Source organism: Streptomyces sp. NPDC042346, assembly GCF_055581845.1.
In genome coordinates this window covers 185,525-242,626 of the sequence record NZ_JBVJEH010000012.1, presented here as the reverse complement: position 1 = coordinate 242,626, position 57,102 = coordinate 185,525, and the positions used below count along the sequence as shown (strand labels likewise).

Sequence of the window (57,102 nt, the reverse complement as noted above, 5' to 3'; positions counted from 1 at the left end):
TGTGCCACGATCCTGCAGACCCTCGGTGTCCGGACCTTCGCCGGCAACCGGCTCCCGTTCGTCAACGCCGCCTCCTCGGCAGGCATCGCCCCGATGCTCGCCATCGCCGAGACCAGCGCCCCCGGGCACCAACTCCCCGCCATCTACGGCGCGGTGATGGTCGCCGGAGTGTTCTGTCTCGCCGTCGGCCCCTTCTTCGGGAAGCTCCTGCGCTTCTTCCCGCCGCTCGTCACCGGCGTCGTCATCACCCTCATCGGGGTCACCCTGATGCCCGTGCCCGTCGCGTGGGCCCAGGGCGGCGACAAGAACGCCGCCGACTTCGGCGCCATGAAGTACCTGGCGCTGGCCGGTTTCACCCTCGTCGTCGTCCTGCTGTTCCAGCGCTTCGGCAAGGGCTTCGTCAAGCAGATCGCCCTGCTGCTCGGCCTCCTCATCGGCACCCTCGCCGCGATCCCCTTCGGGATGGCGGACTTCACCGCCCTCCGCGAGGCACCGGTCGCGGCCCTGCCCGCCCCCTTCGCCTTCGGCGCCCCCGAGTTCCAGCCCGCCGCGATCCTCTCCCTGTGCATCGTGATGCTGGTGCTCATGACCGAGTCCAGCGCCGGCATGCTCGCCCTCGGCGAGATCTGCGAGCGGCCCAGCGACGGGAAGACGATCACCCGGGGTCTGCGGACCGACGGCATCGCGACCCTGCTCGGCCCCGTCTTCGGTGGCTTCCCGACCTCGGCCTTCGCCCAGAACGTCGGCGTCGTCTCGCTGACCCGGGTCCGCTCCCGGTACGTCGTCGCCGTCGCCGGCGGCGCGCTCCTGGTCCTCGGCGCCTTCCCGGTCCTCGGCGCGGTCGTCTCGATGGTCCCCATGCCCGTCCTCGGCGGCGCCGGCATCGTCCTCTTCGGCTCGATCGCGGTCAGCGGCATCCGCACCCTGTCGGAAGCCGGACTCGACGACAGCTCCAACATCATCCTGGTGGCCGTCGCGCTCGGAGCGGGCATCATCCCGCTCGCCGCTCCCACCTTCTACGCCGACTTCCCGGCCTGGGCGCAGACCGTGCTCGGCTCCGGCATCAGCGCGGGCGCGCTCGTCGCGGTCCTGCTCAACCTGTTCTTTCACCATCTCGGCACCCGGAGCCGTCACGCGGCTCCGGCACTCAAATCCTCCTAGGGTCCTGCCGTGCCCACACCACCCCCGAGGAATGAAGGAAGCACCGCCATGGCAGCACCTTCGGCAGCCCAGCGCATCGTCATCGAGAACGCGGCGATCGCGACCGTCGACGCGAACGACACCGAGTACGCCTCCGGCTACCTCGTCGTCGCCGACAACAAGATCGAGTCCCTCGGTGCCGGCAAGGCGCCCGAGGGCCTGGAGAACGTGGTCCGCCGGATCGACGCCACCGGTCATCTGGTGACGCCCGGTCTGGTCAACACCCACCACCACTTCTACCAGTGGATCACCCGAGGTCTGGCCACCGACCACAACCTCTTCAACTGGCTGGTCGCGCTCTACCCGACCTGGTCACGCATCGACGAGTCGATGGTCCGCGTCGCTGCCCAGGGCTCCCTGGCGATGATGGCCCGCGGCGGTGTCACCACCGCCATGGACCACCACTACGTCTACCCGAAGAACTCCGGCGACCTGTCCGGCGCCATCATCGGTGCCGCCTCCGACATGGGCGTCCGCTTCACCCTCGCCCGCGGCTCGATGGACATGAGCGAGAAGGACGGCTTCCTGCCGCCGGACTTCGCCGTCGAGACCACCGAGGGCGCGCTCGCCGCGACCGAGGAGACCGTCAACAAGTTCCACGACGCCTCCTTCGACGCGATGACCCAGGTCGCCGTCGCCCCCTGTTCCCCCTTCTCCATCTCCACCCAGCTGCTCAAGCAGGGTGCCGAGCTGGCCCGCCGGCTCGGGGTGCGCATGCACACCCACGGCTCGGAGACCGTGGAGGAGGAGAAGTTCTGCCACGAGCTCTTCGGCATGGGCCCGACGGACTACTTCGAGTCCACCGGCTTCCTCGGCCAGGACGTGTGGATGGCGCACTGCGTCCACATGAACGACTCCGACATCGCCGCCTTCGCCCGCACCGGCACCGGTGTGGCGCACTGCCCGTCCTCCAACGCGCGCCTCGCCGCGGGCATCGCCCGCGTACCGGACATGCTGAAGGCGGGCGTCCCGGTCGGCCTCGGCGTCGACGGCACCGCGTCCAACGAGTCCGGCGAGCTCCACACCGAGCTGCGCAACGCGCTCCTCATCAACCGCCTCGGTGCCCACCGCGAGGCCGCGCTCAACGCCCGCCAGGCCCTGCGCCTCGGCACCTACGGCGGCGCGCAGGTCCTCGGCCGCGCCGACAACATCGGCTCCCTCGAAGCCGGCAAGCTCGCCGACTTCGTCCTCTGGAAGATCGACGGCCTCGGCCACTCGTCGATCGCCGACCCGGTCATCGCCGTCGTCTTCGGCGCCGCGGCCCCGGTCACCGCCTCCTTCGTCAACGGCAAGCAGATCGTCGAGAACAACCGACTGCTGTTCGCCGACGAGGAGCAGATCGCGCGCGACGCGCGTGCGGAGGCGCAGCGCCTGGCCCGTATCACGGCCCAGAGCTGACCCTCCCCATGGAGTCCGACCGAGGGGGACGGCCCTCGGTCGGTCGCCGCGGACCCGAGCGGGGTCCGCGGCAGCCCGACCGGGAGGTGCCGTACGCAGAAGACGTACGGCACCTCCCGGGACGGTGAAGCCTGCCTTCACGCCTGCCTTCACCTCCGTCGGCACCCCCCGCCGCGCCTCCTCCCCAGCGCACCGCCCCACCGCACGACGAGCCGCACCTCCTGTACTTCGCACCGCATCGCACCACCTCCCTGAACCCCGCGTCCCCGCCGACGCGTAACCGACCGGAGGAACCGCCGTGGCCGCCAAGCCCCAGGTTCGCAATGCACAAGACGCAGGCTCCGCCCCCGAAGACCACGAGAAGCATCCGGTCGACGAGACGCTGCCCCCACTGAAGATGCTCACGAGCGGCCTCCAGCACGTGGCCGCCATGTACGCGGGCGTCGTCGCGCCGCCCCTGATCGTCGGAGCGGCCGTCGGCCTCTCCGGCACCGAACTCACCTTCCTGACCGGCGCGAGCCTCTTCACCGCCGGTCTCGCGACCTTCCTCCAGACCCTCGGTGTCTGGAAGATCGGCGCCAAGCTGCCGTTCGTCAACGGCGTCACCTTCGCCGGTGTCGCCCCGATGCTCGCGATCGTCGACACCACCGACGACAAGACCGACGCACTGCCCATCATCTTCGGCGCGATCATCGTCGCCGGAGTGCTCGGCTTCCTCGCCGCCCCCTTCTTCTCCCGGCTCGTCCGGTTCTTCCCACCGGTCGTCACCGGCACCGTGATCACCCTCATAGGTGTCTCCCTCCTGCCGGTCGCCTTCGGCTGGGCCCAAGGGCCCAATCCCAGGGCAGAGGACTACGGTTCGACGACCTATCTGACGCTCGCCGGCATCACGCTGGTCGTGGTCCTGCTGCTGCGCCGCTTCACCCGCGGCTTCCTCAAGCAGGTCGCCGTCCTGGTCGGCCTCGTCATCGGCACGCTGATCGCCATACCGTTCGGGGTCACCGACTTCTCCCCGGTGACCGAGGCGGACATCGTCGGCTTCCCGACGCCGTTCCACTTCGGAGCCCCGCAGTTCGCCCTCGCCGCGATCATCTCCATGTGTGTCGTCATGCTGGTCTCCATGACCGAGTCGACCGCCGACATGCTGGCGCTCGGCGAGATCGTGGAACGGCCCGCCGACGAGAAGACCATCGCGGCCGGTCTGCGGGCCGACACCCTCGGCTCCGCCCTCAGCCCGCTCTTCAACGGCTTCATGTGCAGCGCCTTCGCCCAGAACATCGGGCTGGTCGCCATGACCAGGATCCGCAGCCGCTTCGTCGTCGCCTGCGGCGGTGGCTTCCTGGTCCTGATGGGCCTCTCCCCGGTCGCCGCCTCGCTGATCTCGGTCGTGCCCCGGCCGGTCCTCGGCGGCGCGGGTGTCGTCCTGTTCGGCTCGGTCGCCGCCAGCGGCATCCAGACGCTGGTCAAGGCCGGTCTGGAGAAGGACAACAACGTCCTGATCGTGGCCGTCTCGCTGGCCGTCGGCATCATCCCGATCACGGCGCCGGAGTTCTACCACGCCTTCCCGGAGACCGCGAAGATCATCCTGGACTCCGGAATCTCCACCGGCTGTGTCGCGGCCGTCCTGCTCAACATCGTCTTCAACCACCTGGGCCGCGGCCAGGACGACGACGAGGTGACCGCGCCCATGGAACCGGGCGAGGACATCTCCGGCAGTGCCACGGCGAAGGCGGCGCACGTCCACTGAGCCCGCTCCTCATCCCACCGATCGCCCCGGTCCCCGCGCACGCCGCGGGGCCCGGGGCCGTCGTGCTGATCAACCCCAACACCTCCACGGCGACGACCGCGATGATGACCGCCATCGCCCGCCGGACCCTGCGGGAGCTGGGCGCCACAACCAGTGCCGCGACCGCCCACGGGGTGACAGTCCACAGTGCGACCGCACACAGGGCGACAGTCCACGGGGTGACAGTCCACAGGGCGACAGTCCACGGGGTGATCGCCCATGGGGCGACCGTCCGCGGAGTGACCGTGCCCCGGGGCCCCGGCATGCTCACCGACCCCGCCGCCCTGCGCGCCGCCGCCGCCGAGGTGCTCGCCGCCGGGCTCCGCGCCGCCGCCGAGGGCGACTGCGCGGCGCTCCTCGTCGGCGCCTTCGGCGACCCCGGCCTTGCGGCGCTGCGCGCCGCGACCGCCCTGCCCGTGGCGGGCCTCGGCGAGGCGGCCCTCCTGGAAGCCGCCGCCGACGGCAGGCCGTTCGGCATCGCGACCACCACGCCGCTGCTCGCCGACGCCATCGCCGAGCGGGTCGCGGACCTCGGCCTCGCCGACCTGTACACGGGCATCCGGCTCACCGCCGGCACCCCCGAACGCCTCTCCGCCGACCCCGCACTGCTCCTCGACCGGCTGGAGCGGGCGGTCCGGGCCTGCGCCGAACGGGACGGGGCACGGGCCGTCGTCATCGGCGGCGGACCGCTCGGCGAGGCCGCCGAGGAGCTGCGCGCCCGGTGCGCGGTCGAGGTCGTCGCCCCGATCCCGGCGGCCTGCCGCGCGCTCTCCCGCCTGCTGAGCGGCTGAGACCCCCTCACCCATCCGCTCCTCCTCACCGCTCCACCGCGATCCGCCGCCGGCACTCCCGGGCCAGCGCCGGGTAGGCCCCGGCGATCGCCTCGTACAGCCGCCGCCTCAGCAGCCGCTCGGCGTCCCCGCGGCCGGTCTCCCCGTACAGCCCGTCGAGCAGCGACTCGTACCGCGCGAGGGCGTGCCGCAGGTAGCTCACCTGCCACCGCACGAGTCCCTCCGAAGGGGCGTCCCCGGCACCTCCGGGGCCCCGCGCGCCCAGCAGGTGCCGATGGCGGACCGCCCGCCGCTCCAGCTCGGGCCCGGGGAGCAGCGGCACCTCGATCGGCTCGGCGCGGATCGCGCTCAGCACGGCGGCCCGCCGCCGCTCCGCGTACACCCCGGCGGCCGCGGACCGGGCCTCCGAGACCAGGGAGGCCGCGGCGAACTCGGCCGTCCGCTCCACCGTCTCCACCCGGACCAGGAGGTAGAGCCGCACGGGCGTGAGGGACCAGCGGCGCGGGTCGCGGCCCTGCACGTCGGGCGAGCCGAGCAGGTCCCGGACCATCGCATCGGTCCAGCCGCGGCGGCGCACACCGGTGAGCGTCACATAGGTCGTACGGTCCGTCATGATTCCCCCTCGATCAACTACGGAGCGTGACGATTCCAGTGAAGCGCACCCCACTGACAACGCCCTCTTGCCGAGGTCGGCCCGACTGTGCGATATAGGTCTGGACCTTTTCGACGGACGGAGGGCTTCCCGTGCAACGCCCGCTCCCCGCACGCCTGTTGACCGCAGTCACGGCGCTCCTCCTGCTCGCCCTCTCCGCCTGCTCGGGCGCCGCGGAACCCCCACCGAAGGACACGGCCGCCCCGACGGCCCCCACCGGAGTCACCGCCACCGCCGGCAGCGCGACCACCGTCCACGTCATGTGGAGCGCGGCCACCGACGACCGGGCCGTCACCGGCTACGTCGTCTACCGCGAGGGCCGCGAGGTCAAGGAGCTCCCCGCCACCACCCTGATGACCGACGTCGTCGGACTCGCGCCCGCCAGCCGGCACGCCTTCACCGTCCGCGCCCGCGACGCCGCCGGCAATGCCTCGCCCCCGAGCGCCACCGTCGCCGCGACCACCCTCCCCGCGAACGCCGAGGACCGCACGCCCCCCACCGCCCCGCGTGCACTGCGTGCCACCGCCGACGGCAGCCGCGCCGCCGTCCTCACCTGGACCCCGTCCCGCGACGACACCCGCGTCACCGCGTACGACGTCTACCAGGCCGACACCCGCGTCCACACCGCCCCCGGCACCGCCACCACCGCCCGCGTCACCGGCCTGCGCCCCGGCACCGCCTACGCCTTCACGGTCCGCGCCCGCGACGCCGCCGAGAACTCCTCCCCGGACGGCCCCCGCGTCGAACTCACCACCGCCTCCGCCCCCGGCGCACCCCCGAACACCGCGCCCGAGCACCTCACCGCCACGGCCGCCAAGGGCGAGATCACCCTCACCTGGACCCCGCCGGACACCGGAGCCCCCGTCACCCACCACGAACTCCACCTCGACGGCCGCTTCGCGACCACCATCGTCTGGGGCACCACACCACCCCCGGCCCGCGCCACCTACACCTTCCCGGTCCAGGACCCCCCGGGCACCCGCTACACCGTCACCCTCCGCGCCCAACTTCCCGACGGCACCTGGGGCGACTTCTCGGCGCCCCGCGTGGTGGTGGTCCGCTGAGCCGAACGCGCTGACGGAATGTCTTGCATGCCCGGAATCTCCTCCCCGGAATTACCCTGGGAAGCGTGGCCGAGACCGTTCTCACCAACACCGGGCTCGACAGCTTCCTCGACGGAACGCCCGAGCGCCGCGACCCCGCCTTCACGCGTGCCGCCGAAGCGGTCCTGGGACTGCTCGCCCTGCGAGGGGCGGACCGGGGGACCGGGGTGCCCGAACCCACGCCCGGGCTCGTGCGGCACCTTCTCGTGGAGGACCTCCCCACGTTCGTGTACGCGGCGCCAGGGGAGCTCGCCGCCTATCCGGCCGTGCTCGGGGCGCTCGCCGCGCGCTTCGACGGAGGGCGCGGCGAGCAGGTCGTCGCCGTGGTCGCGGAGGCCGCGCCCGACTTCGAGCGCGCCATGAACGACCCCGGCAACCTCACCTGGCACCGCTGGTACGCCTCCCTCCTGCGGGCCTGTGGCACCGATCTCGCCGACCCCGAGGACGTACGCCGACGGCTCGCCGCCCTCGACGGCGCACCGCTCCCCGACGGGGTGCGCCGGGCCGACCTCATGGGCCGCACGGCCCTCGCGGACGTCCTGCTCGCCGAGGCCCTCACCCGGGCGTACGTACGGGACGCCGAGTCCGCCCCGGCCGCCGGACCGCTGCTCACCGACCACACCGTCGCCACCGGCATCGGGCAGGTGGCCGCCGCGCTCCTGGACCGGTGGACCGCCGCCGGGCTCGCCGAACAGCTCGCCGGGCCGTATGCCCGGTTCGCCCCCGGCCCCGACGACTTCCCCCACCTCGTCCTCGCCGACGCCCTCCTCGACGAACACCTCGACTACTACGGCGACTCCGCCGCCCCCGTGCCCCCGCCGCCCGCCGTCGAGACGCCGGCCGGCCCCGGGGCCGTGGAGTCGGCCGCCGACGCGCTCGCCGCCGCCGTCGAGAGCCTCGCGGAAGGCGCGGAAGGCGAGGCAGACGAGGCAGACGAGGAAGGCGACGAAGGGGAGCAAGGGGAGGAACGGGAGTTCGGCCCGTACGCCGGCGAGGCGGCGCACCTGCTGTACGTGGTGTACCAGCGCGGCTGCTCCGCCGAGTCCGTCGCCCGCAAGGCCGCCGAGTACGAGGACTGGTCCGTCGACCCCGCCCTGGAGGACCTGCCCGTACCCGTCCCGGCCGAAGCGCCGGAGGCGTACGCGACCCCGCCCCTGGCGGAGCTCGTACGGCTCCTCGGGGCGCCGGAGCTGACCGAGGCGGACCGGGAACGGCTCACCGGACCCGCCCGTGACCTCGCCGCGGTCGTCGACCGGCTCGCCGCCACCGGCCTCCTCTTCCGCACCGGCGACGCCTTCGGGCTGACCCCGCGCGGCGCCGGCGTCGTGCGCTATCTGCTCCGGGTGCGCGGGATCGCCGCGCCCGACGCGGCCGAGACCGCCGGCTGGTCCGCGCAGGACCTGGTCGGCGCCGCCACCGGCTGGCCCGCGTCGTCCGCCGCGCGGGTCCTCGGCGACTGGCTGCACGCGCGCGTGGACACCGCCGAGGCCTGGTCCCAGCTGCTTGCCGCCCTCGGCACCGCCCACGCGGGCACCGCCGAAGCGGCCGACTCCCGGGGCCTCCTCGCCGTCCTCGACACGGGCGCCGCCCCGGCCGATGCCCTCCGCGGCGCCCTGCGCGACCCCGTGATCGGCGCGTACGCCCACGAGGTCCTGAGCGCGAGGGGCGAGCGGGCGGACCACCTCCAGGTCCCCACCTCGGCGCGGGCGCTGTACGTCCTCGACGCACTGCCCGGCAAGACGGGGCCCCTGGAGTCCCGCCGCGCCGCCTTCGACGCGGCGGCGGCCGCCTGGCCCGGCGGTTCCGCCGCCCTGGTCCGGGCGATGGCCGAGGCGGACCGGCACGAGACCGCCCGGGTCCTCGGCCCCTTGGGCATCACGATGCCCTGAGCCCCGGCGGGGTCACCCCGCCGTCAGGTACATCCCCGAGGCCCCGGAACCCGCCGTGTTCTTGCAGCTGTGGTTCCCGGTGGGCCGGGCGTGGACGAGGGCCAGGCACCGACCCAGGGCCTGCTGGCCGTACGCGTTCGGGTGCATCGACTCCTGGACGAGGCCCTGCGTGCTCTGGCTGTCGATCCAGCGCGCCCACTCGCTCGTCGTCGCCGACGCCGGCACGGTCGACGTGACCTGCTTGCTCGCCTTCGCGCAGACCTCGCGGCCCTGGAGCGCGTCCCGCAGGTCCATGAACTGCACGCCCTTGGCCGCCGCGACCCCCTTCAGCCGGTTCGCGAGCTGCGGGACCAGGGAGTCCCGCGCCCAGTCGGAGTCCGCGTTCCAGAAGGGGCAGCCACCGGTGTTGGTACGGGCCCAGCCGCTCTCGCCGTACCGGTTCTCGGCGGCGCGCGGGATGGGGGAGGGGTACGACTGGAGCACGATCCGGTAGTCCGACGAGGAGTAGCCCGCGCCCGTCATCACGGCCCGGATCTCGTCGACCGACCGGCCGACGTCCGCCATCACGCCGTCGATCCGCGCGTCGACCTCGGCCTGCTGGTCGTCGTGGCAGTACGAGTACCAGACGATGTAGTCCTTCGCGCAGGTTTCGATGATGTCGGCGAAGCCCAGGTCGTTGCCGCCGATGGAGAGCGCGATGAGCTCCACGTCGTGCGAGGCGGCCACGGCCGCCAGCTGGTCGGCCTGGGGGGCCTCGCCCTTGTAGGCCTGGCCGCCCTGGGAGGCCCGGACGACGTTCTTCGTGGTCGCCCCGGAGCAGGCGAGGTTGATCAGGGACGAGGCGAGCGGTCCGGCGCTCCTCACCTCGGCGGTGTCCGAGCGGTGGCAGCCGCCCGCGGTGGCTCCGTACACCCGGGACGGGTCGTAGGCGCTGCCCGTCCAGGCCCGGTCGGTGCCGGTGCGGCTGCCGGAGTTGGTCAGGCTGTTGCCCAGCCAGCGTCCGGCCTCGCCGGAGATGTAGCTGTCGCCCATGGTGACGACGGCTGTGGGGCCGGTGCCGGGGGCGGCGTGGGCGGGTGGAGCGGCGACGGAGGCGAGCCCGGCCGCGGTACACAGGGCCAGGAGTCCGCGCAAGGCACGGTGGGGGGTCGAAGGCATGGCTGTGCTCCTGCGGTATGCGGTGCGCAGTGACGTGGGGGACAGCCTCCGGCCGGTGGCATGGCGGAATCTCGCACGCCGTGACTTGTTACCGCTAGGTAGCTGCATATCTCGGTTCCGTCACGTCACCTGTGAGGAGCCAGGGAACGGAAACAGGGCTCTGCCCCCGGTGTCTGTGCGGACACCGGGGGCAGAGCCCTGATCTGTGGGTTCTTCCGAGCGCTGTTCGGCCGCTGTGCGGTCAGCCGACCAGCTGTTCGTAGGCGGGGAGCGTGAGGAAGTCCGCGTAGTCCGCGTCGAGGGAGACGTGCAGGAGCAGGTCGTGGGCCTGCTGCCACTTGCCGGCCGCGAAGGCCTCCTCGCCGATCTCCGCGCGGATCGCGGCGAGTTCCTCGGCGGCGACCTCGCGGGCCAGCTCCGGAGTCGCCGTCTTCCCGTTCTCGAAGACGACACCCGCGTTGATCCACTGCCAGATCTGCGAGCGCGAGATCTCGGCGGTGGCCGCGTCCTCCATCAGGTTGAAGATGGCGACGGCGCCGAGGCCGCGCAGCCACGCCTCGATGTAGCGGACGCCGACCTGCACGGCGCTGACCAGGCCGTCGTAGGTGGGCTTCGCGTCGAGCGAGTCGATCGCGATCAGGTCGCCGGGAGCCACGGAGACGTCCTCGCGGAGGCGGTCCTTCTGGTTCGGCTTCTCGCCGAGGACGGCGTCGAAGGAGGCCATCGCGATCGGGACCAGGTCCGGGTGCGCGACCCACGAGCCGTCGAAGCCGTCGCCGGCCTCGCGGTCCTTGTCGGCCTTGACCTTCTCGAAGGCGACCTTGTTGACCTCGGCGTCCTTGCGGGACGGGATGAAGGCCGCCATGCCGCCGATCGCGTGCGCGCCGCGCTTGTGGCAGGTGCGGACGAGGAGTTCGGTGTACGCGCGCATGAACGGGGCCGTCATCGTGACCGCGTTGCGGTCCGGGAGGACGAACTTGGCGCCGCCGTCACGGAAGTTCTTGACGATGGAGAAGAGGTAGTCCCAGCGGCCCGCGTTCAGGCCGGCGGCGTGGTCGCGGAGCTCGTAGAGGATCTCCTCCATCTCGTACGCGGCCGTGATGGTCTCGATGAGGACCGTGGCGCGGACGGTGCCCTGCGGGATGCCGACGTAGTCCTGGGCGAAGACGAAGATGTCGTTCCAGAGGCGGGCCTCCAGGTACGACTCCGTCTTCGGGAGGTAGAAGTACGGGCCCTTGCCGAGGTCGATGAGGCGCTGGGCGTTGTGGAAGAAGTACAGGCCGAAGTCGACGAGCGCGCCGGGCACCGGGCGTCCGTCGAAGGTCAGGTGACGCTCCTCCAGGTGCCAGCCGCGCGGCCGCATGACGACCGTGGCCAGCTCGCCGGCGGGCTTGAGGGCGTACGACTTGCCGGAACGCGGGTCCGTGAAGTCGATGTTCCGCTGGTACGCGTCGATCAGGTTGACCTGACCCAGGATCACGTTCTCCCAGGTCGGCGCCGAGGCGTCCTCGAAGTCGGCGAGCCACACGCGGGCGCCGGAGTTGAGCGCGTTGATCGTCATCTTGCGGTCGGTCGGACCGGTGATCTCGACGCGGCGGTCGTTCAGGGCCGCCGGGGCCGGTGCGACCTTCCAGGAGTCGTCGGCGCGGATCGCGGCGGTCTCCGGGAGGAAGTCCAGGGTGGACGTGCGGGCGATCTCGGCGCGACGCTCCGCCCGGCGGGCGAGGAGTTCGTCCCGGCGCGGAGTGAACCGCCGGTGCAGTTCGGCGACGAAGGCCAGGGCGGCCTCGGTGAGCACCTCCTCCTGACGCGGCAGGGGCTCGGCATCGACGACGGCCAGGGGGGACGGCGCTGGTGCGGACATGAACTGTCACTTCCTTCAGCGAACTTCACGGGCGGTGCCAGACGGCCGCCGGGCGTCGCGGGACGGCACGGAGTGCCGCAGGCGCCGAGATACGGCCGCAAGCGCCTTCGGAACTGGCAGGCGCTTCTGAACAGTGGATACTAGTTTCCTCATGGTGGAAGTTCAATGGTTTGTTGATGTCGAGATTCTCTGGATCGACACAACATGGCGCTGCGTGCCACGCCTCGTGCCGTGCCGCTCACTTTCGGTCGCTCACTCCAGGTGGGCCAGATCCGCCTCCGTGTCGATGTCGTAGGGCTCGGCCACATCCGAACAGTCCACCGGCGTGATCGCATCCCGGTGCGCCGCCAGATAGTCGCGGGCCCCCCGGTCGCCGACCGCGCCCTCGGCGATCCCGGCCCAGTGCCCGGCGCCGAACAGCACCGGATGACCCCGCTCCCCGTCGTACGAGGCCGCCGCCAGCGAATCCCGCGAGCGGTACGCCGCACGGACCCGGGCCACCGCCGCGGCCCCGATCCCCGGCTGGTCCACCAGGAACACCAGCGCGGCGTCCACCCCGCGCGGATCCGCGGCGAGCGAGGCGAGCCCGGCGCGCAGGGAGGACCCCATCCCCTCGGCCCACTCCGGGTTCTCGACGAGCACGCACCCGGACAGCTCGGCCCGCTCCCGTACGGTCCCGGCCGCCGCCCCGAGCACGACGTGCACCACCTCGCAGCCGCCCTCGCGCAGCACGCGCACCGCGTTCTCGACGAGGGGCCGCCCCCGGTGGGGAAGGAGGGCCTTGGGGCGCCCCCCGAGGCGCCGCCCGCCTCCCGCGGCGAGCAGCAGTCCGGCGACGAGCGGGGTTCGATCTTCGGTGGCAGTCATAGGGGACTGCATACCTCATGACGCGGAATCACACGCTCGCCTGAATTCCGGCCGTGCGGGGTGGCGCGCCGGGGTGGCGAAGGAGTTAACTGGCCCGCGTCTCCCGGCGCCCGACCGCCGTCCGGGGGCCGGCGAGGCGTGCTCGGCGAGGCGCTTTCGGCGGGGTGTGTTCGGTGGGGTCGGAGTGTTCTGCGCACAGTGTCGTGCGAGGGGGAGAACCATGTTGCGAAGCGTGGGGCAGAGGCGAGTGACCGGCGAGGGCGTGGATCCCAGGGTGGCCGAACTGCGGTCCGCGGTGTCCCGGCTCCGGCGCGAACTGGCCGGTCACCGAGTGGAGTTCGCCGATCGCGGCATCGCCGAGGGCGAGCTCGCCGCCCTCGACGCCATGGCGCTCAGCGGCGTCCCCGAGGTACGGCGGCTGCGCCGCTCCCTGCTGATCGTCGCGGGCTCGCTCGGCTCCGTGAGCGCGCTCGCCGAGGGCCTCGCCGGGGTCCGCCGCGCCGTCGAGCTCTTCGGGACGCCGCCCGATCCGGGATCCGGCCCTACCGCCTGATCAGCCGCCGGGCCGTCGCCGCCGCCACCGCCGCCGTGCGCGAGTCCACGCCCAGCTTCGCGAAGATGTGCACGAGGTGCGACTTCACCGTCGCCTGGCTGAGGAACAGCGCCTTGCTGATCTGCTGGTTCGACAGGCCCTCGCCCACCAGCTGGAGCACCTCCAGCTCCCGCTTCGTCAGCGCCTCCGCCGGGGTCCGCATCCGGTCCATCAGCCGGTGGGCCACCGCCGGGGCGAGCGCCGACTGCCCGGCCGCCGCCGTCCGTACCGCCGCCGCCAGCTCCTCCGGCGGCGCGTCCTTCAGGAGGTAGCCGGAGGCGCCCGCCTCCACCGCCGCGAGGATGTCCGCGTCCGTGTCGTACGTCGTCAGGACCAGCACCTTCGGCCCGCCGGGCACCGCGGTGATCGCCGCCGTCGCCTCCGAACCGTGCATCCCGGCGCCGAACTGCAGGTCCATCAGGACGACGTCCACGCCCCCGGCGGCGGCCAGCTCCACGGCCCGCTCGGCCGTGGCGGCCTCGCCGACCACGGTGAAGTCCGGCTCGGTGTCCAGGACCGCGCGGAGGCCCGCCCGTACCACCGGGTGGTCGTCGGCGAGGAGAAGCCTGATGGTGGTCATGCGGAGACTCCAGCGGGGAGGGGGAGGGACACGGCCACCGCCGTGCCCTGGCCGGGGGCGGACTCGACGGTGAACGTGCCGCCGAGCGACTCGGCCCGCGACCGCATCGCCGGCAGCCCGAAGCCGCCTTCCCGGGACTGGCGTACGGAACCCGGGTCGAACCCCTTGCCGTCGTCGACGACGTCCAGGGTCACGGAGGCGTCCATGAAGGACAGGGTGATCTCGGCCCGGGAGGCCGAGGCGTGCCGCACGGTGTTCGCGAGCGCGGACTGCGCGATGCGCAGCAGCGCCACCTCGTACGGGGTGGGCAGCTCGGTCGGCGTCCCGCTCACCGAGAACCGGACCCGCGGCCCGGCCCCCGGTCCGTAGGCGCCGTAGGACCCGTAGGACCCGTCAGGTCCGTCGGACCCGTCAGGTCCGGAACCGGCCCCCGGCTCGCACAGGCGCTCCAGGGCCGCCGCGAGCGAGCCGTGCTCCAGGTCCGGCGGCGACAGCGCGCGGACGAAGCGCCGCGCCTCCGCCAGGTTGTCCTGGGCCGCCTGCCGCGCCCGGTCGATGTGACCGGCGGCCGGGGAGCCCGGCGGCAGCGCCCGCTCGGCGGCGCGCAGCAGGAGCTGGATCGAGGACAGGCCCTGCGCGAGGGTGTCGTGGATCTCCCGCGCGAGCCGCTCGCGCTCGGCGAGCGTCCCCGCGTGCCGCTCCGCCGCCGCCAGCTCCGCCCGGGTCTCGATCAGCTCCTCGATGAGCCGGCGCCGCCGCTCGCTCTCCCGGTAGAGGGCCTGGTAGCCGAGGACGGTCGCCACCGCGACCGCCCCGCCGAGCAGCGGCCCGATGAAGACCCCCGGGTTGAGCGGGGCGCCGTGTCCGACGTACGAGAGGATCGCCGCGCCCGCCGTCAGGGTGACGGCCGGCAGGGACCAGCGCGTGGGCAGCAGGTGCAGCTGGAGGAAGTAGAGCGGGAAGGCCACCCACAGCGCGTCGGGGGTCAGCCAGAGCAGGCCCAGCCAGGCCGCGCCCAGGACGCCGAGCCAGACGGCGGCGGCCCGCTGCGAGCGGCCCACGGACGGCAGCAGCGAGCCGGCCGCGTAGACCGCGCCCACGACCACCGCCATCACCGTCCCGGCGGCCGAGTCGGCCCGTACCGCCGTGAGGACGAGGAGGCCCGCCATCAGCAGATGCAGGCAGAGGCGCAGGACGCGCAGGGCGGGGGTGAGAGAGCGAGGATCCATGTCCCCTCCAGCGTAGACAGGGGCCGGACGGGGAACGGACAATCCGGACTCAATCGAAAGTTTGATTGCGGAGCCATCCGTGGCGCGATGCCCCGACGGCCCCCCTCGGACCACTCTGGTCAGCATGTTCGTGGCATGGAGAGACCTGAGATTCGCCAAGGGGCGATTCGCCCTCATGGGCACCGTGATCGTGCTGATCACCCTGCTCGTGGGGTTGCTGTCCGGGCTGACCGCCGGGCTCGCGCGAGAGAACATCTCCGCGATCACCGGCCTGTCCGCCGACCGGCTGGCCTTCGCGGCGCCGCCGTCCGGGCAGTCGGTCTCCTTCACCAACTCGACGGTGACGGAGGACCAGTGGACCGGGTGGGCGGACCGGCCCGGGGTGACGGGGGCCGAGCCGCTCGGCATCCGTACGCTCAACGCCGCCGCCGGGGACCGCACCGCCGCCGTCTCCGCCTTCGGTACGGAGCCGGGGTCCGGGCTCGCCCCCGGGACCGTCGGCGCCGGCAAGGCCGTCCTGTCGGAGTCGGCGGCGGAGGAGCTGGGCGTGGGCGTCGGCGACGCCCTGCGCCTCGGCCCCCTGGAGGCCACCGTCACGGCCGTCTCCGGCGACGCCTCGTACAGCCACACCCCGGTGGTGTGGACCTCCCTCGACGACTGGCAGAAGCTCGGCCACAGCGGCACCACCCCGCAGGAACAGGCCACCGTCATCGCGCTCAGCGGCGGCGACGTCGACTGGGCGGCGGGCGACAAGGCCGCCGGGACCGAGGCGCGGACCATCGACGGGGCGCTCACCGCCATAGGGTCCTACCAGGCCGAGAACGGCTCGCTCCAGCTCATGCGCGGCTTCCTCTTCGCGATCTCCGCGCTCGTCATAGGAGCGTTCTTCACCGTCTGGACGATCCAGCGCAGCGGCGACGTCGCCGTCCTCAAGGCGCTCGGCGCCTCCACGCCGTACCTCCTCAAGGACGCCCTCGGGCAGGCCGTCCTCATGCTCACCGCGGGCACCCTGCTCGGCACCGCCCTCGCGGTCGGCATCGGCGCCCTGGTCAGCGGCGGGAACGTGCCCTTCGTCCTGGAGCCGCTCACCGTCCTCGGGCCCGCCGCCGTGATCATCGTGCTCGGGGTGCTCGGCGCCGCCCTGTCCATCCGGCGGATCACCGCCGTCGACCCCCTCACCGCCCTCGGGAGCGCCCGATGAGCCTCGTCCTCGACGCCGTCACCCTGACCTACCCCGACGGAGACAGCCGGCTCACCGCCCTCGACGCCGTCTCCCTGACCGTCCCCGCGGGCACGCTCACGGCCGTCGTCGGCCCGTCCGGCTCCGGCAAGTCCAGTCTGCTGGCCGTGGCCGCGACCCTGGTGACCCCGGACCGGGGGCAGGTCGTCGTCGCCGGTACGGACACGGGGCCGCTCACCCCGGCCGCCCGCGCCGAGCTGCGGCGCGAGCACATCGGGATCGTCTTCCAGCAGCCCAACCTGCTGCCCTCGCTGAGCGCGGCGGAACAGCTCCAGGTGATGGCGCACCTGTCGGGGCGCGCGCCGGCGTCGGTACGGGGCCGGGCGATGGAGCTGCTCGACGCGGTGGGCCTCGCGGACCAGGCGCACCGCCGCCCGCACCAGCTGTCGGGCGGTCAGCGGCAGCGGGTGAACATCGCGCGGGCGCTGATGAACGAGCCGTCCGTGCTCCTGGTCGACGAGCCGACGAGCGCCCTGGACCACGAGCGGGGCGCGGCGGTCATGGAGCTGCTCGCCGGCCTGACGGCGGAGCGGGGCACGGCGACGGTGCTCGTGACGCATGACCGGACCCACCTGGCCCGTACGGACCGCACGGTGACGGTCCAGGACGGCCGCCTCGCGGAGGCCGTGCAGGCGTAGCGCGTACGGAAACACACACGGAAGGGCGCCCGGAACCTCGAAGGTTCCGGGCGCCCTTCCGTGTGTGCGGTGGGGCTCCGGGCTCAGCCCTGGCCGTTGCCCGTCGTGTTGGCGAGGGCCGCCGAGAGTTCGCGGGCGACCTGCTGGAGGATCGGGACGATCTTCTCCGTGGCCGCCTCGGTGACGCGGCCCGCCGGGCCCGAGATCGAGATCGCCGCGGCGGTGGGGGAGTCGGGGACCGGCACCGCGAGGCAGCGGACTCCTATCTCCTGCTCGTTGTCGTCGACCGCGTACCCCGTCGCGCGTACCGCTTCGAGGGCGTCGAGGAAGCCGTCGGGCGTGGTGATCGTCTTCTCGGTGGCGGCCGGCATGCCCGTACGGGCGAGCAGCGCGCGCACCTCCTCCGCCGGGGTGTGCGCGAGGAGCGCCTTGCCGACGCCGGTCGAGTGCGGCAGGACCCGCCGGCCGACCTCGGTGAACATGCGCATCGAGTGCTTGGACGGCACCTGGGCGACGTACACGATCTCGTCCCCGTCGAGCAGCGCCATGTTGGCCGTCTCGCCGGTCTCCTCGACGAGCCGTGCCAGGAAGGGGCGGGCCCAGGTGCCGAGGAGGCGGGAGGAGGACTCGCCGAGCCGGATGAGGCGGGGGCCGAGCGCGTACCGCCGGTTGGGCTGCTGGCGCACGTAGCCGCAGGCCACGAGGGTGCGCATCAGCCGGTGGATGGTGGGGAGCGGCAGTCCGCTGCTGGCGGAGAGCTCGCTCAGCCCGACCTCGCCCCCGGCGTCGGCCATCCGCTCAAGAAGGTCGAAGGCACGCTCAAGGGACTGGACGCCACCGCTCGCGGCGGCGGGCTTGGCGGCGTCGGTGGTGCTGGCGCTGGACGTCGGCACGTCAACGGTCCTTTCGAGGCAGGCGGGCAAGTCAGCAGCCTACCGGGCCACCGGCCGGGGCACCCGGTCCCGGTACCGGCGTACGGGCCGGTCAGGGGGTGTTTGTCCGGTGTCGTGGAGGGCTCGGCGGGGTCCGGCTCCGCCCCACATGTGTGGAGCTACGTTCTACTGTACGGAATTCTCATTCCACTTTGTGGAAACCTCTAAGTCGGGTTCGCCGACGGCCGATGCTGGAAGTGTGCCCTTGACGACATGTCGTCCGGAAGTGAAGACTCCTTCAACAGTTCGTTGAATTTGCCGGTTCCTCAGTGAATCGCTCGAAGAAGGGGTACGGGTGGACGTCAACCTGGTCCTGCGCTCGACTCGCGTCATCACCCCCGAGGGGACGCGCCCGGCGTCGATCGCCGTCTCCGGAGGGACGATCGCGGCCGTGCTGCCGTACGACGCCGAGGTCCCGGCCGGTGCCCGCCTGGAGGACGTCGGCGACGACGTCGTCCTGCCCGGCCTGGTCGACACCCACGTGCACGTGAACGACCCCGGCCGCACCGAGTGGGAGGGCTTCTGGACCGCCACCCGCGCGGCCGCCGCCGGCGGCATCACGACCCTGCTCGACATGCCGCTCAACTCGCTGCCGCCGACGACCACCGTCGCGAACCTGCGGGTCAAGCAGGAGGTCGCCCGCGCGAAGGCGCACATCGACGTCGGGTTCTGGGGCGGCGCGCTGCCCGACAACGTCAAGGACCTGCGCCCCCTCCACGACGCCGGCGTCTACGGCTTCAAGTGCTTCCTGTCCCCGTCCGGCGTGGACGAGTTCCCGTCGCTCGACCAGGAGCAGCTGGCCAACTCGCTCGCCGAGATCTCCGGCTTCGACGGCCTGATGATCGTGCACGCCGAGGACCCGCACCACCTCGCGGCCGCCCCGCAGAAGTCCTCCACCGAGTACGCCGACTTCCTGGCCTCCCGCCCCCGGGACGCCGAGAACACGGCGATCGAGAACCTGATCAACCAGGCACGCCGGCTCAACGCCCGCGTCCACGTCCTGCACCTGTCCTCCTCGGACGCGCTGCCCCTCATCGCCGCCGCCAAGGCGGAGGGCGTGAAGATCACGGTCGAGTCGTGTCCGCACTTCCTCACCCTCACCGCCGAGGAGATCCCGGACGGGGCGACCGAGTTCAAGTGCTGCCCGCCGATCCGCGAGGCGTCCAACCAGGACGCGCTGTGGCAGGGCCTCGCGGACGGCACGATCGACTGCATCGTCTCCGACCACTCCCCGTCCACCGCCGACCTGAAGACCCCGGACTTCGCGTCCGCGTGGGGCGGCATCTCCTCGCTCCAGCTCGGCCTCCCCGCGATCTGGACCGAGGCCCGGCGCCGCGGCCACTCCCTGGAGGACGTGGTCCGCTGGATGTCCGAGGGCCCGGCCCGCCTCGCCGGCCTCTCCCGCAAGGGCGCGATCGAGGCCGGCCGTGACGCCGACTTCGCCGTGATCGACCCGGACGCGACCTTCACCGTCGACCCGGCGGAGCTCCAGCACCGCAACCGCATCACCGCCTACGCGGGCAAGACCCTCAGCGGCGTCGTCGCCTCCACCTGGCTGCGCGGAGAGCGGATCGTCGACCACGGCACCCTCGCCGACCCCACCGGCCGCCTCCTCGAAAGGAACAACTGACCCGTGAGCACCGGCATACCCTCCTTCACCGGCGACGCCAGCCCCTACGGCGGCGGCGACCCGTACGCCGACTACCGCACGGCCGACTTCCCCTTCACCCAGTACGCCGACCTCGCCGACCGGCGCCTCGGCGCGGGCGTGGTCGCGGCCAACGACGAGTTCTTCGCCGAGCGCGAGAACCTGCTCAAGCCCGAGCCCGCCGAGTTCGACCCCGAGCACTTCGGCCACAAGGGCAAGATCATGGACGGCTGGGAGACCCGCCGCCGCCGTGGCGTCTCGGCCCAGCAGCCCCACCCCACCGAGGACGACCACGACTGGGCGCTTGTACGGCTCGGCGCCCCCGGCGTCGTCCGCGGCATCGTCCTCGACACCGCCCACTTCCGCGGAAACTACCCGCAGGCCGTCTCCGTCGAGGCCACCTCGGTCGCCGGCTCGCCCTCGCCCGAGGAACTCCTCGCCGACGACGTGAAGTGGACGACGCTCGTCCCGCGCACCGCCGTCGGCGGCCACGCCGCCAACGGCTTCGCCGTCGACGTCGAACAGCGCTTCACGCACCTGCGCGTCAACCAGCACCCCGACGGCGGCATCGCCCGCCTCCGCGTCTACGGCGAGGTGGCCCCCGACCCGCGCTGGCTGGCCGTCCTCGGCACCTTCGACCTCGCGGCCCTGGAGAACGGCGGCCAGGTCGAAGACGCCTCCGACCGCTTCTACTCCCCGGCCACCAACACCATCCAGCCGGGCCGCTCCCGCAAGATGGACGACGGCTGGGAGACCCGCCGCCGCCGCGACAAGGGCAACGACTGGATCCGCTACCAGCTCGTCGCCGAGTCCGAGATCCGCGCCGTAGAGATCGACACCGCCTACCTCAAGGGCAACAGCGCGGGCTGGGCCGCCCTCTCGGTCGCCGCCGAAGGCTCCGAGGACTGGGCCGAGATCCTGCCCCGGACGCGCCTCCAGCCCGACACCAACCACCGGTTCGTCCTCGACACCCCGGCGGTCGGCTCCCGGATCCGGATCGACATCTACCCGGACGGCGGCATCTCCCGCCTCCGCCTCTTCGGCTCCCTCACCGAAGCCGGAGCGGCCCGCCTGGCCGCCCGCCACCAGGAGCTCGGCGGCTGACGGCAGGACACCCGAGAACCGGGGGGCCGGCCCGACCGGCCTTCCCCTGAACCGGGCGGGTACGACACCCCGCCCGGCCCGCGAGGGCGCACCGACCCGACAGCACGGTGCGCCCTCGCGTAACCCCCCTTTTCGGGCTCGGTTCGCCTCCGGGGCGCTTCAGCCGGGCTCACAGGGTCGACCGTGCTCGCCCCCTCCTTCGTCGGGGGCTCCGCGCGCTCGACCCTGTTCCCCCGGCGCGCCCCTTCGGCTCACTAGCCGGCCGTACGCGTACCCGGCGACACAACGGCCCAGCGGCACCCTTGCGCGGGTTACGCCGCGTGGCCGCCGTCCACCGCGAACTCGGCACCCGTCACGTACCGGCCCTCCGGGCCCGCGAGGAACGCGACCATCGCCGCCACCTCGTCCGGCGTGCCGAAGCGGCCGAGTGCCGTCATGGCCGCCTGGCCCCCCGCGTACGGCCCGTCCGCCGGGTTCATGTCGGTGTCGATCGGGCCCGGGTGGACGATGTTGGCCGTGATGCCGCGCCCGCCCAGCTCCCGCGCGAGCGCCTTCGTCAGGCCGATCAGCGCCGCCTTGCTCGTCGCGTACAGCGTGCCGCCCGGCCCGGGCACCCGCTGCGTCATGCAGGTGCCGATCGTGACGATCCGCCCGCCCTCCGGCAGGCGCCCGGCCGCCGCCTGCGAGGCGAGGAAGGCCGCGCGGACGTTCACCGCGAGGACCCGGTCCACGTCCGCCAGGGTCAGCGACTCCAGCGGGCCGAGGACCCCGGCGCCCACGCTGTTCACGAGGACGTCGAGCCGGCCCAGCGCGTCCGCCGCCCACTCCACCGCGCCCGCCGCGTCCCCGGCGTCGGCCGCGTCGGCGCGCAGGGGGAACGCCTTGCGCCCGGCCGCCTCGATCCGCGCGGCGACCTCCTTGGCCGCCGCCTCGTCCCGTACGTAGGTGAAGGCCACGTCGGCACCCTCCCGGGCCAGGCGGACGGCCGTGGCCGCGCCGATCCCGCGGCTGCCGCCCGTCACCAGGACCGCCGTGCCGTCCATCGCGCCGTTCGCCGTGCTGTTCATCGTGGACATCCCGAAACCTCCGTGAGAAGTACTTAGTTGTTGCGGGTTCAATGAAAGTCGGCGGGGCGGCCGGCCGCTGGCATGAATCGGACGCCGACCCGGTCGCCGATGAGTTCCGCCGAGCGGTGGAGTCGGAAGAGGTGAGACACGATGGACAGGACGAGAAAGGCACCCGCCATGGCCACGCTCAGCCTCACCCAGTTCCTCACCCTCGACGGCGTCCACCAGGCCCCCGGCGGTCCGGAGGAGGACCCCAGCGGTGGTTTCGAGCACGGCGGCTGGTCCGTGCCGTTCGGTGACGAGGACTTCGGTCAGTACATGGCCGACGTCTTCACCCGCCCCACCGCGTTCCTCCTCGGGCGCCGCACGTACGAGATCTTCGCGGGCTACTGGCCCCGGCACGACAACCCCGACGACCCCATCGCCTCCAAGCTCAACGGCCTCCCCAAGTACGTCGCCAGCACCACCCTCGAATCCGCCGACTGGACCGGGTCCACCCTGCTCCGCGGGGACGTGGTCAAGGAGGTCGCCGACCTCAAGGAGAGCCTCGGCGGCGAGATCCAGATGCACGGCAGCGCCGGCCTCGCCCGGACCCTGCTCGACCACGACCTGATCGACACCCTCCACCTGCTCGTCTTCCCCGTGGTCCTCGGCTCCGGCCGCCGCCTCTTCTCCGACGGGGTGCGCCCCACCTCCTTCCGGCTCACGGACACCCGCACCACCGGCTCCGGCGTCGCCCTCCACACGTACGAGCTCGCCGGGCGTCCCACCTACGGCAGCTACTGACGGCTGCTGACCAGGGAAGAGTCGCGGAAAGGTGTAGCCACCACAGGCCCGCCCGGGTACGGTGATCGCTCCGCGTGCGAGCCGCCGAAGTCTCCACCCCGCCCCAACAGTTGGAGATTCGGCCAGCAATGTCGGTTTCGTCTTCGATCGCCGCCCCCGTGTCCCTCGGCGCCCCGCGCCGGGCCTGGCTCACCGACCTGCCCGTCCTGCTCGTCGCCGTCGTCTGGGGCGCCAGCTATCTCGCGGCCAAGGGCATCACCACCACCCACACCGTCATCGCGGTCCTCGTGCTGCGGTTCGCGGTGGTGCTGCCCGTCCTCGTCGTCGCCGGCTGGCGCAAGCTGCGCGCGCTCACCGCGCCCCAGTGGCGCGGCGCCGCCACCCTCGGGCTGATCCTCAGCGGGATCTTCCTCCTGGAGACCTACGGCGTCGTCCACACCTCCGCCACCAACGCGGGCCTGATCATCAGCCTCACCATGATCTTCACCCCGCTCGCCGAGGCCGCCGTCACGAGGGTCAGGCCGCCCCGCGCCTTCCTCTCCGCCGCCGCGCTCTCCGTCACCGGCGTCGTCCTGCTCACCCAGGGCGGCGGCTTCACCGCCCCCTCCCTCGGCGACCTCCTCATGCTGCTCGCCGCCCTCGCCCGTACCGTCCACGTCCTGGCGATGTCCCGGATCAAGGCGGTCCGGTCGGCCGACTCGCTCTCCCTCACCACCGTCCAGCTCGGCTCCGCCGTCGCCGTGTTCGCCGTCATCGCGGCCTTCCCCGGCACGGGCGCCTCGCCCTGGGCCACGGCCCTCGACTTCGGTCCCCGCGAGTGGGCCGGGCTGCTCTTCCTCTCCGTCTTCTGCACGCTCTTCGCCTTCTTCGTGCAGATGTGGGCCGTCCGCCGCAGCTCCCCGTCCCGGGTCAGCCTCCTCCTCGGTACGGAGCCGCTCTGGGCCGCCGCGGCCGGCATCGCCCTCGCCGGTGACCGCCCCGGAGTCCTCGGCCTCGCGGGCGCGATCCTCGTTCTGGCAGGCACCAGTTGGGGCCGCCGCACGGCCGACGAGGGTGCCCGGTAGGTTCTTCGATCATGCGTTCACTTGCCTACGACACCGCGTTCCGCGCCCGCGCCCGGCGCACCCAGGGCTGGGGCCTCGGCCTCCTCACCGTGGCAGCACTGCTGTGGGTCTGGTTCGGGGTGCTGCTCCTCACTCCGTTCGAGCCGGGCGACAGCAGTAACTCCTGCCCCGCGCTCATCACCAGTGAGTACGTCCACGACAAGGCCTGCGTCGAGTCGCGCGACTGGCCCCAGCTGGTGGGGATCATCGGTGCTTCCGTCCCCGTCGCCGTGATCGGCGCGGTCCTCTTCACCAGCGGCTCGGTCTCCCACCGCTTGGCCGAGCACCGCGCCGAGGTGACCCGACTGGACACCGCGAGCGCCTGACCGCCCCGAGCGCGCCGGCCGTCAGGACTTCCGGACCCGGTCCGACACGATCAGGAGGACCAGGCCGAGCACGGCGATCACGATGTTCACGAACAGCTCCCGGCCTTCCATGAACCACACGTTGTCGGTCAGGAAACGGGTCAGCCCCATCAGCTTGAACCAGCCGTCCGTCAGCTCGCGGATCGCTCCGCAGACACCGAACACGACGAGCAGGAATCCGGCGGCCTCCAGCAATTTCTTCATGACTCGATCATGAACGGGCCCCGGTCCCGGCCGCGTCCGACTCCGGTCCACGGCCACCGCTACCGAAGTATCGACCTGTGCGACTTCGGTAGCGTCCCGCCCCGCACCTCACCCGTGCGGGGCCCCCGGCTGCGTACATTGCCGATATGACCCGTACGGAACGGCAGCGCTGGCTGCTCCCCTCCCACCTGGTCGAACCGGGCGAGAGCGGCGCGGCCAGGCCCCGCCGTACCGTCCGCGACTGGATCGTCGACACCTCGCTCTTCCTCCTCGCGGCCCTCGTCGGCCTCGTCGCCGCCGACGCCGGCGCGGAGTACAGCAGCGAGCCCGTCATCCTCTTCGACCAGCTCGTCGGCGCCGCCGCCTGCTGCGCGCTCTGGCTGCGCCGCCGGTGGCCCGTCGGGCTCTCCGTCGCGCTCTCCCTGGTCAGCATCGTCGCCCCGGTCGCCGGCGGCGCCGTTCTCGCGAGCCTCTTCAGCGTCGCCGTCCGCCGCCCGTTCCGCGAGGTCGCGTGGCTCGGGGCGCTCGCCGTCGCCGCCTCCACCGTCCAGGTCTTCGTCCGCCCCGACCCCACCCTCAACGCCGGGATCTCGATCGTCCTCGGCTTCGTCCTCATCCTGCTCGTCACCGCCTGGGGCATGCTCGTCCGCTCCCGGCGCCAGCTCGTCGAGGCCCTCCGCGAGCGCGCCCGCCGCGCCGAGGCCGAGGCCGAGCTGCGCGCCGCCCAGGCTCAGCGGCTCGCCCGCGAGGCCATCGCCCGCGAGATGCACGACGTCCTCGCCCACCGGCTGACGCTGCTCAGCGTGCACGCGGGAGCCCTGGAGTTCCGGCCCGACGCCCCGCCCGAGCAGATCGCCCGCGCCGCCGGCGTCATCCGCGACAGCGCCCACGAGGCCCTCCAGGACCTGCGCGAGATCATCGGCGTCCTGCGGGCCCCCGGGGAGAACGGCGACGGCGGCGGCGATCGCCCCCAGCCGACCCTCGCCACCCTCGACGCGCTCGTCGCCGAGTCCCGCGAGGCCGGCGCGGACGTCGTCCTGGACCTCGACGTCGACACCGCCGATGACGCGCCCGCCGTCCCCGCCTCCACCGGCCGCACCGCCTACCGCATCGCCCAGGAGGCCCTGACCAACGCCCGCAAGCACGCCCCCGGCACCAAGGTCACCGTCACCGTCAGCGGCCGCCCCGGCGAGGGCCTCACCGTCACCGTCCACAACCCGGCCCCCGCCGGCCCCGTCCCGCACGTCCCCGGCTCCGGCCAGGGCCTCATCGGCCTCACCGAGCGCGCAGCCCTCGCCGGCGGCCGGATGGAGCACGGACCGGACCCCGACGGCGGATTCGCCCTCCACGCCTGGCTACCGTGGCCCGCATGACCATCCGCCTGCTGATCATCGACGACGACCCCCTGGTCCGCGCGGGCCTCACCCTCATGCTCGGCGGCGCCGAGGACCTCGACATCGTCGGCGAGGGCTCCGACGGCCGCGACGTCCCCGAACTCGTCGACCGGCTCGCCCCCGACGTCGTCCTCATGGACATCCGCATGCCCCACGTCGACGGACTCACCGCCACCGAACGCCTCCGCGCGCTCCCCGGCGCCCCCGAGGTCGTCGTCCTCACCACCTTCCACGCCGACGAGCAGGTGCTGCGCGCCCTGCGGGCCGGCGCCGCCGGCTTCGTCCTCAAGGACACCCCGCCCGCCGAGATCGTCGCGGCCGTCCGCCGGGTCGCCGCCGGGGACCCGGTCCTCTCCCCGGCCGTCACCCGCCAGTTGATGACCCATGTCGCGGAAGAGCCGGACCGGCCGGACCGGCGGGAGGAGTCGCGGCGCGCCGCGATCACCGCGCGCCTCGCCGAACTGGCCGTACGCGAACGGGAAGTGGCCGTCGCCGTCGGCCGGGGCCGCTCCAACGCGGAGATCGCCGCCGAGCTGTACATGAGCGTCCCCACGGTCAAGACGCACGTCTCGCGCATCCTCGCCAAACTCGGCCTCAACAACCGCGTCCAGATCGCCCTCCTCGTCCATGACGCGGGCCTCCTGGACGACGAGAAGGAGGAGAAGTAGTCGGATAGTCTGCACGGATGTCCGTCATCGAACTGGGGGAGTACGGCGCGGACTTCACCGCGAACCCGTACCCCTACTACGCCAAGCTCCGCGAATCCGGCCCCGTCCACGAGGTCCGCATGCCCGACGGCTTCCAGTTCTGGCTGGTCGTCGGCCACGAGGAGGGGCGCGCCGCGCTCGCCGACCCGCGCCTCGCCAAGTCCCCGTCCGTCATCGGCGTACGCCCGCCGGAAGAGGACGTCATCGGCGTCCACCTCCTCGGGGCGGACGCCCCCGACCACACCCGGCTCCGCCGCCTGGTCGCGGGCGTGTTCACCGGCCGCCGCGTCGAGAACCTGCGCCCCCGCATCGAGCGGCTCACCCAGGAACTCGCCGACGCGATGGAACCGGCCGGCCGCGCGGACCTCGTCGACGCCTACGCCTTCCCCGTGCCGATCACCGTCATCTGCGAACTCCTCGGCGTCCCCGCCGAGGACCGCGACACCTTCCGCCACTGGTCGAACGAGCTCGTCGCCCCCGCGGACGAGCAGGGCCTCCTCGGCGCCCTGGCGGGCTTCGGCGGCTACCTCGACCGACTCATCGAGGACAAGCGCGCCGCGGGCCCCGCCGACGACCTGCTCTCCGGCCTCCTCGCCGCCCGCGACGAGGACGGCGACCGGCTCTCCGGTCCCGAACTCCGCGCCATGGCCTACCTGCTGCTCATCGCCGGCCACGAGACCACCGTCAACCTCATCGCCAACACCGTCCGCAACCTGCTCACCCACCCCGAGGAGCTCGCCGCCCTGCGCGCCGACCCCGGCCTCCTCGACGGGGCGATCGAGGAGTCCCTGCGGTACGACGGGCCGGTCGAGACCAGCACCTTCCGCTTCACCCGGGAGGCCGTCACCCTCGGCGGCACCGAGATCCCGGCGGGCGCGAGCGTCCTCGTGGGGATCGGTGCGCTCGACCGCGACCCGGCCCGCTTCCCCGACCCCGACCGCTTCGACATCCGCCGCGACACCCGCGGCCACCTCGCCTTCGGCCACGGCATCCACTACTGCCTGGGCGCCCCGCTCGCCCGCCTGGAGGGCAGGATCGCCCTCCGCACCCTCCTGGACCGCTTCCCCCGGCTCGAACTCGACCCCGAGGGCGACCCCTGGGAGTGGGTGCCCGGCCTCCTGATCCGCGGGGTCCGCCACCTCCCGGTCCGGTGGTGAGGGGACGCCGCCCCGACACCGTCTAGGAGGCGTCCACCCGCACCGGACGCCGCCCCGACACTCCCTAGGAGGCGTCCACCCGCACCGGGCGCCGCTCCCGGCGCGAGAGCTCGCACGCCTCGGCGATCCGGAGCGCCGCCAGGGCCTCTACGCCGTCGCACGGATTGGCCGCCTCGCCGCGCACCAGCCGGACGAAGGCGTCGAGCTCCGCCTCGTACGCGGGGGCGAAGCGCTCAAGGAAGCCCTGCCAGGGCTTCCCCGGCGCCGGCGGCCCCTGCGGCTCCACCGAGGCGAGCGGCGTCCGGTCGTCGAGCCCCACCGCGATCTGGTCCCGCTCGCCCGCCAGCTCCATCCGTACGTCGTACCCGGCGCCGTTGCACCGGGTCCCCGTCACCGTCACCAGGGTGCCGTCGTCCAGGGTGAGGAGCGCGGCGGCCGTGTCCACGTCCCCCGCCTCCCGGAACATCGCGGGACCCGCGTCCGAGCCCGTCGCGTACGCCTCCACGACCTCCCGGCCGGTCACCCACCGCACGATGTCGAAGTCGTGCACCAGACAGTCCTTGAAGAGCCCGCCGGAGAGCGGCAGGTACGCGGCGGGCGGCGGCTCCGGGTCGGACGTCGCCGCCCGTACGGTGTGCAGCCGGCCGAGCCGCCCCGACCGCACCGCCTCGCGCGCCGCCCGGTACCCCGCGTCGAAGCGGCGCATGAACCCCAGCTGGAGCTCGGTGCCCGCCTCCGCCACGGCCCGCAGCGCCGCCCGCGTGCCGGGCACGTCCAGCGCGATCGGCTTCTCGCAGAAGACCGGCAGACCCGCCCCGGCGGCCCGCGCGATCAGCTCCGCGTGCGCAGCCGTCGCCGAGGCGATCACCACCGCGTCCAGGGCGTGCCCGAGCAGCGCCGCCACGTCGGGCGCCGCCTCCGCCCCGAGCGCCCCCGCGACCCCGGCCGCCCGTGTCGCGTCCGCGTCCGCCACGACCAGCGACTCGACCTCCGGGTGGCGGGCCAGCACCCCCGCGTGGAAGCTCCCGATCCGTCCCGTACCGATGAGTCCGATGCGCATGGCCCCACCGTGGAGCGGTACGCCCCCCGTGTCAAGGATTTGTCAGGACATCCGGACGTCACGACGTCCTGTCATCCACTCCCCGCCGTCGGCTTCCGGTCATCGGCGCGCCCGGTTACGCTCCCCCCGTGTCCAAGCAGTCCGGCTCCCCCCTGCCTCCGCTCTCCGTGGACCGCACCAGCCCGGTCCCGCTCTACTTCCAGCTGGCCCGACAGCTGGAGAGCGCGGTGGAGAACGGGACGCTGCCGCCCGGCACCCTCCTCGGCAACGAGATCGAGCTCGCCACCCGCCTCGGCCTCTCCCGGCCCACCGTCCGCCAGGCCATCCAGTCCCTCGTCGACAAGGGCCTCCTGGTGCGCCGCCGCGGCGTCGGCACCCAGGTCGTGCACAGCAGGGTCCGGCGCCCGCTGGAGCTCAGCAGCCTCTACGACGACCTGGAGGCCGCCGGCCGCCGCCCCGCCACCCGGGTCCTCACCAACCGGCTCGAACCCGCCACCGCACCGGTCGCGGCCGCCCTCGGCGTACCGGAGGGCAGCGACGTCCACTACCTGGAGCGGCTGCGGACCGCGTACGGCGAGCCCATGGCGTACCTGCGCAACCACCTGCCCGCCGGGCTCCTCGCACCGGAGGAGCCCGACACGGAGCGCCTGGAGACCACCGGCCTCTACCGGATGCTCCGCTCCGCCGCGCTCACCCTGCACAGCGCCCGCCAGTCCATCGGCGCCCGCGCCGCGACCCCGGAGGAGGCCGCGCTCCTCGACGAGCGGGAGGGTGCCCCGCTGCTCACCATGGAGCGCACCACCTACGACGACACGGGCCGCGCCGTCGAGTACGGCTCGCACCTCTACCGGGCCGCGCGCTACTCCTTCGAGCTCCAGCTGATGGTCCGCCCCTGACCACACAGGCCCCGCTGACAAGTGCCACGACCCGCATGACCGATACTGCAATGCACGCAGAAGGACACAAAGGAGGGCACGGCCTCGTGACCAGGCTTCGGACAGGAGGGGTACGGGCCGTCATCGGCGCCGTGCTCGCGCTCGCGCTCACAGGGGCGCTCGCGGGGTGCAGCAGCACCGGCGGAAAGCGGGCGGAGGACGCCCGCAAGGCCGCGGCGGCCCAGGGCAGGGCGGCCGTCGACACCCCCCGCTGGACCTTCGCCATGGTGACCCACTCCGGTGACGGCGACACCTTCTGGGACATCGTCCAGAACGGCGCCAAGCAGGCCGCCGTCAAGGACAACATCAACTTCCTCTACGCCCACAGCGACGAGGCCCAGCAGCAGGCCCAGCTCATCGACTCGTACGTCGCCAAGGGCGTCGACGGCCTCATCGTCACCCTCGCCAAGCCCGACGCGATGAAGGCCGCCGTCGAGAAGGCCGTCAAGGCCGGCATCCCGGTGATCACCGTGAACTCCGGCGCCGCCCAGTCCAAGGCCTACGGCGCCCTCACCCACATCGGCCAGGACGAGACCGTCGCCGGCGAGGCCGTCGGCGACGAACTCGACAAGCGCGGCAAGAAGAAGGCCCTCTGCGTCCTGCACGAGCAGGGCAACATCGGCCACGAGCAGCGCTGCGCCGGAGCGAGGAAGACCTTCGGCGGCGAGCTCGTGAACCTCTACGTCGACGGCACCAACATGCCCGACGTCAAGGCCTCCATCGAGGCCAAGCTCCAGTCCGACAAGGCCATCGACGCCGTCGTCACCCTCGGCGCCCCCTTCGCGGACACCGCCGTCCAGGCAGCGAAGAGCGCGGGCAGCACGGCCGAGATCGACACCTTCGACCTCAACGCCAAGGTCGCGACCGCCCTCCAGGCCGGCACGCTCGGCTTCGCCGTCGACCAGCAGCCCTACCTCCAGGGGTACGAGGCCGTCGACCTGCTCTGGCTGTACCGCTACAACGCCGACGTCCTCGGCGGTGGCAAGCCCGTGCTCACCGGCCCCCAGATCATCACCAAGGACCAGGCGGGCGCGCTCAAGCAGTACGCGGAGCGGGGTACCCGATGAGTTCCACCGCACCGCCGTCCGACGGCATCGACCACGTCGACGAACGGCTCCTGCGCACCAGCCCGCTGAAGAAGCTCCTCGCCCGCCCCGAGCTCGGCTCGGTCGTCGGCGCGATCGCCGTCTTCGTCTTCTTCTCCGTCGCCGCCGACAGCTTCCTGCGCGCCGCCAGCCTCGGCACCGTGCTGTACGCGGCCTCCACCATCGGCATCATGGCGGTCCCCGTCGCGCTGCTGATGATCGGCGGCGAGTTCGACCTCTCCGCCGGCGTCATGGTCACGAGCTCCGCGCTCATCTCCTCGATGGTCAGCTACCAGCTGACGGCGAACGTCTGGGTCGGCGTCGGCGTCTCGCTGCTCGCCACCCTCGCGATCGGCGTCTTCAACGGCTTCATGCTGACCCGCACCAAGCTGCCCAGCTTCATCATCACGCTCGGCACCTTCCTGATGCTGACCGGCCTGAACCTCGGCCTGACCAAGCTGATCAGCGGCACCGTCTCCACCAAGACCATCGCCGACATGGAGGGCTTCCCCTCCGCCCGGAAGCTCTTCGCCTCCCAGGTGACCATCGGCGGCGTCGAACTCAAGGTCACCATCCTGTGGTGGCTCGGTCTCGTCGCCCTCGCCACCTGGATCCTGCTGCGCACCCGCTTCGGCAACTGGATCTTCGCCGTCGGCGGCGGCGCCGACGCCGCCCGCGCGGTCGGCGTCCCGGTCTACCGCACGAAGATCGGCCTCTACATGGGCGTGGCCTTCTGCGCCTGGATCGCCGGCCAGCACCTGCTCTTCTCCTTCGACGTCGTCCAGTCGGGCGAAGGCGTCGGCAACGAACTGATCTACATCATCGCGGCCGTCATCGGCGGCTGCCTGATCACCGGCGGCTACGGCTCCGCCATCGGCTCGGCGGTCGGCGCCCTCATCTTCGGCATGACCAGCAAGGGCATCGTCTACGCCGAGTGGAACCCGGACTGGTTCAAGTTCTTCCTGGGAGCGATGCTCCTCCTGGCGACCCTGCTGAACGCCTGGATCCGCAAGCGCGTGGAGGCCACCAAGTGACGACGGAAACCACCGCGCTGGTCGAGCTCGACGACGTCAGCAAGTACTACGGCAACATCCGCGCCCTCGAAGGGGTCTCCCTGCGGGTGGACGCGGGCGAGATCACCTGCGTCCTCGGCGACAACGGCGCGGGCAAGTCCACCCTCATCAAGATCGTCGCCGGGCTCCACCGGCACGACGCCGGCGTCTTCCGCATCGAGGGCGAGGAGGTCACCCTCGCCAACCCGCGCGACGCCCTCGACCGGGGCATCGCCACCGTCTACCAGGACCTCGCCGTCGTCCCGCTCATGCCGGTCTGGCGGAACTTCTTCCTCGGCTCCGAGCCCACCAAGGGCTCCGGCCCCTTCAAGCGGCTCGACGTCGACCTCATGCGGACCACCACCCGCGAGGCGCTGCTCCGCATGGGCATCGACCTGCGCGACGTCGACCAGCCCATCGGCACCCTCTCCGGCGGCGAGCGCCAGTGCGTGGCCATCGCCCGAGCCGTCCACTTCGGCGCCAAGGTCCTCGTCCTCGACGAGCCGACCGCCGCGCTCGGCGTCAAGCAGTCCGGGGTCGTCCTGAAGTACGTGGCCGCCGCCCGTGACCAGGGCCTCGGCGTGGTCCTCATCACCCACAACCCCCACCACGCCTACCTCGTCGGCGACCGCTTCGTCCTGCTCAAGCGGGGCGTGATGGCCGGCAGCCACACCAAGGACTCCATCTCCCTCGACGAGTTGACCCGCCAGATGGCCGGCGGCACCGAGCTGGAGGACCTCCGCCACGAACTGGAACGCCCGTCCGCCACGTAACGGCCGCTTCACACGCCACCTGGCAGAATCGGAACCGATGAGTACCTACCGCGACCTCACCCACCGGGGCTCCGCCCGGGGCACCGTGCTGCGGACCGTCGGGACCCGGGAGCGGCGCTCCCACCTGACGGCACCCCGCGTGCCGACCGTCGGCATCGACATCGGCGGTACGAAGGTGATGGCCGGGGTCGTCGACGCGGACGGCAACATCCTGGAGAAGCTCCGCACCGAGACCCCGGACAAGTCGAAGAGCCCCAAGGTCGTCGAGGACACCATCGTCGAGCTCGTCCTCGACCTCGCCGACCGGCACGACGTGCACGCCGTCGGCATCGGCGCGGCCGGCTGGGTCGACGCCGACCGGGCCAGGGTCCTCTTCGCCCCGCACCTCGCCTGGCGCAACGAACCCCTCCGGGACGCCCTCCAGGGCCGCCTCGCCGTCCCCGTCATGGTCGACAACGACGCCAACACCGCCGCCTGGGCCGAGTGGCGCTTCGGCGCGGGCCGCGGCGAGGACCACCTCGTCATGATCACCCTCGGTACGGGCATCGGCGGCGCGATCCTGGAGGACGGCCAGGTCAAGCGCGGCAAGTACGGCGTCGCCGGCGAGTTCGGGCACATGCAGGTCGTGCCCGGCGGCCACCGCTGCCCCTGCGGCAACCGCGGCTGCTGGGAGCAGTACAGCTCGGGCAACGCCCTCGTCCGCGAGGCCCGCGAGCTCGCCGCCGCCGACTCCCCGGTGGCGTACGAGATCATCGAGCGGGTCAAGGGCAACGTCTCCGACATCACCGGACCGCTCATCACCGAGCTCGCCCGCGAGGGCGACGCCATGAGCATCGAACTGCTCCAGGACATCGGCCAGTGGCTCGGCGTCGGCATCGCCAACCTCGCCGCCGCCCTCGACCCCTCCTGCTTCGTCATCGGCGGGGGCGTCTCCGCCGCCGACGACCTCCTCATCGGCCCCGCCCGCGACGCCTTCCGCCGCCACCTCACCGGCCGCGGCTACCGCCCCGAGGCCCGCATCGTCCGCGCCCAGCTCGGCCCCGAGGCCGGGATGGTCGGCGCCGCCGACCTCGCCCGGCTCGTCGCCCGCCGCTTCCGCCGCGCCAACCGGCGCCGTGTCGAGCGGTACGAACGGTACGAGCGCTACGCCCAGGCCCTGCGCAGCGGGACCTCGGGCCGGACCGCCCGCACCCCCGAGGACCCTTCTTCATGACCCTGCCCCACCCGTCCCCACCGCCCCACTCGCCGCACTCGCCGCACGGAAAGCTGCCGGAGGAGCGGCGGCACATGATCCGCCGCCGCTGGCTCACGGCCGTCATCATCGTGCTGCTCGTCGGCATCCCGGCCGGCTACCTCCTGGTCTCCGCCGGCCAGAGCCGCGACAGCGGCCGCGACAAGGAACGCGAGTCCTCCGCGGCAGGCCTCCAGACGAACCCGCCCTCCAAGATGAAGCGCCGGGTCTTCGAGGTCCCGATCCCCGCCGGAGCCTGGGACGTCGCGTACTACGAGACCAGCAACTGGAAGACCAGCAGGCTCTACGTCCAGTTCACGACGGACGCCTACGGCCTCGACGCCTTCCTCGCCGACTCCGGCACCGCCCGGGCGCAGCTCACCCCCGGCCGGATCACCGTCGGCGACCGCGACGCCGAGATCGCCGGCTGGGCCTTCGCCGACGGCATGGACTGGGCGGGCACCACGGTCAAACGGGAGGAACCGCGCCCGACCACCGACATCACGGTCGACCTCACGGACCCGGCGTTCCCCCGCGTCTACGCGGTCTCCGCCACGAGTCCCTGACCCGAGGGGACACGTGGTCCTCATCGTGGATGCGGGTGGTGAAGTCCGGCCGCAGGCGGACCACTTCGTCCGAAATTGATCTCGGCACGTGCCGTGCGCACATGAAAGAGTCACCGCCATCGTGAGGCGTGAGGCACCCCTCCGGATCGCCTCTCCCTCGCCATTCGCCTCCACATACCCGTCACCTTCCTCGAGTGGCGCAGACGAACCACCCGTGAAGCAGAGGTTCTTGGCCCTCCCACCGGGGCCGGCACCACCCAGATCGGATCGCCCATGGAATTACCCCACCAACCCGCGGCAACCGTGTCCCCGCAGGTCTGGCGCCCCTACGAGGACGAGCCGCTTGTCACGGCGGCGTTCCTGGGCGGATGGGTTTCGTGCGATCCGGAGACCAGGGAGCGACTGACGACCTACCTCTGCGCTCTGGTCGAGGCCCGTGACGTGCCCGTGCACACGGCCGTGGCCTTCAACGCCGTGTACTTCGGTTATGACGTGGCTTCCGGCGGGTACGTGGGCGGTCCGCTGGACATCGGCGCCTTCCCCTCGGTGGCCTTGGGTGACGAGATCGACGCCCTCCCAGTCGGCGCGATGATCAACATCCGGACCGGAGGAGACCTCCTCCCGGCCGAAATCGTGTACAAGGAGGGGGCCCACGAACAGGTCGAACCCTTCGGTGACGTCCCGGGATGGCTCTCCGGAGCGCCGTCCGGCGCCCGCGGTCCGGGGCAGTGCACTCTGGACGACGCCCCCGTGCTCCAAGAGCGCCTGATCTTTGACAGCACGGCCTTCGGACATGAGCTGGCGCCGACAACCGCGCGGGCGCTCCGCCTGCAGCGACAGGGGCGGACGGACCTCCACGGTCACCTGGTCGTCGACGCGCGCTACACACAGTCTGAGGCGGATCTCGACGACGCCGAGTACTACGCCCGCTTCCTGGTCACCCGCGGCCGGGCTCAGCTGACCAGCGTCACGGCCCCCGCCCCGCTGCCTACGCTGCTCGCCCCCGGACACCGGGAAGAGGAGCTCGTGGCGGGAGTCCGGGGTGTGATGGATGCCGTACGGCACGCGCTGAAATCGCTCGATCAGGCGCGCATGTGGGGGGAGTATGCCTTCACCCGAGCATCCATGGCGAGCAGGCTGGCCTCCACGGGGCCGCTGGGCCGGGACGACCTGGACCGGTTCGCACGATCGACGGTTCGGCGGGCGACGCGCACAGGGCGACGCAACAGCGTACTCGGCTCGGCCCCCGTGTACACCGCCGTGGGTGCTGCCTTGCGCTCGCGTACCGAGTGGCACGAGCAGATACGCGGAACGAGGTACCCCCTTGCCGTCTGCCACGCCAACTCCGTCCTCGCCGATGTGGCGCGGAGGGAAGCCGACGACTTGTCCGGCCTGATGGACGGTGGTGTCCGGCTGTCCCTGGACGACCGATGGCAGGCGGGTGGGATCTGGCGCAGCATGCTGGAGGAGCCAGGGGACGCGGCGACCGACCCGCTGTTCGGCCCCGCCGACGCGCCGTGCGGGCGGGGCTGGCTGGAGAGTCTCCCGACCACCGGTGCCGACGGTGTCCAGGGCGTGCCGAGCGCAGCGGTCGGAGAGCCGACGGCAGCCGCTGAACCGGGTACGCGGACCGCGAGTGTCGGGAGAGGTCTTCACCGACCGGACGACTCCGATCTCGGCGTCGTGGTGGACCTGCGTATGACCGAGAGCGAAGTGCGCTGGGCGCTTCCGCTGCGCGCCTCCCACGTTCAGGGACGCTGTCTGCCGCTCACCGACACCCTTGCCGACGAGCTGTTCCGGAGTCGGACGGCCGTAGGCGGGATGCGTATCCTGCTCGACCACGGCGGTCGTGTACTTGCGCCCGGGGAAGCGTGCCACGACGTGCATGTGGTGATGGAGGAACAGGCCCGGCTGGCGGGCATCGTCTGGCCGGAGGCCTTCTTCCCTGGCATCTGGATCACGTTCACCTGGGTGCGGGGCAGCAGCGTCGTGCACGGGCGGACCACGCTGCTGGCGCAGTCGCTGATCATCGACGGGCAGCTCGTCGAGCATCGCTACGACCCGCGCGTGCTCACGCGTGACGGAGACCGGTACCCGCACCGTGGAAGTAGGTCGGACGGACCTGAGCTGTCTCCCGAAGGCGTGCTGTTGGCGGCGGTGCGCCGACTCGGTCTGCTCGACCAGTACGGGCAGGCCATGCTCGCCCGGGCGGACGTTCCGGAGGCCGCGAGCATCGTCTTGGACGGAATCGCCGTGGACGTGCCGGGGATCGAGCGGGCGCTCACGGAAATGATCGCCGATCGGCGACTCACCGTGACCCGAGGCAGCCGCAGCTACAGCGGACGTACCTACCATCCGCCGCGCCGCGGTGAACCAGTGGAGGATCTCGTTTGCTACTGGCCACCGGTGAGTACTGTTCGCGGCGGCTCGTTCCCGGAGGACGAAGACGCGTTCCACTCGCGGTTCGTGAGCGGGCGGGAACACACCGTGGGTGGGTTCCTGCGGCGCATCGGACACCTCGGCCATGAGGCGACCGAGGAACAGCGGGTGCGGTACCGGGAGGACCACCGCAGATTCCGTCTTACCGGCCCCGGTGAACTACCTCCGGGCTTCACGTACGTACGTCCCCACCGACGCGGCCGCTGACCCTTCGCACGCGCCGTTTCCTCTCCCTTCTCCTAGACCACCGACCGCCCTGCGGCTGGAGCCCCCGTATGACGACGTCCCATCGCTCTCACAACACCGCCGCCGCACGCAGAACCACGCCCTACCCCGTCGACCTCAGAGACGCGGACCCACACGAGGCGCCAGAGGGCCTGCTATCCGCGCTCGAAAGTCTCTCCGAGGCTCTCACCGCGACTCACACGACGAAGCCCACCCCCCTCGGAGCGGCGCTCGCGCTGCTCAGCGAGGCGGACGTGGAGCACTCACTGAACTCCACGCCGGTCCACCTGCGTCGCAATCTGCTCCGCTCACTCCGCATCCCGATCGACGGGACGCGGGTGAACCGGGCACTCTGTCAGGACGTGCTGACCCGCATGCGGCGGGATCCTGAGGGGGCACACGCACGAGACGCGGCATACCACCTGACGTATCCCCTCTACGCAGACCTGGTCGAAGAAGGGTTCCGCCCCGCATCCGGCTCGGTGGACGACGCGTCGTGGACCCTGACTCGCCGGTGGAGTCCCACTCTGCTGCGTGTCGCCGTCTGGGCGAGACTCGGTGCCGACGTCGTCAGTGCGCGTATCTGGGCATGGTCCCTGCGCCAATCCTGGATCGTCGACTCGGGGGTGGCCGTGGGAGCGGCCTTGGCCGCTGCGGAGCGAGTAGTCGCCGTGCTCTCCGCCCCGGACGGGGGGTCGACCACCCTGCAGCACGGCACGGCCGAAGCAATCGGGCAGGAGAGCGGTTCGGTGGAGGGGGACGCTGGGGGCGTACGAGAGCGACAGGACGAGACCGACACGGCCGCGGATCCGGTGGGCGAGCCCGACGCGGCCTCGTTGATCGCCGCGCTCCAGAGCGTAACGGATGCTCTGGAGGCTGCGGCCGAGCCCGTCCGGCGGGTGAGCGGGGCCATTGCCGCAGAGGCACCGCCGGCTGACGAGGACCTGGACGCGCTCGCCGAAGTCTCCCGGGCGTTCAGGGCCGCGACCGAGGGCCTCGTCGGGCACGGCATCGTTCCCGAATCGGTGGACCTCGACCAGCTGCGGCGCGAGACCGACGCGGTACTGGACCGCCTCGCCTCGGCACCGCTCCGCGAGCGGCTCCTTCAGCTGTCCTCGTCGCTCACGTGCGACGGCACCGATCCGCATCTCGTCCAGGACCTCGCCGCGGCCCGGGAGAGGGCGCGCACGCTGGCGGAGAGCCAGGACTGGGACACACGCCAGGGCACGGATGCCGAAGCCCTCGACGCGCTGCTGACGATGGTGGAACTGCACGCCGCGGCACAGGAGCCGGCCGAGATTCTCGCCCTGCTGCCCCTCGCCGCGATGAGCCGCTCCCTGTCCTACCCCGCTGCCAGATACACGGAGTTGACACTCGTCGCGGCCATCGAGGACCCGCGCGGCGAGCCACTTGGCAGGGGGAGTACCGATCAGGGCCAGGGCGGGCCGGTTGACGGTGAATCCGAATCCGACCTGATCGAGACCACGGCGGCCCACCTCTCGCCACCTCAGATTCCCCTGGCAGTCTCGCTGCCCGGCATGCGAACAGCAGACGTCGAGGAGCCCGTAAGGCTCAAGGCATCCGGCGTGCCTGACACCGAGGACGCACCGGCCTCTGGGACCGACCCCGTAGTGCGGAGTTCGGTTGTTGCTCCGCACGCGACCCCGGCTCCGCATCCGGCCACGCCCTCGCCGTCGTCACTGGTATCCACAGGCGACTCGGGTACCGCGGCCGAATCCGCGACGAGCGGCGAACCCGTCGGGAAGCACGGCTTGACCGGGCCGGCCGCGGCGGAATGCAACAGCGCTCGCGACTCGTTGGCCGAGCTGATCGCCGCAAGGCGCTACGGCCTGGCGGCTTCCCTTGCCGAGAGCCTTGGCGAGCCCGCTTTCCGGATCACAGCCCTGCGGATCGCGGCATGCTCCGAGGCGGTGCGTTCCGCCAGCAGCGAGAGCGTCCCCCGCATCCGTGTCCTGCTCTCCGGACCGAGCTTGGCCGAGCTCACGGAATCCCGCGCCGATGCCATGCTGACCACGGCCGCGCTGCTGCGCTCGGTCCTGGTGACCGGTGATTCCGAGGCTGGCGCCATGCTTAGCCAGGTGTCGACCGGCATGCCTCTGGGCCTCGCGAGGATTTCCGACGACGTGGCACAACTGGCCCTCAAGTCGCTGCTGATCCACTCGCCGCCGCTCTCGCTCGCGCGCGACACCGCTGAACTGGAACGCGCCCTGGACGAAGCACAAGAGGACTGTCGCCAGGGGCTCATGCAGGTGCCCAACATCAGGTTCCCGCGAGGGCGCAAGATCGCCCGGCACTGGTGGGATCCGGAGAACGGGTTGATCGGATCGCTCCTCAAGGCTGCCTCGGACGACGACCGTTCTCACCTCGACGAGCATGCCCGTCGGGTGCGTGAGCTGAGGGAACCGGCCCAGATCCAGTCCAAACTCGACAAGGTGGACCGCGAGTTGATGAGCTCCGGAGCCCGGGCTCGACTGGAAGGGCCGGCCCGCCAGGACATCCTGCGCCAGGCCGGGGAACGCCTGGCGCAGGTCGAACGGTGGATCCTCCGAGCCCGGCAGCTCGCGGCCCGTGACACCGACTGGAGCGCCGATCAGGTTCAGGCCATGCGCGGTCGGATCCTCGACGTTCGGGACGATGTCGTACGGGAAGTCCGTGATCTGGCGGTCGTGGGCGGTGCCGTCGCCGCCGCGACGATGGAAGCCGCCGCCGCGTCTCTGATCCGGACGTTCGCTCTGCTTGCCGGGGAGGCGCGACTCGACGACACCGAGCTCACGACGGAGCTCGCCCTGCACGCCGAGCTGCTCAAGGTGCCTGGTGCTACGGTCCTCGGTCCGACGGGAGAGATCCGGTTCCGGGAGAATCCCGCCGCGCAGGAGCTCCTGCTCGCTGGCCGGCGTTCCTGGGAGGAAGCCGTGCGGATCCAGGTCGAGGGCGAGTACTTCGGCACGGCCCGAGCCCTTCTGGATCTGTGGTCGCGCAGGCAGCTTCCGGACCTGGACGACCGTACCGAGCCGGAGGCCCTGGACCCTCTGGTGCGGGAGACCGGCAGGCAGGTGGCGGCCGAGTTGAACGGCACCCGGCAGAGACTGGAGGAGGATCTGCGCCGGGCCCGTGTCGACGGCGCACTGACCGAAGAGAAGGAGCGCGCGTTCGAGCGCCGGATCCAACAGGCCGCCCCCAAGCCGGACGACGACCTGGCCCGGGTCAGGCGGGATCTGGAATCCCTGTCCGAGGAGCTCAGCCGAGCCCGGGCCGCACATGCGGCGGCGCTGCGCAGCCGGCTTGACGAGGTCGACGGACTCGACAGCGCTGACCGAGGGCGTGTGGAGCAACTCATCGAGAGTGGTGATCTGCTCACCGCGGACGAGCTCATCTCCTACTTGGTCAACGGGGAGAGCATCCCGGACACGGAGGCGATCGACCAGGGGCTCGGTTCCTTCTTCCCTGACGTGCCGAACGCCCTTGTCGGCACGGGGATCAGCACGGAGCTGATCACGAGCGTGCGGCGGCGCGAGTGTTTCGTTGACCTGCCCGCTCTCGACTACTCCGCGCTCTCGCCCGAGATCGCCGAGCAGACGGCGCAGGCACTCACCGGCTGGATGGATCTAGCGGCCCGGAAGGGAAGCCAGCGCACCCAGGGAGTCCGTGAGAGTGACCTCCTCCTGCCCGCGCTGCGGTTGGTCGGCTACAGCAGTAAGAAGGGGCCGCAGAGAGTCGAGCGGCCCCGCTCCGGTAGCTACCGCTTCCTCGACCTGTCCGCCGTCACCTACACAGGTTCGGCACTGGTGCCCGCCTTCGGGTCGGGGCTGCGCGGCAGCCTCCGCCTGATGCTCGTGTGGGACCGCCCGTCCGCGGAGACGCTGTTGTCCTGGATCCAGCAGGACCCCAACGACGACAGTCTCCTTGTCGCCTACTTCGGCACCCTCTCCGTGCGGAACCGCGCCGCGCTGGCGGCACAGAGCGCCGGCGGTCGACGCGCCATCGTCGTCTTGGACGACGCGGCGCTGGCGCACCTCGCGGCCCGGGGCAACCAGCGGCTGGACTCCGCGATGCGGATCCTGCTGCCGTTCAGCGCCGTGAATCCGTACGTCATGGGCAAGCGTGCGCCGGTCGCCGAGGAGATGTTCTTCGGTCGGCACGACGAGCTCTCGTCGGTTCAGCGTGCGACCGGCGACCAGGTGGTGTTCGGTGGACGCGGGCTCGGCAAGTCGGCCCTCCTGAAGGAGGCCGGCCGTAAGTTCGAGGCCCAACTCCCGGACGACCGCATCAGCCTGCTGCTGTCGCTCGACTCGACATTCACGGGAACCAACGCCCCCTCGTCCACGGTGTGGGACCGGATCGGACGCCGCCTCCAGGAGCGGGACGTCCTCCCTCAGTCGCGCCGGTCCAAGGCTGACTCCGTCCTCACCTACCAGCAGGTCCTGGACGGCATCAAGGCATGGACCAGCACGGACACCAAGCGCGGTCTGTTGATCATGCTTGATGAGGCCGACGGATTCTTCGAATCGGACTCTCCGCAGTTCACGGAGACCAGGCGGTTGCGCGATCTCGGTGCCGAGACCGAGGACCAGGTGAAAGTGGTCTTCGCCGGCCTCCACTCGGTGCAGCGATACGCCAAGATCGCGGTGAACAGCCCCTTCAGTCATCTCGCCCAGCGGCCCACCGTGATCGGCCCGCTTCGGCCGCAGGACGCGGTCAACCTGCTCGTCGAGCCGCTCGCGGTCCTCGGCTACGCGTTTGAGGATTCAGCTCTCGTCCACCGGATCCTCGGCCACTGCTCCTATCAGCCCTTCCTGTTGCAGATGTTCGGACACCGGCTCGTGCAGGCCATGCACGGGAAACGCAGCGGAGCCGGCGAGGGGCCGCCCTACACGATCACCCGGACGGACGTGGAGACGGTGCAGTCCGACCGAGACCTCCGCAGGAGCATTACTGAGGCGTTCCACGACACTCTGAGGCTCGATTCGCGCTACAACGTGATCGCCAACGTGGTTGCCCATCACGCGCATTACCACGGGCTGGACTCCCGGCTGAATCAGATCAAACTGCGCGAGGAGTGCACGTTCTGGTGGCCGGAGGGCTTCGACAACCTTGACACGGACCAGTTCCGTGCCTACCTCTCGGAGATGGAGGGGCTTGGCGTTCTGGCGCCGGATCCGGACCACCGGGGCTGGCACCTGCGTAGCGCCAACGCTTTGAGCATGATCGGCAACCTGGAGATGGTCGAGGCCGAACTGGAGCAGGCTTCGAGCCGCCAGGTGGCCGAGCTGTTCAGCAAGTTCGAGGCCCGCCACCGTTCGCGCGACGGTCACTCCCATTCGCCGCTCACCACCGATCAGGTCGCGGATGTGCTGCCCGGTCACGGCAACCAGGCGCGGCTGATCATCGGGACATTGGCCACCGGCATCGACAGGGTGGCCGCCGCGCTGCGCGATGTGGCGGTCCCCAGCGGCTGGGAGATGCCACACGTCTCGAAGCGATCCGAATTCGACCGGGAACTCACCACGGGCCCGCGCAACAGGCAGCGGCTGGTCCTGTCGGACCTGACCGTCAAGGCGCCCAGCGACGAAGCCTGCCGCGAGACCGTGACGAGCGCGGTGTCCAGGATCCCGGTGGCTCCTGGCGTCACGCGCTCCGCGGTTGTCATCGCGGGCCCGGAGCAACAGTCCCTCTGGTCCCTCGCCTTCGGTGGGGGCACCGGTGGGTATGACGCCGAGATCGAGGTGCTCGCACCGCGCCGCTTCACCCTGGACGGCTTGCGCGCCTGGGCGCAGGACCGCCAGAGCCCCGTCTATACGTCGGAGGCGCAGCTGGGGCATGTCCGGGAGGTCACTGGTGGTTGGCCGCTGCTGGTGGACCGGCTGTCGGCCGCGCTCGCTGAAGGCCGAGGCGAGGAGGCCGCGCTCGCCGTGACGGCGGAGGCTCTTGCCACCGCCGACGGCGCGAGCACGTTCCTAGCCCAGGCCGGACTGGCACCTCGCTCCCCGCAGTGGAGCGCCTACCGGGCTGTGCACGAGTTCATGGAGTCGGACGGCATGCGTCTGTATGACGTGCTAGAGGCGATCAAGATGGGCACGGACAGTGAGCAGCTGAAGCCCGAGGAGGCACTGGAGGTGTTGCGGGCCCTTCAAGTCTTCGACGTCGACTCCGCAGGCGTCCACCGACTGGAGCGCGTGCTGCAGATCTGCTGGAAGCTCGTCCACGTCGGCTGACGTACGGGGTACCGCGTCACCTGCCGGTCGGCGGACCAACGTGCTGGTGTGGACGTCGTTCTTCGAGTTCTACGCCCATGCGCTGCGCGAGCACGACACGCACGCCGACTACCCCACCGAGGTCACCGGGTCCTGGGTCCGGGCGGTCGTCGAGCCGGCGGTGGCGTCCGGGTTGGACGAGCGGCGTGCGACGGCCGCGGCGACGCTGGTGACGGCGACCGTCCGCGGCCTGCTCCTCGACCGGGTCGCGGCGGAGGCCCCGGAGCGGGTCGACGCGGCGTTCGAGGTGTTCGTTGAGCAGTTCGTCGGGATCGTGGATGTCATCCGTGAACCGGTCGGCCGCGTCGAGCAGCCGGCTGTGGAGCTTGGGCGCGAAACCGGCGAACTGCGTCTCGTCGACATGCGGCGAAGGCGCGATCGCCCTCAGCTGCTCCAGGATCCGGCTCACCGCCGCGTTGGTTTGGAGGTCGGCCACCACACACGCGTTGGACCGGCCCGGGGCGAGGGTGAATGAGCCGAGCCACGGCTGCGCGGGCAGCTGCTCGGTGAGCTTGTCCAGTTACCCGGGTGCGGCGGAGCACCACAGGAACGCGACGATCGGGAAGGACGAGCGGTGCCGGTGGTCTCCGCGATGAAATCGAGGAAGCCGCCTGGGCCGAGACGGTCCCCGTGCTGGGCGGCGGTGCCCCCGTCGCCGCGCAGTTCGTCGTCTCCTCGGCGCCCTCGCCCACCTTCGGAACCCGGTACGCGAGCCTGCCGCTGGTACGAGACCGCCCGAGCCCTCCCCGACAGCCCCGTCACCCACCTGGAGTCCTTCACCGTGGATCACGGCCGCGGCCTGATCCCGTAGGCACGTCCGACGGACGCCGGCCGAGGAGGTTCAGGTGCCGGGCCCGCCGCTACAGGGCGGCGTCCGCTCGCGGTTCCTGGTCGTGCGGGGTCGGGCCCGATTCCGGCGTCGGCCGTTCGGTGCCGCTCGCCGGGACGCGTACGGTCGCGACGACGATCAGGGAGGCCACCGCTCCCAGCGCCGCCGCCACGACCAGTACCCCGTTCAGGCCGGACGCGAACGCCTCGCGGACCAGATGTGCCGGCTCGGCGCGCTCGCCCTCCGGCCAGGCGGCGAGGACCGCGCGGGCCTGTCCGCCGCTCAGGGCGACGGCCGCCCCGTGCGGGTCCGGGACACTGCCGTCGGCCGTCAGCACCCGCTCGATCCGCGACTGGAAGATCACGCCGAACACGGCGATCCCCAGGGCGAAGCCCAACTGGCGGAACGTGTTGACCGCACCGCCCACCATGCCTCCGCGCTCCGGCGGCACCGTGGCCAGGGCCGCCGCCGGCAGACTCGGCGTCACGAGCCCGACCCCCAGTCCGGCGACGAGGAGGCCCGCCACCAGGCTGCTTCCCGTGGACCCCGCGTCGAGGGTGGCCTGCATCGCGGAACCCAGGGCGATGAGCGCCAGCCCCCCGCCGATGGTCGCCCGGGGCGGCCAGGGACCGAAGCGGCCCGCGAGCGCCGAGGCGAGGAAGGCGGCGGCGCACATGGGCAGGATGTACAGACCGGCTTCGACGGGCTCGTACCCCAGTACGGACTGCATCCACAGCGACTCGAACAGCAGGGAGGCGAACGCGGCGCCTTGCAGGAACAGGGCGCTGATCATGATCCCGGAGAACGACGGCCTGCGGAACAGCGACAGGTCGAGGACGGGGTCCTCGTGCCGCGTCTCGACCACGAGGAAGAGGGCGAGGGCGGCGGCCGCCACCGCGAACAGGCCGAGCGTGGAGGAGGCCGTCCAGCCGTCGGAGTGGGCTCGGATCAGCCCGAACGTCAGGGCCGCGCTCGCCACCGTGAACGTGACCATGCCGAGGACGTCCGCACGCTGCCGGCCCTGGCCCCGGCCCTTGGCCTCTCGCACCGAGCGCAGCGTCAGCACGACGGCGGCCAGGCAGACCGGCAGGTTGACGAAGAAGATCCACCGCCAGTCCAGGTACTGGGTGAGGAGTCCGCCGACCACCGGCCCGGCCGCCGCGGCGACCGAGTTGGTGGCGCCCCACACGGCGAAGGCCACCCCCCGGTCCCGGCCGCTGTAGTGCATGCCGAGCAGGGCGATCGTCGTACCGAACATCCCGGCGGCGCCCACTCCCTGCACCGCCCGGGCGCCGATCAGCACACCCGCGTCCGGGGCGACCGCGCACGCCACCGACGCCGCGGTGAAGACGACCAGCCCGACGAGGTACACCTTCCTGCGGCCGATCCGGTCGGCGAGGGAACCGACGCCGAGCAGCAGCGACGCCAGGGCCAGGGCGTACGCGTCGACCACCCACTCCACGTCGGAGAGCGTGGTGCCGAGGTCCGCGGCCATGGCGGGCAGCGCCACGGTCACGATCGTGACGTCCACCAGCAGCATGAAGGTGCCCAGACAGATCGCCGCCAAGGGCCACCACTTGCGCATCCGAACCCCTTCCCTGCCCGTCGCACCGAGGAGGCGCCCCCGGCGGGCCCCATGCTCCACGGCGAAGCGGCGATTCCCCCCGGGACCCGCGCGCCACGCCCATCGTGTGGACCGCAGGGAGGTATGCCTAGGTCCGCCTGGAGGAGCAGCGGTGGCGCGGCCGCAGGCCCGCTCATAGCTTCGCCGCATGACCAAACGACAGATCGCCTACCTGGCATGCACCGTGACCCTCGCGGTCTCGGGGATGGGGGCCGCCGCTCCGACGGCCGACCACCGGACGGTGCACCGGGTCAAGCCCGGCGAATCGATCCAGAAAGCGGTGGACGCCGCGAAGCCCGGGGACACGGTCGTCCTCTCGCCCGGCACCTACCGTGAGAGCGTCCGCATCACGACGCCGAACCTGACCCTGCGGGGCTCGACCGTCTTCTCCACCGTCCTCGTGCCCGGCACGGCCGCCGCCGACGACACCTGTGCCAAGGCCGGCCACGGCGTCTGTGTCACCGGCACGGCCGACCGGCCCGTCGAGGGCGTCACCGTGCGCTCGCTGACGCTCCAGGGCTTCACCAAGAACGGCCTGTGGGCGTCGCGGACCGACCGGCTGAAGATCCAGCGGGTCACCGCCGAGAAGAACGGCAACTGGGGCATCGCCCTGGAGCGGTCCGTACGCAGCGTCCTGACGCACAACGTCGCCCGGGACAACGCCGACGCCGGACTGTTCGTCTCCAACACCACCGACACGGAGGCGGGCGCCGTCGACGCCCGGGGGACGGTGATCAGCCACAACCGCCTGTCCGGAAACCGGATCGGCGTCACCGTGCGACGCCTGCGGAACCTGACCGTCGAGCGCAACGAGGCGACCGGGAACTGCGCCGCCGTGTTCGTGGTGGGCGACGAGTCCACGCCGCGCGCCGGGGCGATGACCCTGCGCCGGAACAACGTCCACGACAACAACAAGCACTGCCCCAAGACCCCCCGACTGCCCTTCCTCCAGGGCTCGGGAATCGTCCTCACCGGCGCCGAGGAGACGCTGGTGGCGGAGAACAGGATCGTGGACAACGTCGGCGCCTCGCCGCTGTCGGGCGGCATCGTGCTCTTCAAGAGCTTCGTGGGCGCCCTCAACGAGCGCAACGAGATCCGCGACAACGTCGTCCTCCGCAACGGCTCGGCCGACCTCGCCAACCGGGACACCGGCAAGGGCAACACCTTCCGCGGCAACACCTGCGGGGTCTCGGAGCCCGCGGGCATGTGCTGACGTCCGGCTCCGCTCTCCCACCCACGGCACCACAGCCACAGCACAGAGAAGGCGACAGATGACGACTGTTGATCCGGTTCCCCCGACTGTCGATCCGGTTCCGCCGCCGCCCATGCGGCTCAGGGAGCTCGTGTTCGGGGCGGCATGCGCCGCCGCCGTACGCGCGGCCGTCCGCCTCGGCGTGGCGGACGCCCTCGACGACACGCCCATGACCGTGGAGGACCTGGCCGCCGCGGTGCGGACCGAGCCGCGGACACTGCGGCGCCTGCTGCGCGCACTGTCCTGCCAGGGCGTCTTCACGGAGAACCCCGACGGCACGTTCGCCCACACGGAGATGTCCCGACTGCTGCGCGAGGACGACCCGCACAGCCTGCGGTACATCGCCCTGTGGTGCACGGAGCCGTGGACGTGGAACGTGTGGCCGAAGCTCGACGAAGCGGTGCGCTCCGGCCGCAACGCCTTCGAGGACGTGTACGAGAAGGAGTTCTTCACGTACCTCAACGAGGAGGCGCCCGAGTCCGCGTACGTGTTCAACCGGGCCATGACCACGTCGAGCCGGCAGTCCGCCCGGGACGTCGCCGACCTGATCGATCTGCGGGGGGCCTCCTCCGTCGCGGACATCGGAGGCGGTCAGGGGCACGTCCTGGCGAGTCTGCTGGAGCGGCACCCCACCCTGCACGGCACGCTGCTCGACCTTCCCGGCGTGGTGGAGAACGCCGACCCGCGCCTGCGGGACGGCGGCGCGCTGAGCTCCCGGGTCCGTGTCGTGGCCGGCGACTGCCGTGAGGACATCCCGGTCCAGGCGGATGTGTACATCATCAAGAACATCCTGGAGTGGGACGACGACAGCACCCGCAGGGCGCTCGCCAACGTCCGCGAGGCGGCGCGGCCCGGCGCCCGGGTCGTCGTGATCGAGAACCTCGTGGACGACACGCCCTCGATGCGGTTCACGACGGCCATGGACCTGCTGCTGCTCCTCAACGTCGGCGGTGCGAAGCACACCCGGCAGAGCATGGTCGACCGGCTGACGGACGCGGGTCTCGTCATCGGCGAGATCCGGCCGGTCAACGCGTACCTCCACGCGTTCGAGTGCACCGTTCCCGTCTGACGGGGGCGCAGGAGGGAAACCCGAGGCCGCCCGCTCCGCGTCGATCGCGGGGCGGGCGGCCTCGGGTCTGCTCTCGGGAGATCAGGAACCCGCGTCCCGCTCCCAGCTGTAGAAGCACTGCGCCATGGCGTCCTTGGGGCTCCGCCATGTCTCCGGGTCGTACGCGCTGACGAACGCCGACAGCTTCTCGCTCGCGTCCCGGAACTCGGGGTGTCCGGTGAGCTTCGCGATGGCCGGCGCCGGGTCCTGCTCCGACTCGATGAGGTGCAGGTACACGTCGCCGAACTGGAACAGGCGACGCCGGGTGACGCCGACCAGATGGGGGAGTTCGCCACGGTCGGAGGCGGCGAACACGTCGGCGATGGACGGCGCCGAACCGGGCGCCATGCGGGCGACGATCAGAGCGTGGTGCATGGACCTTCCTTCCTGGGAGTGCGGGAGTGCGGGAGTGCGGGGTGTGCGGGAGTGCGGGTGTGCGCGTCCGTGTGCGGCCGTGTGCGGTCAGCCCGGCAGGACCGAGGCGCCCCGACGGTCGCGGGCGACCTGCTCGATCCGGTCCCGGATGAGGGCCATCTGCGTGCGGGAGTTGCGGTTGATGTTGTCGGTCATCCAGTCGTCGTCGACCGGAGCGTCGGGCTTCATCGCGAAGTCCTGCACCCAGCGCATGTGGACCCCGGCCGGCGTCTGCTCGTACTCCCACCGGATGTTCATGTGGTCGAACGGACCGGTCTCGACGCGGCGGGCACGGACGGTCCGCCCGCGGCGGTCCACGGTGCGCTCCGACACCCAGCTCCAGACCTTGCCGTTGTCGTCCGGGTGCATGGTCAGGCGGAAGGTGGTCGAGTCGCCCTCGCGGGAGAGCACCTCCAGGGAGGCGTATTCGCTGAAGAGATCGGGCCAGTTCTCGATGTCGTTGGTGATGTCCCAGACGAGGTCGAGCGGGGCGTCGATGGTGATGCTGTTGTCGGTGTGACCGGACACGTCAGGCTCCCGTCTGGAGGGCGCTGTTGACCAGGCCGACGAACTCGGCGGGCGTCTTGCAGCGCTCGGCGTCGGTGGGCAGCGCCACGCCGTACCGGTTCTCCACTTCGCCGACGATCCCGAGCAGGCCGAGCGAGTCGAGGCCGAGGGTGGTGAACGGCGCGTCCGGCGCCTTCTCCAGGTCCCGGGCGTCGACGGTGACGCCGGCCGCCTGCTTCATCAGCGCGGCGAGTTCGTCGAAGGTCAGTGCGGTGGTGATCATCTGTGCTCTCCTTCCCGCCCGGTCCTACCGGGCGGAGTCGTCGCCGCGGCGCACGACCAGCGCCGCGTTGGATCCCATGAGTCCCCGGCTGAGGACGAGGGCCGTGCGCAGCTCGGCGGGGCGAGCGCGGGACATCACCAGATCGAGGTCGTGGCAGATGTCGAACACGTTGGGGGTGGGGGGCACCAGGCCGTGCTCCATCGCGAAGACCGCGGCGGCGGTGTCCAGGACGGGCGCACCGCAGTAGGCGCGGCCGATGCCCGTCTTGGGCGCCGTGACGGGTACGCGGGTGGCGTGTGCCCCGAGGACGTCGGCGATCGCCAGCGCCTCGGCACGGTCCGCTTCCGGTACGCCCAGGGCGTCGGCGAAGACGACGTCGATCTCCTCCGGGGCGCACGCGGCCTCGTCGAGGGCGACGCGGACGGCGCGGGCGAGCCCCTCCCGGGACTCCTCCCATCGGGAGGCACCGGTGAAGGTGGCGCCGTGGCCGGCCACGACGGCCCGGACGGCCGCTCCGCGGTCGCGGGCACGGGACTCGTCCTCCACGACGAGCATCGCGCCGCCCTCCGCCGGGACGAAGCCGCAGGCCCCGGTGGTGAACGGCCGGTAGGCGCGGTCCGGGTCCTCGACGGTGCTGAGCTCCGGGTAGCCGAGCTGGCACACCATCGAGTACGGGGCGAGGGGCGCCTCGGCGGCGCCGACGACCACCGCGCCCGTGCCGCGTCGGACGGCCCGAGCGGCGTGGGCGATGCCGTCCAGGCCCCCCGCCTCGTCGCTCGCGACGACTCCGCACGGCCCCTTGAACCCGCTCCGGATGGAGATCTGGCCGGTGCTCGCGGCGTAGAACCAGGCGATGGACTGGTACGGGCCGACGAACTTGGATCCCTGGCCCCACAGCTTCTGGAGCTCCCGCTGGCCGAACTCGCCGCCGCCCGAACCGGCAGCGGTGACCACGCCGATCGAGAAGGGCTCCTCCGGGTCGTCGTGGGCGAGGCCGGCGTCGTCGAGGGCGAGTTGGGCCGCGGCCATGGCGTAGTGACTGAACCGGTCGGTCTGGACGAGGAACCGCTCCTCGATCAGGGCGGCGGCGTCGAAGCCCCGGACCTCGCCCGCGACCTTGAGCGGCATGTCCTCGCAGCCCTCGCGGGTGATCCGGTCCAGGGCGCCGAGCCCTTCCCGGACGGACTTCCAGTACGCGTCGGCGCGCAATCCGTTGGGGGCGATCACACCGATGCCGGTGACGACCGCGCGCCGTGGGCGCTCACTGCTCATCGTGTCCTCCCACCTGGCCCCGTCAGGAGCACCGCGGACTGGAAGCCGCCGAATCCGCTGCCCACGGAGAGCACGTTCCGGAGCTTCCGGGGGCGGGCGGTGCGCGGTACGTAGTCCAGGTCGCACTCGGGGTCGGGGGTCTCGTAGTTCGCCGTCGGAGGGACCACCTGGTGCTTCAGCGCGAGGACGCAGGCGGCCACCTCGATCGCGCCGATCGCGCCGAGCGAGTGCCCCACCATGGATTTGATGGAGCTCATGGGCGTGTCGTAGGCGTGCGCGCCCAGGGACCGCTTCACGGCGGCGGTCTCGTGCCGGTCGTTCTGCCGGGTGCCCGAGCCGTGCGCGTTGACGTAGTCGATCGCCGTGGGGTCGAGCCGGGCCCGGTCGAGCGTGGAGTCGATCGCCCGGGACATCTCCAGCCCCTCGCCGGTCAGACCGGTCATGTGGTACGCGTTGCCGAAGGTGGCGTAGCCGCCGATCTCGCAGTAGATGTGCGCACCGCGGGCCCTGGCGTGCTCGTACTCCTCCAGGACGAGGACGGCCGCGCCTTCGCCCATGACGAAGCCGTTGCGGTTGTTGTCGAAGGGCCGGGAGGCGTGCTCCGGGTCGTCGTTGTCGGGCGACGTGGCCTTGATCGCGTCGAAGCAGGCCATGGTGATCGGGGAGATCGGGGAGTCCGACGCCCCGGCGATGCAGACGTCCGCGCGGCCTTCCTCGATGGTGTGGAAGGCGTAGCCGACGGCGTCGAGGCCGGAGGTGCATCCGGTGGAGACGGTCTGCACCGGGCCGCGGGCGCCGAACTGTTCGGCGACGACGGAGGCGAGCGTGCTCGGGGAGAACGCCATGTGCAGCTTGGGGTCGGCCGCGCGGTGGTCCACGTCCCACCGCGCGCCGCCCGCGCTGACCAGGACGTAGTCGTGTTCGAGCCGGGTGGTGCCGCCGACGGCGCTGCCCAGGGAGACGGCGACGCGCCAGGGGTCCTCGGCTTCGGTGTCGAGCCCGGCGTCACGGACGGCTTCCCCGGCGGCGACGACGGCGAACTGGATGTACCGGTCGGCGTGGCGGCTCAGCTCCGGGTCCAGTCCGTGCTCCGCCGGGTCGAAGTCGCACTCGGCGGCTATGCGGGAGCGCAGCCCGGCCGGGTCGAACAGGGTGATGCCGCGGGTCGCGGTTCGGCCGGCGGCGAGGAGGTCCCAGAACGCCTTGGCTCCGGTACCGCCCGGAGCGACCACACCGATGCCGGTGACGGCCACGCGCCGGTTCACTCGATGGCCCCGCTTCGCTCGGACACCTGTCCCGGGTCGTGCACGGTCAGGTGGGGGCCCGCGGCGGCGAGCTCGGCCTCGTCGGTGACCTCGGTGTCGACGTGGCCGAGGCTCGGCCGGGGGGCGAGCGGGCCCAGGTGGAAGACCATCCGGGCCTCCACGTCGCTGACGTTGCGGAAGCGGTGCCGCACGTCGATCGGGATCAGGAGCCCCTGATCGGACCGGAGCGCGTACGTGTCGCCGTCCAGGTCCACTTCCAGCTCGCCCGAGACGACGTACACGAACTCCTCGGAGTACGGGTGGTAGTGCTCGCCGATGCGCTCGCCCGGCTGAACGATGGCCAGGCCCATGAAGCCGCTGGTGGAACCCACCGTGGCCGGCGTGAGCATGGCCCGCAGGTCACCTCCGCGCCTGCGGTTGGGCTCCGTCTCGCTCAGGTTCACGATGCGTGGACGCTGCTTGAGCATGGTTGATACCTCCGGTCATGGCAGTGACGTGTGGGGGAGCGACGCCGGCGGGGGCCGCGACGGGCCGTCAGGAATCCGCCGTGCGGTCGGTGACGGGCAGCATGTCGGCGTGCGACAGGAGCCGGTTGATGTTGCGCTCCGTCTTCAGGGAGCCCTCGACGCCGATCGCGGGGCCGTCGAGGAGGCGTTCCAGCTCCGCGGCCTTCCCGGCGCCCTTGAGCCCGAGGGAGGCGACGGGGTCGAGGTCGAGGTCGCCCGTGATGTCGACGAGGCGCACCACGATGTCGTCGCGCTGGAACACGGTGCTGCCGTACACCGGGCTGTCCGGGGCGTCCGCCGCGGCCCGGTCCTGCTGGGCGAGCAGCCGGGCCAGCTCCATCCCGCCGCCCTCCTTGGCCGGGTAGTACAGCGCGTGCCGCCGCAGGTCGGCCGGTGCCGGCCGGCCGGACACCACGTGGTGGACGGCGGGGAGCGCGGCCCGGGTGAAGAACACCCGTGCCGACTCGGGGTCGGTCAGGTCCCGGTCCTGCTCCAGGTACGGGTTGATGGCCTCCTCGACCGCCCGTACCTCGGGCTGCCGGGCGACGTGCCGCAGGGCCGCGAGGAGGTCGCCCTCCACCTCCACGGCACGGACGACGCGGTTGCCGTGCATGAAGAGGGAGGTACGGCGCAGCCGTGTGGTCTCGTCGACCTGGGCGCGGGGCGGCTCGTACCCGGCCAGGATCTCCGCCACCTTCGACTCGGAGCCCGGCTTGACGGTGAAGGTGAGGGCGTGGCGTGCCACACCGTCGCCCACGCGGGCCTCCACCTGCACGCCCGCCGACGCCGCGGCCCGCGAGGCCGGCTGACCCGGAGTGGTCTCCCGGAGGATGCTGTAGCGCATCGAACGGGTGTCCCGGACGCAGCTGTGCATCGGCTTGACGGTTTCGACGTGCTCCTCGCTGTTCACCCACGCGAGGAACGGCGGCGCGCTCTCCCACTCGCTGGTGATGAGCCACTGCGAGGGGTTCTCGATGGACTGGCAGAGCTGGTCACTGATGTGACCGGGAACGGAGGCGACCTGCTTGCGCATGAGTTCGTACGCGTCGAGGAACTGCTGCTGAGCTCCTTCGTACAGGTCGAGCAGGAGGATCACCCGCAGCCTGGAGCCGTCGAACACGGATTGCGAGATACGTCCCGAGGGGGCCATCCGGCACACCTCTCTCTTCTTGGTGGGGGGTGGGAACGACCTGCGTGTCCGAAACGCCGGGGTCGTCGTGTGTCGATGGTTGACAGGAGCGCCGACAGCGCGCGAGTCCGATAAAGCGGATGAGTGAACCGCGTGTCATCCGGGTGCCTCCGGCACGCGGACCCGTCCCCGAAGGACTTGAATCTGCATCCCATCCCCGACTCGCGTCGCAGGTGACGCCGGAGACGAACCATGAACCGATTCGACGTGGCCGGCGAAGCAGCCGGTCACCGCACGTCCGTACTGATCGTCGGCGGCTCGCTGGTGGGCCTGTCCACCGCGCTGTTCCTGGGGCGGCTCGGGGTGCCGCACACACTGGTCGAGCGCCATGCGGGCACGTCGATCCACCCGCGCGGCCGCGGCAACAACGTGCGCACGATGGAGCTGTTCCGCAGCGCCGGGGTCGCGCAGCCCGTCCAGGAGGCCGCCTCGGTCCTGGCGCTCAACAACGGCGTGCTGCAGACGCCGAGCCTCGTCGGCGATGCCGGCGAGTGGCTGTTCAAGGAGATCGACCCCGGCGGCGGCCTCGCCCGCTTCAGCCCTGCCGGGTGGTGCCTGTGCAGCCAGAACGACGTCGAACCGGTGCTGCTCGAGCGCGCCAGGGAGCTGGGCGGAGACCTGCGGTTCGCGACGGAGATGATGTCCTTCGAGCAGGACGCCGAAGGAGTGACCGCGCAGGTCAAGAGCCGCGAAACCGGCGAGCACACCACCATCCGCGCGGACTACCTCGTCGCGGCGGACGGCCCGCGCAGCCCGGTCCGCGAGCGGCTCGGCATCGGGCAGAGCGGTCAGGGCGACCTGTTCCACAACGTGAGCATCACCTTCGTGTCCCGCGGCCTCGCGGACGTCGTCGGCGACCGGCACTTCATCGTCTGCTACCTGACGAACCCGGAGGCCGACGGAGCCCTGCTGCCGGTCGACAACCGGGAGCGCTGGGTGTTCCACGCCCCGTGGCACCCCGAACACGGCGAGACGCTCGAGGAGTTCACCGACGAGCGGTGCAGGGAACACATCCGGCGCGCCGTGGGAGTGCCGGACCTCGACGTGGAGATCACGGGCAGAGCCCCCTGGCACGCGGCCGAGAGGATCGCCGAACGGTACGCGGACGAAAGGGTGTTCCTCGTCGGCGACTCCGCCCACGAGATGCCGCCCACCGGGGCCTTCGGCTCCAACACCGGTATCCAGGACGCGCACAACCTCGCCTGGAAGCTCGCCGCCGTCCTGGGCGGCTGGGCGGGCCCCGGCCTGCTCGCGTCCTACGACGCGGAGCGCCGGCCGGTGGCGGAGGCCACGAGCGCCCGGGCTTCGGCGCGGTCGGTCGAGCACAGCCACCCCGGGTACACCCCCGAGCCCGGAGCCGGCGGCCCCCAGGGAAGGAAGGGCGGCATCCTCAACGTGGTGCTCGGCTACCGCTATCCGCAGGGCGCCGTCCTGGGCGCCGACCGGACGGCGCCGGTCGTGCCCGACGGACTGCGGCTGACGGGCGAACCCGGGAGCCGGGCACCCCACGTCTGGCTGAACCGCGCCGGCACCCGGGTCTCCACCCTCGACCTGTACGAGCGGTCCCTGGTGCTCCTGAGTTCCGGGGACGGCGCCGGCGGGTGGCACACCGCGGCGACCCGCGTCGGGCAGGAGCTGTCGGTGCCGCTCGACGCGTACCGGATCGGCGACGGGCCCGACGCGGAGCTCTCCCCCGCGAGTGACACGGACTGGGCGGAGGCCCACGGCGTCACCCCGGACGGCGCGGTGCTGGTCCGCCCCGACGGGTTCGTCGCGTGGCGGTCCGAAGGGGCGTCCGCCGACCCCGAAGCGGCGTTGCGGCAGGCCCTCGCGGCGATCCTGGGCCGGGGGGCGTGATCCCGGGGGCGTGATTCCGGGAGGGGGCGAGTCCGCGGTGGGATTCCGGGGCGTGATTCCGGGCGTCGGCCGACCGGCTCATCGAGGAGGCGCACCCTAGCCCGTTCGCGCGCAGGGCGCACGTCGTTCCCGAACGCCGCACGGCCCGCCGTGACCTGCGGCGATGATCGGCGGCAAGGGCGATCAAGACCCGACCGGGGGACACCGCTCGCGTTCCTCCCGTTGCGGTGCCCACCGGTCGGGGATCTTCTCGTGCACGGAGCACAGCACAGGTGCCGCGCGGTTCCGCCGGCCGGGAAAGCTCCCCCGAAGGAGAGAAGAAGCATGCGTCTCGCACGTACGGGTACCCAGCTCGCCCTGGTCCTGGGCGCCCTCGCCCTGTCCGCACCCTCCGCCGTCGCGGCGCCCGCCGGTGGCGCCTGGGTCAATCCGGGGAAGGCGGCCCCCGGCACCGTCGTCACCGTCACCACCACCGCCTGCGGCAACGAGACCTACGGCAAGGGCGAGTCGGTGGCGGGCGGGAAGTTCCACCTCCTGCCCGGCGACCGGAAGGGCGTCCTGGTGGGCGAGTTCACGCTCCCGCTGGACGCCGTCTCCGGCACGGACACCGTGACCCTCAAGTGCCCGCCCCGCATCAAGCAGACCGTCACCTACCAGATCTCCGGCCGGCCGAACGGCGCCGTGGAAGCGGGCTTCGGCTGGGCCGCCGCCGCGGCGGACGAGGGGGACGGCGCCAGCCCGTACACCCTCGGCGCGCTGCTCCTCGGCAGCGCCGCCGCGAGCGTCCTGATCAGGAGGCGCCGCCGCACCGTCGCCGCCCGGAACGCCGCCTGAACCCACGCCCCACACCCCACGGCCCACGGCACCTGCTCCGGCCCCGGCTCCGCGAGGAGATCCGGGGCCGAGCTGCGGCCGATCACCCGCGGCAGCCGTGAGATGAGACCCGACGGTGTGCGGGACCGCGAGAGATGAGAGGGTCTTGCGGGTGAGTGAGACACCGACGAACATCCTGCAATACCGCGTCGACGGGCGAGACGACGCTCCGGTCCTGGTCATCGGGCCCTCTCTGGGGACCACCTGGCACAGGTCGTAGGGCCCTTCCACGGCAGTCCGCGCAGTCCATACAGAGCGAATACTGCACGGTATGCGGCGCTCGGTCTGCCTCACTCCGCAGAGACTGTGACACCTCGTGACACGACGAAGCCCCGGCCGGGAGGCCCCCGATCCGGGGCTTCGTCGTGTTTGTGCGCTACGGAGGCTTTGCCAAGTCGTGCCAGTCGCGGGGTGCTCCCGGGCCACTGCCGGCACAACCACACGGCGCCGTCCTGATCAAGGCCGCCAAGCATCCTCGGTGGAGGCGCTGACCGGCCCGGTGCTGTACTCGGGCTCCCCGCTTTCGGGCACACGAAGCAGGAGCACTACGCCTACTGCCCCCCGCCAATTGGCATGTCCGGGTAGGAGGCCCGCCCCGATCGCGTGCGCAGCCTTCCCCTGCACATGTCGTGCGGGTGCGTCGATCCCTCTCAAGTGGGACCGCGTATCCGGTCAATGTGCCCGCAGCCGGCTGGCCCTTTCATCAGGCAGGCTGGGAAAGATCAGCCACAAACGTCTATTTCCAGATCATTTTATTTGAACAATCCCAGTATTGGGCTATTTGACGGACCTAGTCTCGGGCCGGGCCCTGAAGACAGGGCACGAGCGAGGGGAACAAGGTCGACATGGCTCATTGGAAGAAGATCGCGGGCGGTCTGACGGGGATCTCGACGGGGTCGCGGTCCAACGTGTGGGGCGTGAACGCGGACGCGAGGATCTACCGGTTCACCAACGACGACGCCACCCCGTGGCACAACGTCCCCGGCGGACTCACCGACATCAGCGCAGCAGCCGACGGCACCGTCTGGGGC

The 57,102-nt window shown here is 71.9% G+C and carries 49 protein-coding genes (1 of these 49 running past the window's edge); 31 read left to right on the top strand and 18 right to left on the bottom strand.

Annotation, left to right across the window (positions count from 1 at the left end; translation table 11 throughout):
• The 4 genes from ACZ6K0_RS36430 to ACZ6K0_RS36415 all read left to right on the top strand — a co-directional run.
• Window positions 1–1,161, top strand: the 3' portion of a protein-coding gene (locus tag ACZ6K0_RS36430) for a nucleobase:cation symporter-2 family protein (RefSeq protein ID WP_469235675.1). 246 nt of this gene lie to the left of the window's left edge; the window shows 1,161 of its 1,407 coding nt (coding positions 247–1,407); its start codon lies off the left edge, out of view; its stop codon occupies window positions 1,159–1,161.
• Window positions 1,162–1,209: 48 nt separating this feature from the next.
• Window positions 1,210–2,598 carry an 8-oxoguanine deaminase gene (locus ACZ6K0_RS36425; protein WP_469235674.1) on the top strand — a complete coding sequence of 463 codons (1,389 nt, stop codon included), beginning with the start codon at window positions 1,210–1,212 and terminating at the stop codon, window positions 2,596–2,598.
• A 397-nt stretch (window positions 2,599–2,995) separates the two neighbouring features.
• The gene (locus tag ACZ6K0_RS36420) at window positions 2,996–4,345 is read left to right on the top strand and encodes a nucleobase:cation symporter-2 family protein (RefSeq protein WP_469235756.1); all 1,350 of its coding nucleotides are present in this window, start codon (window positions 2,996–2,998) and stop codon (window positions 4,343–4,345) included.
• A gap of 101 nt (window positions 4,346–4,446) precedes the next feature.
• A complete protein-coding gene (locus ACZ6K0_RS36415; RefSeq protein WP_469235754.1) occupies window positions 4,447–5,175 on the top strand; it encodes an aspartate/glutamate racemase family protein in 729 nt (242 codons plus the stop codon).
• 25 nt (window positions 5,176–5,200) lie between these two features.
• On the opposite strand, the gene ACZ6K0_RS36410 is transcribed toward ACZ6K0_RS36415, so the two are convergent.
• Window positions 5,201–5,788, bottom strand: coding sequence for a hypothetical protein (locus tag ACZ6K0_RS36410; RefSeq protein WP_469235673.1), 588 nt, complete (start codon window positions 5,786–5,788; stop codon window positions 5,201–5,203).
• A gap of 131 nt (window positions 5,789–5,919) precedes the next feature.
• On the opposite strand from ACZ6K0_RS36410, the gene ACZ6K0_RS36405 reads away from it, so the two are divergent.
• Both ACZ6K0_RS36405 and ACZ6K0_RS36400 read left to right on the top strand, forming a co-directional pair.
• Window positions 5,920–6,891 carry a fibronectin type III domain-containing protein gene (locus ACZ6K0_RS36405; RefSeq protein WP_469235671.1) on the top strand — a complete coding sequence of 324 codons (972 nt, stop codon included), beginning with the start codon at window positions 5,920–5,922 and terminating at the stop codon, window positions 6,889–6,891.
• A gap of 65 nt (window positions 6,892–6,956) precedes the next feature.
• Window positions 6,957–8,819 (top strand): hypothetical protein, encoded by a 1,863-nt coding sequence (locus tag ACZ6K0_RS36400; RefSeq protein WP_469235669.1) that lies wholly within the window; start codon window positions 6,957–6,959, stop codon window positions 8,817–8,819.
• Between the two features lie 12 nt (window positions 8,820–8,831).
• Here the strand turns inward: ACZ6K0_RS36400 and ACZ6K0_RS36395 are convergent, their stop codons facing one another.
• The 3 genes from ACZ6K0_RS36395 to ACZ6K0_RS36385 all read right to left on the bottom strand — a co-directional run bounded on the left by ACZ6K0_RS36395 (window position 8,832) and on the right by ACZ6K0_RS36385 (window position 12,708).
• Window positions 8,832–9,977 (bottom strand): GDSL-type esterase/lipase family protein, encoded by a 1,146-nt coding sequence (locus tag ACZ6K0_RS36395; protein WP_469235667.1) that lies wholly within the window; start codon window positions 9,975–9,977, stop codon window positions 8,832–8,834.
• 241 nt (window positions 9,978–10,218) lie between these two features.
• Window positions 10,219–11,841: a malate synthase A gene (gene aceB / locus ACZ6K0_RS36390; RefSeq protein WP_376407928.1), complete on the bottom strand. Its 1,623-nt coding sequence runs from the start codon at window positions 11,839–11,841 to the stop codon at window positions 10,219–10,221.
• Window positions 11,842–12,093: 252 nt separating this feature from the next.
• Entirely contained in the window at window positions 12,094–12,708 is a 615-nt protein-coding gene (locus ACZ6K0_RS36385; protein WP_469235665.1) for a nucleotidyltransferase family protein, read from the bottom strand.
• 220 nt (window positions 12,709–12,928) lie between these two features.
• Between ACZ6K0_RS36385 and ACZ6K0_RS36380 the strand changes: the two genes are divergently transcribed.
• Entirely contained in the window at window positions 12,929–13,261 is a 333-nt protein-coding gene (locus ACZ6K0_RS36380) for a DUF5955 family protein (protein ID WP_376407926.1), read from the top strand.
• On the opposite strand, the gene ACZ6K0_RS36375 is transcribed toward ACZ6K0_RS36380, so the two are convergent.
• Together ACZ6K0_RS36375 and ACZ6K0_RS36370 are read right to left on the bottom strand one after the other, a co-directional pair.
• Window positions 13,251–13,880 (bottom strand): response regulator, encoded by a 630-nt coding sequence (locus tag ACZ6K0_RS36375; RefSeq protein ID WP_376407924.1) that lies wholly within the window; start codon window positions 13,878–13,880, stop codon window positions 13,251–13,253. The two genes, ACZ6K0_RS36380 and ACZ6K0_RS36375, sit on opposite strands and share 11 nt — an antisense overlap.
• The gene (locus tag ACZ6K0_RS36370) at window positions 13,877–15,109 is read right to left on the bottom strand and encodes a sensor histidine kinase (RefSeq protein ID WP_469235662.1); all 1,233 of its coding nucleotides are present in this window, start codon (window positions 15,107–15,109) and stop codon (window positions 13,877–13,879) included. Before ACZ6K0_RS36370 ends, ACZ6K0_RS36375 begins: the two co-directional genes overlap by 4 nt.
• 124 nt (window positions 15,110–15,233) lie before the next feature.
• Here ACZ6K0_RS36370 and ACZ6K0_RS36365 point away from each other — a divergent pair, with 124 nt between their 5' ends.
• Entirely contained in the window at window positions 15,234–16,310 is a 1,077-nt protein-coding gene (locus tag ACZ6K0_RS36365; RefSeq protein WP_469235660.1) for an ABC transporter permease, read from the top strand.
• The gene (locus ACZ6K0_RS36360; protein ID WP_376407918.1) at window positions 16,307–16,987 is read left to right on the top strand and encodes an ABC transporter ATP-binding protein; all 681 of its coding nucleotides are present in this window, start codon (window positions 16,307–16,309) and stop codon (window positions 16,985–16,987) included. Before ACZ6K0_RS36365 ends, ACZ6K0_RS36360 begins: the two co-directional genes overlap by 4 nt.
• Window positions 16,988–17,070: 83 nt before the next feature.
• Here the strand turns inward: ACZ6K0_RS36360 and ACZ6K0_RS36355 are convergent, their stop codons facing one another.
• Entirely contained in the window at window positions 17,071–17,880 is an 810-nt protein-coding gene (locus ACZ6K0_RS36355) for an IclR family transcriptional regulator (RefSeq protein ID WP_024758417.1), read from the bottom strand.
• A gap of 334 nt (window positions 17,881–18,214) precedes the next feature.
• Between ACZ6K0_RS36355 and allB the strand changes: the two genes are divergently transcribed.
• A complete protein-coding gene (allB, locus tag ACZ6K0_RS36350) occupies window positions 18,215–19,549 on the top strand; it encodes an allantoinase AllB (RefSeq protein WP_469235658.1) in 1,335 nt (444 codons plus the stop codon).
• 3 nt (window positions 19,550–19,552) lie between these two features.
• The gene (gene alc / locus ACZ6K0_RS36345) at window positions 19,553–20,671 is read left to right on the top strand and encodes an allantoicase (RefSeq protein ID WP_469235656.1); all 1,119 of its coding nucleotides are present in this window, start codon (window positions 19,553–19,555) and stop codon (window positions 20,669–20,671) included.
• A gap of 311 nt (window positions 20,672–20,982) precedes the next feature.
• Here alc and ACZ6K0_RS36340 read toward each other — a convergent pair whose 3' ends face one another.
• Complete coding sequence (locus ACZ6K0_RS36340) at window positions 20,983–21,747, bottom strand: SDR family NAD(P)-dependent oxidoreductase (protein ID WP_376407910.1); 765 nt, start codon at window positions 21,745–21,747, stop codon at window positions 20,983–20,985.
• A gap of 168 nt (window positions 21,748–21,915) precedes the next feature.
• Between ACZ6K0_RS36340 and ACZ6K0_RS36335 the strand changes: the two genes are divergently transcribed.
• The 3 genes from ACZ6K0_RS36335 (at window position 21,916) to ACZ6K0_RS36325 (ending at window position 23,953) form a co-directional block, all read left to right on the top strand.
• Entirely contained in the window at window positions 21,916–22,524 is a 609-nt protein-coding gene (locus ACZ6K0_RS36335; protein ID WP_469235752.1) for a dihydrofolate reductase family protein, read from the top strand.
• 128 nt (window positions 22,525–22,652) lie between these two features.
• Window positions 22,653–23,588 (top strand): DMT family transporter, encoded by a 936-nt coding sequence (locus ACZ6K0_RS36330; RefSeq protein ID WP_469235654.1) that lies wholly within the window; start codon window positions 22,653–22,655, stop codon window positions 23,586–23,588.
• 11 nt (window positions 23,589–23,599) lie between these two features.
• The gene (locus ACZ6K0_RS36325; RefSeq protein ID WP_376407906.1) at window positions 23,600–23,953 is read left to right on the top strand and encodes a hypothetical protein; all 354 of its coding nucleotides are present in this window, start codon (window positions 23,600–23,602) and stop codon (window positions 23,951–23,953) included.
• A gap of 21 nt (window positions 23,954–23,974) precedes the next feature.
• Here ACZ6K0_RS36325 and ACZ6K0_RS36320 read toward each other — a convergent pair whose 3' ends face one another.
• Window positions 23,975–24,196, bottom strand: a complete 222-nt coding sequence (locus ACZ6K0_RS36320) for a hypothetical protein (protein WP_469235653.1) — start codon at window positions 24,194–24,196, stop codon at window positions 23,975–23,977.
• A gap of 146 nt (window positions 24,197–24,342) precedes the next feature.
• Between ACZ6K0_RS36320 and ACZ6K0_RS36315 the strand changes: the two genes are divergently transcribed.
• Genes ACZ6K0_RS36315 through ACZ6K0_RS36305 form a run of 3 tightly spaced genes read left to right on the top strand, consistent with a single transcriptional unit; the run spans window position 24,343 to window position 27,454 of the window.
• Window positions 24,343–25,569, top strand: a complete 1,227-nt coding sequence (locus ACZ6K0_RS36315; protein WP_469235651.1) for a sensor histidine kinase — start codon at window positions 24,343–24,345, stop codon at window positions 25,567–25,569.
• Complete coding sequence (locus ACZ6K0_RS36310) at window positions 25,566–26,258, top strand: response regulator (protein WP_469235649.1); 693 nt, start codon at window positions 25,566–25,568, stop codon at window positions 26,256–26,258. Before ACZ6K0_RS36315 ends, ACZ6K0_RS36310 begins: the two co-directional genes overlap by 4 nt.
• 17 nt (window positions 26,259–26,275) lie before the next feature.
• Window positions 26,276–27,454: a cytochrome P450 family protein gene (locus ACZ6K0_RS36305; RefSeq protein WP_376407897.1), complete on the top strand. Its 1,179-nt coding sequence runs from the start codon at window positions 26,276–26,278 to the stop codon at window positions 27,452–27,454.
• A gap of 64 nt (window positions 27,455–27,518) precedes the next feature.
• On the opposite strand, the gene ACZ6K0_RS36300 is transcribed toward ACZ6K0_RS36305, so the two are convergent.
• Entirely contained in the window at window positions 27,519–28,514 is a 996-nt protein-coding gene (locus ACZ6K0_RS36300; protein ID WP_469235647.1) for a Gfo/Idh/MocA family protein, read from the bottom strand.
• A 167-nt stretch (window positions 28,515–28,681) separates the two neighbouring features.
• On the opposite strand from ACZ6K0_RS36300, the gene ACZ6K0_RS36295 reads away from it, so the two are divergent.
• The 9 genes from ACZ6K0_RS36295 (at window position 28,682) to ACZ6K0_RS36255 (ending at window position 43,567) form a co-directional block, all read left to right on the top strand.
• A complete protein-coding gene (locus tag ACZ6K0_RS36295) occupies window positions 28,682–29,410 on the top strand; it encodes a GntR family transcriptional regulator (RefSeq protein WP_469235751.1) in 729 nt (242 codons plus the stop codon).
• Window positions 29,411–29,496: 86 nt separating this feature from the next.
• Complete coding sequence (locus ACZ6K0_RS36290) at window positions 29,497–30,516, top strand: sugar ABC transporter substrate-binding protein (RefSeq protein ID WP_469235645.1); 1,020 nt, start codon at window positions 29,497–29,499, stop codon at window positions 30,514–30,516.
• The gene (locus ACZ6K0_RS36285) at window positions 30,513–31,568 is read left to right on the top strand and encodes an ABC transporter permease (protein ID WP_376407891.1); all 1,056 of its coding nucleotides are present in this window, start codon (window positions 30,513–30,515) and stop codon (window positions 31,566–31,568) included. The genes ACZ6K0_RS36290 and ACZ6K0_RS36285 overlap by 4 nt, the downstream gene beginning before the upstream one ends.
• On the top strand, window positions 31,565–32,359 hold the full coding sequence (locus ACZ6K0_RS36280) for an ATP-binding cassette domain-containing protein (protein ID WP_376407889.1): 795 nt from the start codon (window positions 31,565–31,567) through the stop codon (window positions 32,357–32,359). The genes ACZ6K0_RS36285 and ACZ6K0_RS36280 overlap by 4 nt, the downstream gene beginning before the upstream one ends.
• 37 nt (window positions 32,360–32,396) lie before the next feature.
• Entirely contained in the window at window positions 32,397–33,572 is a 1,176-nt protein-coding gene (locus ACZ6K0_RS36275; protein WP_469235643.1) for an ROK family glucokinase, read from the top strand.
• Window positions 33,569–34,156: a hypothetical protein gene (locus ACZ6K0_RS36270; RefSeq protein WP_469235641.1), complete on the top strand. Its 588-nt coding sequence runs from the start codon at window positions 33,569–33,571 to the stop codon at window positions 34,154–34,156. Before ACZ6K0_RS36275 ends, ACZ6K0_RS36270 begins: the two co-directional genes overlap by 4 nt.
• 273 nt (window positions 34,157–34,429) lie before the next feature.
• The gene (locus tag ACZ6K0_RS36265; protein ID WP_469235639.1) at window positions 34,430–36,802 is read left to right on the top strand and encodes a hypothetical protein; all 2,373 of its coding nucleotides are present in this window, start codon (window positions 34,430–34,432) and stop codon (window positions 36,800–36,802) included.
• Window positions 36,803–36,870: 68 nt separating this feature from the next.
• Window positions 36,871–43,053, top strand: coding sequence for an AAA family ATPase (locus tag ACZ6K0_RS36260; RefSeq protein ID WP_469235637.1), 6,183 nt, complete (start codon window positions 36,871–36,873; stop codon window positions 43,051–43,053).
• Window positions 43,054–43,093: 40 nt separating this feature from the next.
• On the top strand, window positions 43,094–43,567 hold the full coding sequence (locus ACZ6K0_RS36255) for a hypothetical protein (protein WP_469235636.1): 474 nt from the start codon (window positions 43,094–43,096) through the stop codon (window positions 43,565–43,567).
• Window positions 43,568–43,952: 385 nt separating this feature from the next.
• On the opposite strand, the gene ACZ6K0_RS36250 is transcribed toward ACZ6K0_RS36255, so the two are convergent.
• On the bottom strand, window positions 43,953–45,506 hold the full coding sequence (locus ACZ6K0_RS36250) for an MFS transporter (RefSeq protein ID WP_376407883.1): 1,554 nt from the start codon (window positions 45,504–45,506) through the stop codon (window positions 43,953–43,955).
• Window positions 45,507–45,693: 187 nt separating this feature from the next.
• On the opposite strand from ACZ6K0_RS36250, the gene ACZ6K0_RS36245 reads away from it, so the two are divergent.
• Together ACZ6K0_RS36245 and ACZ6K0_RS36240 are read left to right on the top strand one after the other, a co-directional pair.
• Window positions 45,694–46,758, top strand: a complete 1,065-nt coding sequence (locus tag ACZ6K0_RS36245; protein WP_376407882.1) for a right-handed parallel beta-helix repeat-containing protein — start codon at window positions 45,694–45,696, stop codon at window positions 46,756–46,758.
• Between the two features lie 58 nt (window positions 46,759–46,816).
• On the top strand, window positions 46,817–47,866 hold the full coding sequence (locus ACZ6K0_RS36240; RefSeq protein ID WP_469235633.1) for a methyltransferase: 1,050 nt from the start codon (window positions 46,817–46,819) through the stop codon (window positions 47,864–47,866).
• A gap of 81 nt (window positions 47,867–47,947) precedes the next feature.
• On the opposite strand, the gene ACZ6K0_RS36235 is transcribed toward ACZ6K0_RS36240, so the two are convergent.
• The 7 genes from ACZ6K0_RS36235 to ACZ6K0_RS36205 all read right to left on the bottom strand — a co-directional run bounded on the left by ACZ6K0_RS36235 (window position 47,948) and on the right by ACZ6K0_RS36205 (window position 53,302).
• Entirely contained in the window at window positions 47,948–48,280 is a 333-nt protein-coding gene (locus tag ACZ6K0_RS36235; protein ID WP_469235631.1) for a TcmI family type II polyketide cyclase, read from the bottom strand.
• An 87-nt stretch (window positions 48,281–48,367) separates the two neighbouring features.
• The gene (locus tag ACZ6K0_RS36230) at window positions 48,368–48,847 is read right to left on the bottom strand and encodes an SRPBCC family protein (RefSeq protein WP_469235629.1); all 480 of its coding nucleotides are present in this window, start codon (window positions 48,845–48,847) and stop codon (window positions 48,368–48,370) included.
• Window position 48,848: 1 nt separating this feature from the next.
• Entirely contained in the window at window positions 48,849–49,109 is a 261-nt protein-coding gene (locus ACZ6K0_RS36225) for a phosphopantetheine-binding protein (RefSeq protein ID WP_376407876.1), read from the bottom strand.
• A 24-nt stretch (window positions 49,110–49,133) separates the two neighbouring features.
• Window positions 49,134–50,381, bottom strand: coding sequence for a ketosynthase chain-length factor (locus ACZ6K0_RS36220; protein WP_376407874.1), 1,248 nt, complete (start codon window positions 50,379–50,381; stop codon window positions 49,134–49,136).
• Window positions 50,378–51,646 carry a beta-ketoacyl-[acyl-carrier-protein] synthase family protein gene (locus ACZ6K0_RS36215; RefSeq protein ID WP_376407872.1) on the bottom strand — a complete coding sequence of 423 codons (1,269 nt, stop codon included), beginning with the start codon at window positions 51,644–51,646 and terminating at the stop codon, window positions 50,378–50,380. Before ACZ6K0_RS36215 ends, ACZ6K0_RS36220 begins: the two co-directional genes overlap by 4 nt.
• Entirely contained in the window at window positions 51,643–52,113 is a 471-nt protein-coding gene (locus ACZ6K0_RS36210) for a cupin domain-containing protein (RefSeq protein ID WP_376407870.1), read from the bottom strand. Before ACZ6K0_RS36210 ends, ACZ6K0_RS36215 begins: the two co-directional genes overlap by 4 nt.
• A 67-nt stretch (window positions 52,114–52,180) precedes the next feature.
• The gene (locus ACZ6K0_RS36205) at window positions 52,181–53,302 is read right to left on the bottom strand and encodes a SchA/CurD-like domain-containing protein (RefSeq protein WP_376407868.1); all 1,122 of its coding nucleotides are present in this window, start codon (window positions 53,300–53,302) and stop codon (window positions 52,181–52,183) included.
• Window positions 53,303–53,533: 231 nt separating this feature from the next.
• On the opposite strand from ACZ6K0_RS36205, the gene ACZ6K0_RS36200 reads away from it, so the two are divergent.
• The 3 genes from ACZ6K0_RS36200 to ACZ6K0_RS36190 form a co-directional block, all read left to right on the top strand.
• A complete protein-coding gene (locus ACZ6K0_RS36200; protein ID WP_376407866.1) occupies window positions 53,534–55,198 on the top strand; it encodes an FAD-dependent oxidoreductase in 1,665 nt (554 codons plus the stop codon).
• A 324-nt stretch (window positions 55,199–55,522) separates the two neighbouring features.
• Complete coding sequence (locus tag ACZ6K0_RS36195; RefSeq protein ID WP_376407865.1) at window positions 55,523–56,032, top strand: sortase; 510 nt, start codon at window positions 55,523–55,525, stop codon at window positions 56,030–56,032.
• Between the two features lie 884 nt (window positions 56,033–56,916).
• Window positions 56,917–57,102, top strand: a 186-nt coding sequence (locus ACZ6K0_RS36190; RefSeq protein WP_469577721.1) for a tectonin domain-containing protein, incomplete at its 3' end; no start/stop codon positions are given.

Coding starts and splice junctions, on each gene's coding strand:
- ACZ6K0_RS36265 (WP_469235639.1), top strand. CDS start 34,430: ATGGAATTACCCCACCAACCCGCGGCAACCGTGTCCCCGCAGGTCTGG.
- ACZ6K0_RS36205 (WP_376407868.1), bottom strand. CDS start 53,302: ATGGCCCCCTCGGGACGTATCTCGCAATCCGTGTTCGACGGCTCCAGG.
- ACZ6K0_RS36370 (WP_469235662.1), bottom strand. CDS start 15,109: ATGGATCCTCGCTCTCTCACCCCCGCCCTGCGCGTCCTGCGCCTCTGC.
- ACZ6K0_RS36220 (WP_376407874.1), bottom strand. CDS start 50,381: ATGAGCAGTGAGCGCCCACGGCGCGCGGTCGTCACCGGCATCGGTGTG.
- aceB (WP_376407928.1), bottom strand. CDS start 11,841: ATGTCCGCACCAGCGCCGTCCCCCCTGGCCGTCGTCGATGCCGAGCCC.
- ACZ6K0_RS36360 (WP_376407918.1), top strand. CDS start 16,307: ATGAGCCTCGTCCTCGACGCCGTCACCCTGACCTACCCCGACGGAGAC.
- ACZ6K0_RS36235 (WP_469235631.1), bottom strand. CDS start 48,280: ATGCACCACGCTCTGATCGTCGCCCGCATGGCGCCCGGTTCGGCGCCG.
- ACZ6K0_RS36385 (WP_469235665.1), bottom strand. CDS start 12,708: ATGACTGCCACCGAAGATCGAACCCCGCTCGTCGCCGGACTGCTGCTC.
- ACZ6K0_RS36375 (WP_376407924.1), bottom strand. CDS start 13,880: ATGACCACCATCAGGCTTCTCCTCGCCGACGACCACCCGGTGGTACGG.
- ACZ6K0_RS36410 (WP_469235673.1), bottom strand. CDS start 5,788: ATGACGGACCGTACGACCTATGTGACGCTCACCGGTGTGCGCCGCCGC.
- ACZ6K0_RS36195 (WP_376407865.1), top strand. CDS start 55,523: ATGCGTCTCGCACGTACGGGTACCCAGCTCGCCCTGGTCCTGGGCGCC.
- ACZ6K0_RS36380 (WP_376407926.1), top strand. CDS start 12,929: ATGTTGCGAAGCGTGGGGCAGAGGCGAGTGACCGGCGAGGGCGTGGAT.
- ACZ6K0_RS36330 (WP_469235654.1), top strand. CDS start 22,653: ATGTCGGTTTCGTCTTCGATCGCCGCCCCCGTGTCCCTCGGCGCCCCG.
- ACZ6K0_RS36395 (WP_469235667.1), bottom strand. CDS start 9,977: ATGCCTTCGACCCCCCACCGTGCCTTGCGCGGACTCCTGGCCCTGTGT.
- ACZ6K0_RS36415 (WP_469235754.1), top strand. CDS start 4,447: ATGATGACCGCCATCGCCCGCCGGACCCTGCGGGAGCTGGGCGCCACA.
- ACZ6K0_RS36420 (WP_469235756.1), top strand. CDS start 2,996: ATGCTCACGAGCGGCCTCCAGCACGTGGCCGCCATGTACGCGGGCGTC.
- ACZ6K0_RS36240 (WP_469235633.1), top strand. CDS start 46,817: ATGACGACTGTTGATCCGGTTCCCCCGACTGTCGATCCGGTTCCGCCG.
- ACZ6K0_RS36320 (WP_469235653.1), bottom strand. CDS start 24,196: ATGAAGAAATTGCTGGAGGCCGCCGGATTCCTGCTCGTCGTGTTCGGT.
- ACZ6K0_RS36245 (WP_376407882.1), top strand. CDS start 45,694: ATGACCAAACGACAGATCGCCTACCTGGCATGCACCGTGACCCTCGCG.
- ACZ6K0_RS36305 (WP_376407897.1), top strand. CDS start 26,276: ATGTCCGTCATCGAACTGGGGGAGTACGGCGCGGACTTCACCGCGAAC.
- ACZ6K0_RS36300 (WP_469235647.1), bottom strand. CDS start 28,514: ATGCGCATCGGACTCATCGGTACGGGACGGATCGGGAGCTTCCACGCG.
- ACZ6K0_RS36270 (WP_469235641.1), top strand. CDS start 33,569: ATGACCCTGCCCCACCCGTCCCCACCGCCCCACTCGCCGCACTCGCCG.
- ACZ6K0_RS36285 (WP_376407891.1), top strand. CDS start 30,513: ATGAGTTCCACCGCACCGCCGTCCGACGGCATCGACCACGTCGACGAA.
- ACZ6K0_RS36260 (WP_469235637.1), top strand. CDS start 36,871: ATGACGACGTCCCATCGCTCTCACAACACCGCCGCCGCACGCAGAACC.
- ACZ6K0_RS36315 (WP_469235651.1), top strand. CDS start 24,343: ATGACCCGTACGGAACGGCAGCGCTGGCTGCTCCCCTCCCACCTGGTC.
- ACZ6K0_RS36210 (WP_376407870.1), bottom strand. CDS start 52,113: ATGCTCAAGCAGCGTCCACGCATCGTGAACCTGAGCGAGACGGAGCCC.
- ACZ6K0_RS36310 (WP_469235649.1), top strand. CDS start 25,566: ATGACCATCCGCCTGCTGATCATCGACGACGACCCCCTGGTCCGCGCG.
- ACZ6K0_RS36425 (WP_469235674.1), top strand. CDS start 1,210: ATGGCAGCACCTTCGGCAGCCCAGCGCATCGTCATCGAGAACGCGGCG.
- ACZ6K0_RS36225 (WP_376407876.1), bottom strand. CDS start 49,109: ATGATCACCACCGCACTGACCTTCGACGAACTCGCCGCGCTGATGAAG.
- ACZ6K0_RS36365 (WP_469235660.1), top strand. CDS start 15,234: ATGTTCGTGGCATGGAGAGACCTGAGATTCGCCAAGGGGCGATTCGCC.
- ACZ6K0_RS36275 (WP_469235643.1), top strand. CDS start 32,397: ATGAGTACCTACCGCGACCTCACCCACCGGGGCTCCGCCCGGGGCACC.
- ACZ6K0_RS36200 (WP_376407866.1), top strand. CDS start 53,534: ATGAACCGATTCGACGTGGCCGGCGAAGCAGCCGGTCACCGCACGTCC.
- ACZ6K0_RS36335 (WP_469235752.1), top strand. CDS start 21,916: ATGGCCACGCTCAGCCTCACCCAGTTCCTCACCCTCGACGGCGTCCAC.
- ACZ6K0_RS36340 (WP_376407910.1), bottom strand. CDS start 21,747: ATGTCCACGATGAACAGCACGGCGAACGGCGCGATGGACGGCACGGCG.
- ACZ6K0_RS36250 (WP_376407883.1), bottom strand. CDS start 45,506: ATGCGCAAGTGGTGGCCCTTGGCGGCGATCTGTCTGGGCACCTTCATG.
- ACZ6K0_RS36325 (WP_376407906.1), top strand. CDS start 23,600: ATGCGTTCACTTGCCTACGACACCGCGTTCCGCGCCCGCGCCCGGCGC.